The sequence below is a fragment of the Clostridium sp. CAG:265 genome (assembly GCF_000436575.1).
Taxonomy (GTDB): domain Bacteria; phylum Bacillota; class Clostridia; order Clostridiales; family Clostridiaceae; genus Clostridium; species Clostridium lentum.
The window spans coordinates 57,672-115,342 of the sequence record NZ_FR886641.1; the positions used below are offsets into that span (position 1 = coordinate 57,672).

Consider the following 57,671-nt stretch of genomic DNA (forward strand, 5'->3'; position numbering starts at 1 on the left):
GTCCATTTGTAGTATTCAGGAGTGCATGTGATAACTTCATTTTCCCAGTTAAACATAGCTCCCATAGCTTTTAATTGATCTTCCATAGTCTTGATATTTTTTTCGGTAGAATCCCATGGATGAATTCCTGTTTTAATAGCAAAGTTTTCAGCTGGTAGACCAAAGGCATCAAATCCCATTGGTTGGAATACATTGTATCCTTGCATCTTCTTTAATCTTGCCCATGAATCAACTGGACCATAATTGAACCAGTGACCAGCATGTAATTGACTTCCAGATGGGTAAGAGAACATTTCTAAAACATATAATTTTTCTCCTTCTTTATTAGGATTAAATTTATAAAGTTCAGTTTCTTCCCATTTCTTTTGCCATTTTTTATCAATAGCAGTTCCATAGTTACTCATTTTAAAATCCTCCCTAGGTTAATTGATAATTGAAAATTGATTATGGATAATTGATGTAAAAATTCCTCAGGAGTTTCATACATAATTCTAACTTTTCAATTATCTGCTTTTAATTAAATAAAAAAGCTTCCATCTCTATATTTAAGAGACGAAAGCTATTATTTCGCGGTACCACTCTTATTAGAAAATCAAAAAAAGATTTTCTCACTCGAAATCGTTAACGGGAATCCCGTACTTGCTTTTGACAAGTAAGTTCCAAGACAAGTTCCTATAATGTAAACACTGTTTTACACCTTCCAACAGTTCTCTTAAGATTACAAGGTTATAGTACTACTTCTTTTCAACACTTTATACTATATTATTTGTTTTTTATTATATAGTAATTAAGAAAGTTAGTCAATAATAGTGATAAAGCCTTTTTATAGGAATTTCAATATATGATATAATATGTTTATTACATACCAATATAGTATATAATTTAAGAAAAATTTAAAAAAAGAATATACTATATTATATATTTTTTAATATATGGTAAATATTGTTTTGTAGAAGGAGTTAAATAAGGGTATAATCGTAAATAGTTTATGAACATTAATATTTTGTAAAAATAATGCTCGTGTATAAGTGAAAAATTCTTGTAAATACTAAATTAGAGAGATAAGAATAAACTAACTGATGAAAGAAAAGGAGATTTTTATGGCAATTTTAAATAGCATTATAGGTATTTTATTTATATTTGCAGTGGCATACTTATTATCAAATAATAAGAAGCGTATAAAATGGAGAACCATAATAATTGGATTTTTAATTCAATTTGGATTTGCATTAGCCGTTTTAAAGTGGAGTGTAGGTAAGTATGTTTTAAGCAAGGTTGCTCTTGGAGTACAATCAGTTATCGATTATGCTCAAGAAGGTATTAGTTTTGTATTTGGTTCACTAGCTAATGATGGAAGTATATTTTTTGTTAATGTATTATGTGTAATAATATTTATATCCGCAGTTGTTTCTATACTTTACTACTTAGGAATAATGCAGTTTGTTATTAGAGTTATAGGGGGAGCTTTATCTAGGCTTTTAGGAACTTCTCAATTAGAAACAATATCTTCATCAGCAAATATTTTCTTAGGTCAAACAGAGGCGCCACTTTTAATTAAACCTTATGTTTCAAAGCTTACAGAGTCTGAATTGTTTGCAGTAATGGTTGGTGGATTAGCATCAGTTTCAGGTTCAATATTAGTAGGATATTCAATGCTTGGAATTCCAATAGAATACTTAATTTCAGCAGCATTTATGGCAGCACCAGCTGGTCTTATAATAGCAAAAATTCTTTGTCCAGAAACAGAGCATGATAAGGTTCAAAATGAAGTTGAAATGATTAAAGATAATTCAGCAAATGTTGTTGATGCAGCATCAAAGGGTGCAATTGATGGGTTAGGTCTAGTTCTTAACATAGCAGCTATCATTTTAGCATTCGTTGCAGTTATAGCATTAATTAACGGTTTAATTGGTTGGATTGGAGGCTGGTTCGGTGTATCTGACTTAAGCTTACAAGGAATATTAGGGTGGATATTCTCACCAGTAGCAGCGATAATAGGTGTTCCGTGGGGAGAAGCTGTAACAGCAGGATCATTAATAGGTCAAAAATTAATATTAAATGAATTTGTTGCATTTAGTAATATGGCACCTTTATTACCAGAATTATCAGCAAAGACTACAGCAATAGTAACATTTGCCTTATGTGGATTTGCTAATATTTCTTCTATTGCTATTTTAATAGGTGGTATAGGTGGAATGGCTCCAAATAGAAAAGCTGACATAGCAAGATTAGGATGGAAAGCTGTTTTAGGTGGAACACTAGCAAACCTTCTAAGTGCCACAATTGCAGGACTTCTTTTAACTATATAGTATAAAAAATCACATGGCAAAAGATCAATGTTATTAAGTTAATAAAATTACGTTAGTAATTGCTAAAGAGTATGATATAAAAAAGTATCATGCTCTTTTTTTCTAAAAGTTTTGATTTTTGTATTTTTAATTTTATAGGCTATAATATTATGGAGAGGAGTTGAAAAGTTATATGAATACTGTTTTAGTAGTAGATGATGATAAGGAAATAGTTGATGCAATTGAAATATATTTAAAAAATGAGGGAATTGGTGTTATTAAAGCATATGATGGTATACAAGCTATTCAGGCATTGATGGAAAATGAAATACATTTAATATTGATGGATATTATGATGCCTAAGATGGATGGATTACGAACTACTATGAGGATTAGGGAGGAAAAAAATATTCCAATAATATTAATATCAGCAAAATCAGAAGATACTGATAAGGTATTAGGTTTAAATATGGGAGCTGATGATTATATTACTAAACCTTTTAATCCTTTAGAATTAATTGCTAGAGTAAAATCACAATTAAGAAGATATATGACTTTAGGAAATTACGTTAATGTTTCTAAAGAAGATGAAAAGGTAATAAAGTCCAGTGGATTAGAAATCAATTTGGAAAGTAAAGAAGTATTCGTTGAAGGTGAGTCTATAAGGGTTACAGCAACAGAGTTTGGTATATTAGAGCTATTATTAAAAAATAAGGGAAGAGTATTTTCTATTGATGAAATATATGAAAATGTATGGAAAGAACCAAGCTATAATGCTGAAAATACAGTTGCAGTACATATACGAAGGATTAGAGAAAAGATAGAAATCAATCCTAAAGAACCCAAATATTTAAAGGTGGTGTGGGGCATTGGTTACAAAATTGAAAAGTATGAATAAGAAATTTTTTAACTATTTCTTATATATTCTTATATTCATCTTTTTATCAATGTCGATTTTGTCAGGAGTTGAAGTGATTAACAACTATGATTTAACACTGCCAGAGAGGATTTATGTTGATTCATATCTAGCACAGGAAATAGATGATTATATAGGAATGGCGCTAGATTATGCTATTTATTATAAAAATGATGAATATGTTAATGATATAAACAATATAAACCAATATGAAATTGATAGTTATAAACAAAAAATAGAAAAAAAGATTGAAAGCCAATATCAAAATATCAAAAGTATAAGAGAAAGTTCGCAAGGTTTTCATGATTATAGTTATGATGAGCAACAGGCTATATTAAATGAAGAAAGAAAGAAGATAGAAGAGAAATATGCATATGATGAAGCCAGTTTACTTGAAGAAATTTTAGAAAGTAAAAAGACGGCATATGAAAATCTAAAAGTTCAGCTAAGTGCTTATAATAATATTGATTTTGCAGCTTTTGATATACTTAGTAATAGCTGGATTACTAAAAAAAAAGCAGATGAAGATTTGATAAAAGATACAAAATACTATTCTATAAGAAAGATTACCACTAATGATGGTGTTACTGAAAATGTATATATATCAGGAAAAAAATCTACTAATTCTCATATAGTAAATAGAATTAAAAGAAATTCTTCAGGATATTATACCAGTGGAAATTACGTATCATCATATATACAAAATCAATCATCCAAATATTATTATTTAAATAATTATAGTATAGAACTATATGTATGGATACCAAAAGTTTTGCAGAAGGGAGATTCTATATATAGTGCTTATAAATCTATTGAAGAGATAGGACATGTTATAGGTATTAAGATAATAGTATGTTTGGTATCAGTAGCTATATTAGCATTACTATTATATTTAAAAAAGAAAGAAAATAGCAGGATGCATGAAGTTGATATATTAATAGATAAATTAAAGAAATATCCACTTGAATATAAGTTGGGAGGCTTATTGTTAGCATACATAGCATATAAGCTAATATTTAATAGTTATTATAATAAAATACTTGGTGAAGGAAGATATTTAATTAGCTTTACTTATAGGAATATACTTATATTATCTATTATTTTAATTTTATTATATGTAACAGTAGAGACGTTAATAGTAAGCTATTCTGAGGGAGCAATTTTTGAAAATACTATTAGTAAAACCATATATTATACAACAAAAGATATAATTAAAAGAGGATCGTTCATAAAGAATATCTTTATAATTGGAATTATGTATATATCTACAGTAGTTATATTATTGTTGGTAGGTATATTTAATAATGGAAGGTTATTATGGCCATGTTTTATAGTAGGCTTTTTAATAAGTTTTGCTCTGCTTATCAAATTAATAAAAAGCATGGTATATTTAGATAAAATAATGCTTGGGGCAAAGGATGCAGCCAGCGGAGAATTAACCTATAAGATTGAGGAAAGAGGAAAAGGATACTTATCTAACTTGGCACATGATATCAATAATATTAAAGAGGGCTTAAGAAAGTCTTTAAAGAATGAAATGAAGAGTGAAAAGATGAAAAGTGAGCTTATAACTAATGTCTCTCATGATTTAAAGACTCCGTTGACCTCAATTATAAATTACATTGATTTATTAAAGCGAGAACCTATAGAACCAGAAAGTGCAAGAGATTATATTGCTGTTCTAGACAGTAAATCTCAAAGGCTAAAAGCGCTAATAGAAGATTTGTTTGAAGCTTCTAAAGCTGCAAGTGGTGAAATGGAGCTTCATTTGGCTAAAATAGATATAGTGCAGCTTCTAAGACAGACTTTAGGTGAGTTCGATGAAAAACTCATTGAGAGTTTATTAGAGATTAGAACTAATTTCCCAGAAGAAAAAGTTTATGTTAATGGAGATGGAAGAAGATTATTTAGAGTCTTTGAAAATTTAATTTCCAACATAACCAAATATTCTTTAAGAGGGACAAGGGTATATATTGATATTATTAAGGATGAAAAAAATGCCATTATTGTAATGAAGAATATCTCATCTTATGAACTAAACTTTGATGCTGGGGAAATAACAAATAGATTTAAACGTGGAGATGAAGCAAGGACTACAGAAGGATCTGGTCTTGGGCTTGCTATTGCTAAAAGTATAGTAGAGCTTCATGGCGGAGAACTGAATATAGAAATTGATGGAGACTTGTTTAAATCAATTATAAAAATGGAATTATATCAAGAGAATAATTAATAGAAAGAATCAAATAGCATTGTTATTTGGTGCTTTTAATTTATTTAAAGGAGTTAATAGAAGAAAGAAGTAACTAATGATTAAAAATATAACTATTCTTATCTAATTGATAATTAATATCATATAGAGAGGCTATAAAGCTTTTAGTAGTGCTAGTTGAAAGGTATTCTCAATTAGAAAAAATTTAAAAAATTTTTAAAAAAGGGCTTGTAATTAATAATAATTATTATATAATAATAAGTGTAAGGTTACTTACAAGAAACAGAAGAGTAATTATTCAAAGTAGATATATAAATTTAAAAATATATAAAAGATTTTAGGAGGAATAAAATTATGAAGAAATTTGTATGTATAGTATGTGGATATATTCATGAAGGAGAAGCTGCACCAGCAGAATGTCCAGTTTGTCACGTAGGAGCTGATAAGTTCAAAGAACAAACAGGAGAAATGACTTGGGCTGCAGAACACGAAGTAGGAGCTGCACAAGGAGCTTCAGAAGACATAATGGCTGATTTAAGAGCAAACTTTGAAGGAGAATGCTGTGAAGTTGGTATGTACTTAGCTATGGCAAGAGTTGCTCATAGAGAAGGATATCCAGAAATAGGATTATACTGGGAAAAAGCTGCTTACGAAGAAGCAGAACATGCTGCTAAGTTTGCTGAATTATTAGGAGAAGTTGTTACTAATTCAACTAAGAAAAACTTAGAAATGAGAATTGAAGCTGAAAATGGAGCAACTGAAGGTAAGTTCGATTTAGCTAAGAGAGCTAAAGCTGCTAACTTAGATGCAATTCATGATACAGTTCACGAAATGGCTAGAGACGAAGCTAGACACGGAAAAGCATTCCAAGGATTATTAAACAGATACTTTAAATAAAAAAATAAATGAATATAGAGTTATATCAAATTAATTTGATATAAGATGATGAAAAAGGAATTCTAATTTGAATTCCTTTTTTAATATTAATAAATTTGAGGTTTTATATTCCTTATTAGTATAATATAAATTAATTAAAGTATATAATAAAAATATTATATAAAACCAAATGCTAAGGGGGAATAAAAGTGCAATTTTATATTGCTGTAGCTATATTACTAATGTTAGTTAATATGATATCTGTATTTTCTTTGATTTTTATTGAAAGAAAAGATCCAACTACTACATGGGCTTGGTTATTAATTTTGCTGCTTATTCCTGGAGTAGGATTTATTGTTTATTTACTTTTAGGACAGAATTTAAGTAGACAGAAAATATTTAGAGAAAAGAAAATAATTGATAAGACTAGAGCTGCTGGATTAGAAGAAATGCAGGAGATTCATGGAATAAAGATGGAACTTCAAGATGAATACAGTGATTTAATCTTAATGAATTATAATCAATGTGGATCAATTTACACTACAGGTAATGAAGTGAAAACATATATAAGTGGTGAAAAGAAATTTCAGGATTTAATTAAGGATATTAGGTCAGCTAAAAGCTTTATACATATTGAATACTATATTTTTAGATTTGATGACTTAGGAAAAGCTATTATAGATGAGTTAAAATCAAAGGTGGATGAGGATGTTGAAGTAAGGCTTTTAGTAGATGGAATGGGCTCTAAAAATTTAAAGCAAAAAGAAATAAGATATATTAAGAGTTTAGGAATAAAATTTAGTATCTTTTTTCCAGGGGCATTTCCAAGAATAAATACAAGAATCAACTATAGGAATCATAGAAAAATTGTAATTATTGATGGTGAAATAGGATATGTAGGTGGATTTAATGTAGGAAATGAATATGTTAATAGAGGACATCAATTTAAATTCTGGCGAGATACTCATTTAAAAGTGAAAGGGCAAGCTGTAAATGAGTTAAATAAAAGATTTATTTTAGATTGGGATTATGCTTCTAATGAAAATTTTGATAATATAATAAAATATTTTCCTAAGCCTAAGGAGTATGGACGTGTAGGTATGCAGATAGTATCTTCTGGACCAGATCATATGGATGAATATATAAAAATTGCTTATATGAAAATAATAAATAATGCTAGAAAGTATGTATATATTCAGACACCATATTTAGTTCCTGATGAACCGATTTTGGAAGCTCTAAGAATATCGGCATTATCAGGTGTTGATGTGAGAATTATTGTTCCTGATAAGCCAGATCATTTCTTTATGGAGTGGGTATTAAGTGCTAATATAGCTAACTTAATAGATTATGGGGTGAAAATATATAGATATAATAATGGTTTTATTCATTCCAAAACAATAGTGTCAGATGATATTGTTAGTAGTATAGGAACAGCCAATATGGATAATAGAAGCTTTAGATTGAATTTTGAAGTTAATGCTTTTATATATGATGGAGTAGTGGCTAAGGAACAATCGAAAATATTTTTAAATGATCAAAAATTCTCAACATTTGTAACAAAAGAAGCATATGAAAAAAGAAGTAGGGTATTAAGAATAAAAGAATCTTTAATTAAGCTAGTATCACCTATTCTATAATTTGAAAAGTATTTATAAGAGGTGCCTATAGGTGGTGAAATATAGGAGTAATCTCAGAACATTAGATTATTTTATGTATTTTACTATTTATGATAATATAAAATTATATTTATGTGTATAGATAAATGAATAATTAAGAATGGATAGTTAAAAATTCATTTTTAATTCTTCATTTTAATTTTTATTGAGGTGGCGTTTTTATTGGAATTAAAAATTGATTTAATTAAAAGAAGTTATCCTATCATTATTGAAAAGGGATTAATTAATAATATTCAATATAAAATAAAAGAACTATATAAAGGAAAGAAAATTTTTATCTTAACAGATGATAATGTAAATAATTATTACGGAAATAAAATAGTAAATAGCTTGAAAGCAGAAGGATATGATGTAAGATTAATGGCTCTTGAAGCGGGAGAACATAGTAAGTCCTTTAGTACATTACCTAAAATATACAATGAAATGTTAGATTTTAAATTAACAAGAAGTGATATAGTTATTACTCTAGGTGGTGGAGTAATAGGTGATATTGGAGGATTTGCAGCCTCAACTTACTTGAGAGGAATTAAATTTATTCAAGTGCCTACTTCTCTTTTAGCACAAGTAGATAGTAGTGTTGGTGGAAAGGTAGCTGTTGATTTAGCAAGAGGTAAAAATCTTGTAGGAAGCTTTTATCATCCAATAGCAGTTTTTATTGATCCAGAAGTATTAAATACTCTAAGTGATGAATTCTTTACTGATGGAATGGCTGAAGTAATTAAATATGGATGCATTAAAGATAAGAAGTTTTTTGATTTTTTAAATAGCTTAGATAGTAAAGGAAAGCTTATGGATAATATTGAAGAGATAATTTATACTTGTTGCAACATTAAAAAGCTTACAGTAGAAAGAGATGAAAAAGATAAGGGTGAAAGAATGTTATTAAACTTTGGTCATACACTAGGTCATGCCATAGAACAGTATTATAACTATTCAAAATATACCCATGGAGTAGCTGTAGCTATTGGTATGTATGAAATAACAAAAATAAGCGAAGAAAAGGGTTTTACGAAAAAAGGTTCGGCAGAGAAGATTAAAGAAATACTTAAAAAGAATAAGCTTCCTTATGAAATGGATATCAATATGGGAGAGGTTATTCACAGCATTGAACTAGATAAGAAGAACTTAGGCAATGACCTTAATTTAATTTTACTTAAAGAAATAGGAAATGCAGAAATAGTAAAAAGTAACAAAGGCTATTTTGAAAATTGATAATTTAAATAATGGAGGAATTTTTGTGGCTGATTTAAAAGTAGGAAATATGAGGCTTATGGGGAATGTAAAAGTACCTCCTTCAAAAAGTATGGCTCATAGGGCAATCATTTGTGCAAGTCTTTCTGAGGGAGTCTCTAAAATAGAAAATATTGATTTTTCAGATGATATTATTGCCACTATGGAAGCAATGAAAGCATTGGGAGCTAAGATTTATCAGAATAAAAATTATATAGAGATTCAGGGAATAAATCATAATGAAGATAATAAAGAGTTAAAGATTATTGATTGCAATGAATCAGGTTCAACTTTAAGATTTTTAGTACCAATTTCTTTATTGATTCCAGGAAAAAAGAAGTTTATAGGCCGAGGTAATTTAGGAAAAAGACCATTAAATACATTTTACGAAATATTTGAGCAGGATAATATAGAGTATTCTTTTGAGGAAGGTATTTTAAATCTGCAATTAGAAGGTACCTTAAAAGGAGGAGAATATTATTTAGCTGGAAATATCAGTTCTCAATTTATAACTGGATTATTATTTACCTTACCTTTAATTAATAGGGATTCAAAAATAATAATAACAACAGAAATGGAATCAAAAGGTTATATAGATTTAACATTATCTGCATTAAGGGATTTTGGTATAGAAATAATAAATAATGATTATAAAGAATTTATTATTAAAGGTAATCAGCAATATAAAGCAAGAAATTATAGGGTAGAAGGTGATTATTCTCAAGCTACATTTTTCTTAGCGGCAAATTCCATAGGTAATAAAGTGGAAATAGATGATGTGTTGGCAAACTCAGCACAAGGTGATAAGGAAGCTCTTGATATTTTAGCAAGGATGGGAATGTCAATACAATGGAATAAAAGTAAAAATAGAATTGTTCCAGTAAAAAATATAGGTTTAAAAGCCACTGTAATAGATGGTTCTCAGTGCCCAGATATTATTCCTGTATTATCGGTGGTAGCGGCTTTAGCACAAGGGACTACTAAGATTATAAAGGCTGGTAGGCTTAGAATTAAGGAATGTGATAGATTAAAGGCTGTAGCATCGGAACTTACTAAGCTAGGTGCTAAAATAGAAGAAAAAGAAGATGGGCTTATTATTGAAGGTGTAGAAACTTTAAAAGGTGGAGTAGAGGTGTGGAGTTGGAAAGATCACAGAATAGCAATGACTTTAGCAATTGCAGCTACAAGATGTGAGGAGCCTATTATATTAAAGGATTATGAATGTATAAGTAAATCATATCCATCATTTTTTGATGATTACAGAAGATTAGGAGGTATAGCAAGTGAGTGGAATGTGGGGAAATAAAATCAAGATATCTATTTTTGGAGAATCTCATGGTAATGCCATAGGAATTAATATAGATGGACTTGAACCAGGTTTTGAAATAAATTTAGATAAAGTATCATCTGAGATGAAAAGAAGAGCTCCTGGTAGGAATAATTTATCAACGCCAAGAAAAGAAGCTGATGAACCAGAGATATTAAGTGGATTTTTTCAGGGAAAGACTACAGGAACTCCTCTTTGTGCCATCATAAGAAATAATAATACTAAGTCTAAGGATTATGGAAAGCTTAAAGATATAATGAGGCCTGGTCATGCTGATTATACAGGGAAGATTAGATATAATGGTTTTAATGATTATCGAGGTGGTGGTCATTTTTCAGGAAGAATAACAGCATCTATTGTTTTTGCAGGAGCAATATGTAAGCAGATATTAGAAGCAAAGGGAATTAAGATAGTATCTCATATAAAATCTATTGGTACAATTGAAGATAAAAGCTTTTTAGATGAAAAAATTACGGAAGGTTTTATTAATTCATATATGTCAAAAGAGTTACCATTAATGGATGAATTGAAAGAAGAAGCTATGAGAAAAGAGATACTGCTAGCTAAGGAAGAGTTAGATTCAATTGGTGGTACTGTTGAGTGTGCAGTTCTTGGGATAGAGCCTGGAATAGGTAATCCATTTTTTGATTCAGTGGAATCTACTTTAGCACACTTAATGTTTTCTATACCAGCAGTAAAAGGCATTGAATTTGGTAGAGGGTTTGAGCTTACTCAAATGAGAGGAAGTCAGGCTAATGATTCTATGTATTTTTCAGGAGAAAAGGTTTTGACTAAGACCAATAATAATGGTGGTATATTAGGCGGAATAACTAATGGCATGCCAGTTATATTTAAGGTTGCAATAAAGCCTACATCGTCCATATTAAAGTCACAAAATACTGTAAATATCAATACAGGGGAAGAAACAGTTTTAGAGGTAAATGGTAGACATGATCCATGTATAGTTCAAAGAGCACTTCCTGTAATAGAAGCAGCAACAGCAATAGGAATTTTAGATTTAATTGAAAATTAAATCTAAGTTAATCATTTCATGGATGTTAGCGGTGGTAGTTAATTGATAGGAAGGGGTATTTCAGTGTTAGATATAGATAAGTTAAGAGATGAAATAGATGATATAGATAAACAGATTATCGAGCTTTTTGAAAAAAGAATGGATGTTGTGTTAAATGTGGCAAAATACAAGATGGAAAGAAATCTTCCAATTTTTAATGGAGCTAGAGAAAATGCTGTTATTGAGAAGAATTTAAAAAGACTTAAAAATAAAGATTATAGTAACTATGCTGAAAAATTTTTAAATGATATGATGACGACCAGTAGAGAACTTCAGCAAAGTATAATGGGTCAATTAAAGATAGGAGTACAAGGTGTAGAAGGTTCTTTCAGTGAAGAAGCAAAAATAAGCTATTTTGGTGAAGAAAAAGGTATGGTATTTTATGATGAATTTGAAGATGTATTTGATGCTTTAAAAAATGGTGAGATAGATTATGGTGTATTACCAGTGGAAAACTCATCAACAGGTGCCATTACAGTGGTATATGATTTAATGAAGGATTATGGCTTTTATATTGTAGGAGAACAATGTGTAAAAGTAAGACAAAATTTAATTGGATTAAAGGGTACAAAGATATCAGATATAAAGGAAGTATATTCTCATCCGCAAGGGTTTGCTCAAAGTAGTGAGTTTTTAAAGGAGCATAAAGAATGGATTCAAATACCATATCATAACACAGCTTTAAGTGTAAAGTATGTCTGGGAAACAGGGGAAAAATCAAAAGTAGCTATTGCCAGTGAAAGAGCAGCTAAGAGATATGGACTTGAAGTTGTTAAAGGTAATATCAATGATGAATCAGAAAATACCACTAAGTTTATTGTTATTGGCAAAAATTTAGAATATGATAAATTTTCTAATAGGGTAAGTATAGTATTCTCACTAGAGGATGAAGCTGGAACATTATATAAACTTTTAAGGCATTTTTCAGAAAATAATATAAATCTTAAAAAGATAGAATCAAGACCAATAAGCAACTTGCCATGGAAATATGTATTATATATAGACTTTGAAGGAAATCTTAATAATGCAGAAGTGAAAAATGCAATATCATTAATTCAAGAAAAAAGCAGATACTTTAAATTATTAGGAAATTATAAAAGCAAAGAATAGAAAAAATAAAAAATTAAAAAAGGGGGCATTGTAATGGAATTTTTAGGCGTGTTAGGAGAAAAGCTCCCACATACGTATTCTCCTATAATAAATAAAAGAATAATGGAACTAATTAATGTGGAAGGAGCTTATAAAAAGTTTGAACTGCCAAGAGGAAATATGCAGAAATTCATTGATGGAGTGAAAACTTTAGATATAAGAGGATTTAATGTAACCATTCCATATAAGGAAGAAGTTATGCCTTTCTTAGATTATATTTCTGATGAAGCAAAGAATATTGGGGCAGTAAATACTGTAGTTAATAAAGATGGAAAGCTTTGGGGTTATAATACTGATTATTTTGGCTTTCATAGTACTTTAAAAATAGCAAATATAGATGTAAAAGGCAAAAGAACGGTTATTTTAGGTAGTGGTGGTGCTAGTAAAGCTATTAGGGAGGTACTTTTAGATGATGGGGCTGAAGAAGTATATATAGTAAGTAGATATCCACAATATAGTTCAGAGAATAGCAAGGATAAAAGAGTTAAGCTTATTAATTATGATGAGTTGGCAAAGCTTAATGGATATTTATTGGTAAATTCTACGCCGGTAGGTATGTATCCAAAAGTAGGTGTATCTGCTGTGGGAGATGAAATTATAGAAAAATTTCAAGCGGTAGTTGATATAGTATATAATCCTACAGAAACAGAAATATTAAGAAGAGCAAGAAGTTTAGGAAAGATTTCAATTGGTGGATTATATATGTTAGTAGGGCAGGCTGTAAAAGCAGAAGAAATCTTTCACCAAATTGAAATAGATAAAGAAATCATAAATATTATTTATAATGAATTGAAGAAAGATTTTTAGTGGGGTAAGTAAATGAATAATAAAGAAAAGAATATAGTCTTAATAGGATTAACAGGCTGTGGAAAGACCACTGTAGGAAAGATGCTTGCACAGAAGATTAATTATGATTTTATAGATATGGATGATTTTATAATTGAGTCCACAGGTAAGACAGTACCTGAACTTTTTGCTGTAAGTGAAGAATATTTTAGAAGTTGTGAAACAAAGGCTTGCAAAGCTTTAAGTAATAAAAGAAAAACAGTAATAGCTTCTGGTGGTGGTGCTGTTAAAAAGCAAGAAAATATGAAAGCATTTCATGATAATTCTATAATAATATTTTTAGATAGACCTGTAGATAATATTGTAGGTGATGTTGAGATAAAAAATAGACCACTTTTGGTAAATGGCCCAAATATTCTTTATAGATTACATGATGAAAGATATGATTTATATAAAAATCAATGTCATTATAGAGTTGAAAATGATAAAACATTAGATGAATTGGTTAATACTATAATTACTATAATTAATAATGAATAAAATAAAAAAATGAAATGGAAGCTAATTTGTGAGCTTCCATTAATTTTTTCTTGCTAATATGGACATTGCTTTTTGCAAAATTTCATTTTCTTCCTTGATTTTTTCAAAATCTTTCTTTAATTCATGAACTTCTTTTAAGGAATTATCAATATTTATATTAATACAACTAGTACTAGAATCATCAACAAAATTATAATTATTCTTTTTATTATGAAATTCTCTATATTCAGTAGGGGAACAGTTTACTCTGTTAGTAAAAATATTGGTGAAGTGCGTTGGATTATCATATCCAACTTTTCTTGCAATAGATACTAAAGATTCAGTGCTATTTATAAGCATAAGCTTGGCATCGCAAATTCTTAAATCAATGGCATAGTTTATTGGAGAAACACCATATTCTTTAGTAAAAGAATGGCTTATATGACCAGTGCTTATATGAAAAACCTCAGAAAGTTTCTTTAAGGTTATTTTTTCAGTATAATGCTCACTTATATATACAAGTACATCTCTTATAAATGAAGAGTGATTATTTTCAGATGATTCTTCTTCATGAGGAATTAAATGATAAAGAGTTGAAGTTAATGAAGTGGCTAAAATATCACAAACACCATGAGAAATAGAATTATTATTTAAGCAAAGATTATATATTTCCTTAAATGTATTTTTTATAAAATCCTCATGAATTCCAGCATTCATTATATGAAATGTTTTATTAGGTAAAAGCATAACATCTTCAGTATTATAAGTAATTTTGTAATTACCTATAATACATGTCCAAGCATCAGCAGGATAATCTTTATCAGAAGTTATGGAATGAAGAACGCCTTTTTCCATAATAAGAATTTGACCTTTTTCCAATGTGAATGTATTCATATCTACGGTATACTCAGCTTTTCCATCGGCAATATACACTATTTCAGTAGCATTTTTATGTAAGTGATAATTATATACCCAACCAGGATTATTAAAATTATGACAAAGTCTTAAAAGTTTTGGTTGTTTATTGTCTTCAAATATATTGTTATCTTTTGGTGTAAAGTCATAAGAAAACATAAAAAATACTCTCCTAAATTATTAATTTTCAAGACAATTATATAATTAAACTTCTATATATTACAATAAAATTATGGAAAAAAGCAAGATAATATAGCTTAAAATCATAAAAACCCCTTAAAATCGTAGTTAAATCATTAACAAATAGCAAGATAATTTTTTAACAATGTAATATAATTAGTGTTCAAAATTTTGAATTAATAATATAATAAATACATAAGATGACAGAAGAATTCTAAAGTGAATTGTTAAAAAATATACATTCAATTGAGAAGGGGAATAAAAATGAAAGAGCAAAATAAATCAATGAAAAGTTTGTATCCAACAGCTTTTGTACTATATTTAAGTTTCTTTGTACATGGTTTTGGTGCAGCAATATTATCACAAAATACTAAATCATTTCAAGTTTTATGGAATACTGATGCAGCAGGAGTACTTTATGTAATATCTGCATTAGGTATAGGAAGATTAATTACGTATCCTTTTTCAGGAGCAATTTCAGATAAGTTTGGTAGAAGACTTACTGTTATTATAGGGTGTTTAGTGTATATAGGATTCTTTGGGGGAATATTATTGGCACCAAATACAACAGTAGCTTTCTTTGTAGCAATATTAGCTGGTGTAGCTAATGGATTCTTAGATTCAGGAGTACTTCCTGCAGTTATGGAAATATTGGTGCAATCATCAGGGCTTGCAAGTATTTTATCAAAGTTATGTATAGCAATAGCACAATATATTTTGCCAGTAATGGTTACTTTCTGGGCATCTAATGGATTATGGTTTGGATGGACATTTGTAATTTGTATAGTATTATTAGCAATTATATCATTATTATTAACTAAGCTTCCTTTTGCAACTGTAGGAGAAGCTAAAGTAGAAACAGCAGCAGATGTTGTACAAGTTAAATCTAATTTTTGGATTGAAGGAGTAGCTTTAATTATAATGGGATATACAGCTACAGCAACTTTCCAAGTATTTTTAAATATAAATAAAGATTATGGAATGACATTCTTAAATATGACAGAAGCAGCAGCAGGTAAGATTGGATCAAACTATGCATTAGGTTCAATATTTGCAGTATGCCTAAATGTTGTTTTAGTTAAATGGATTAAACCAGTTAGAATGATAGTAGTATATCCAGCATTATCATTAGCAACATTATTATGGATGTATTTTGTACCAAGTCCAATAGTAGCACAAATAGGAGGTTTCCTAATTGGTGCAACATGTGCTGGTGGAGTGTTACAATTTTTAGTTTCTGTAATGTCTGACCTTTTCCCAGCTTCAAAAGCTAAAGCTGTAAGTATGATTATGATAGCAGGTGCATTATGTGCATTCAGTATAACTGCTATAGCAGGAACAGTAACTAGCAAATTTGGTGTTCAATACACATTATTAGTATCAGCAGTATTAGCTGTAGTTAGTATAATAGCATCAATAGTAGTTAATATAAGATATAATATGTTAATGAATAAATAAAAAAGATTGAAATTTCACTTCCTTATGATAATCTTAAGGAAGTTGAATTTTTAGATAAAACACAAAGTATATATAGACAAAGAGAGGATGAATTATAATGAAAAAAGTAATGTTATTACATGGTGTTAATCATAATATGTTTGGTAAAAGAGATCCAAAGCAATATGGAACAATAACTTTAGATGGAATTAATAAAAAAGTTGATGATTTAGCAAAGGAATTAGATATAGAAGTTACAAACTTCCAAACTAATAATGAAGGTGAATTTGTTGATAAAATTCATGAAGCATATTTAGAAGGATATGATGGAGTTATGTTAAATGCTGGTGCATGGACTCATTACAGCCATGCTATAGGAGATGCACTTAGAATGTTAGAGTGCCCAGTTATTGAATTACACATGTCAAATGTACATGCTAGAGAAGAATTCAGACATCACTCAGTTATATCACCAATAGCTTCAGGAATAATAGTTGGTCTTGGTTCATCAGTTTATACTTTAGGACTAAGAGCTTTTGATGATATATTTAGAGGAAATAATGACTAATTAAATTTATTTAATGCTTTTATATTAAGGAGATTAAAGTAATGGAAAAGAGAATTACAGGACATACTGAATTAATAGGGCTTATGGCTTATCCAATACGTCATTCAAGTTCACCAGCAATGCATAATGCAGCATTTGCTAAATTAGGATTAGATTATGCATACTTAGCATTTGAAGTAGATAATGATTCTTTAGAAGGGGCTGTTCAAGGAATAAGATCTTTAAAATTAGTTGGATCTAATGTTTCTATGCCAAATAAGACAGTTGTACACAAATATTTAGATAAATTATCTCCAGCAGCTGAAATGTGTGGTGCTGTTAATACAATAGTAAATAAAGATGGTGTATTAACTGGTCATATAACAGATGGTACAGGATATATGATGTCTTTAAAAGATAATGGTGTAGATGTTATTGGTAAGAAAATGACAATAGTAGGAGCAGGGGGAGCTGCTACTGCAATAGAAATACAAGCAGCTTTAGATGGAGTTGCAGAAATTTCTATATTTAATAGAAAAGATGAATTTTGGGCAAACGCAGAAGAAACTGTAAGAAAAATCAATGAAAAAACTAATTGTAAAGCACAATTATTTGATTTAGCAGATTTAGATAAGTTAAAAGAAGAAATAGCAAGCAGCTATCTTTTCACTAATGCTACAGGGATGGGAATGAAGCCGTTAGAAGGACAAACTTATATTCCAGATAAATCATTCTTAAGACCAGATCTTATTGTTTCAGATGTTGTTTACTATCCAAGAGAAACTGAATTGTTAAGAATGGCTAAAGAAGTTGGATGTAAAACTATGAATGGTCTTGGTATGATGTTATTCCAAGGAGCTGCAGCATTTAAGATGTGGACAGGAGAAGACATGCCAATAGAATATATGAAAGAAAAACTAGATATTAAATAATAATGTTTAGAAGGGTTGTTATTAAACTGACTTTTTTAGGAAGTTTTTTTTAACAACTCTTTTGTCAATGAATGAAATAATATGGTAATATTACAAAAGAAAAGTAAAGGAGAATAACAGTTATGAAGATAATTAAATGGTTAGATGATAACTTTGAAGAGTTTATTCTAGTTATTCTTTTATTAGCCATGACTTTAATAATGGGTATACAGGTATTTACTAGATATTTATTAGGTAATTCATTAGCTTGGTCGGAAGAAATAACTAGATATTTATTTATATGGTCAGGGTTCATTAGTGTAAGTTATTGCACAAAAAAATGTATATCTATAAAAATAGAACAATTTACATCTATCTTTCCTAAGAGAGGAAAAGCAATGATTAAGTTAGTAAATCATACAATAGAAATAATATTTTTCTTATTTTTAATTCCATATGCTTATCTTTATTTAAAATCAGCCGTAGTTAGTGGACAAACAAGTCCTGCTTGTGGTATTCCAATGTATTATATACAGGCTGCACCATTATTTAGTTTTATACTAGTCTCTATAAGGATTATACAAAGATGGATAGAAGAATTAAAATTTATTAGGGAGGTTTAGTATATGATGACAGGGGTTATATTTTTAATATTCTTTATATGTTTGATGATAGCAATACCAATATCAATATCTTTAGGAATTGTATCAATATTACCAGGTATACTAGATTCTTCATTTACAGTAAGTGCTAAGTATATAGTTAGATCTATGTTTGGAGGTTTGGATAGCTTTCCTCTTTTAGCAGTGCCAATGTTTATATTCTCTGGAATATTGATGGCTAGAGGAGGAATATCAAAAAGGCTTTTTAATGTTTTTTCTTATTTTTTAGGAAAATTTACGGCAGGTATTCCATGTGCAGTAATTGTAACCTGTTTATTTTATGGTGCCATATCAGGCTCAGCACCTGCAACAGTAGCAGCTGTTGGAAGTATGACTATTCCGTTTTTGTGTGAACTTGGGTATGATAAAAAATTTGCTACAGCAATTGTTGCAGTGGCAGGAGGGTTAGGGGTTATTATTCCACCTAGTATACCATTTATAATGTATGGGACAACAACAGGAGAATCTGTAAGTGATTTATTTATGGCAGGAATAATTCCAGGAGTAATTATTGCAGCTTTATTAATGATATATTCAATTGTATATTGTAAGAAGTATGGAGAAGATAGAGAAAAAATTAATAAGGTAACAGGTGAATTAAGAAAAAATGGTTTGTTTAAGTTATTAAAGGAAAGCTTTTTTGCTTTATTATCACCTATAATTATTTTAGGATGTATTTATTCAGGAGTGGCTTCACCAACAGAAGCAGCTGTTATATCTGTATTTTATGCATTAATTCTTAGTGTTTTTATATATAAAAGTATTGAGATTAAAGAGATATTTGATGTTTGTGTTGAAACCATAAGGACTTTTGCGCCAATATTATTTATTTTAGCAACATCAGTTGCTTTTTCAAGAGTTTTAACATTAATGCAGGTGCCACAAATTGTAAGTGAATGGATATTAACTAATTTTAGTAATAAAATAATTATATTATTAGTGATAAATTTAGTGTTATTAGCAGTTGGAATGGTTATGGACACCACTCCAGCAATTCTTATATTAACACCTATATTATTACCAATAGTTACTGCTATAGGTGTAAATCCAATTCAATTTGGAGTAATTATGATTGTAAATTTAGCTATAGGTTTTATTACACCACCAATAGGAATTAATCTTTTTGTGGCAAGCTCCTTAACTGATGTGCCAGTTATGGATATAGCTAAAAAATCTATTCCTATGATTATTTGTTTCTTAATTGCATTATTATTATTTACATTTATACCATCAATAAGTTTAATGCTGTTATAAAAATGGAGGTATGTCATGAGGAAAAGAAGCAAAAGAAAAATATTATGTTTTTTACTTGGAATGATACTAACTGTATGTTTAACAGGATGCAGTACAGCATCAAAAGATGAACAGGTACAAACATATGCATGGCCAATTGCTACAGCAAGCCCAGAAGACACTGTAACGCAGATATTAGCAGAAAAATTTGCAGAAGAAGTAGATAGGCTTAGTGAAGGAAAAATGCGTATAGAAGTATATTCTAATAGTATATTAGGTGGAGATAGAGAACTTTTAGAAAGTTGCAAGGATGGAGATATCCCCTTTGTAGTTCAAAATACAGCACCACAGGTTTCTTTTATTAAAGAAGCAGCAATATTTGATTTACCTTGTGCATTTTCAGATATCAGTGAAGTTAGAAGCGTAGTTGATAATAAGGAGTTTTTATCAATTATGAAGAAGGCTTATAGAAATTCAGGGTATGAACTTATGGGATATGCTGATCAAGGTTTCAGAGTTATGTCTACTAATAAGCTCATAGAAGATATAAGTGATTTTAAGGGTCAAAAGATTAGAACAATGGAAAATACTAATCATATAGAGTTTTGGAAGGCTATAAGAGCAAGTGCTACACCAATGACTTTCAGTGAAGTTTATATAGGACTTCAACAAAATACTATAGATGCACAAGAAAATCCTTATGAAGTAATTGTATCTAATAAATTGTATGAGCAACAGAAATATATTGTTGAAACCAATCATTTAGCACATTTAATATCATTAATAGTTAGTGAAGAGTTTTATAAAGAATTAACTAAAGAACAAAGGGAAATAATAGATGCTGCATCGGAAGTAGCTATTAAATATGCAAGAGAAGCTTCTGATGTAAGAGTATCTGAAAAAATAGATGTTATTAAAGAGAGTGGAACAGAGATAATAAAAGTTTCTGATGAGCTAAGAAATAAAATGCTAAATGCCAGTGAAGAAATTTATAATAGTATTAGAAATATAGTTGGTGGTGAATTAGTGGATTTATATATTGAGAAATAGTTTTTATAAATATTAAAAATATTTATAAAAAGAGAAGATTGAAAAAAGAAAAATTAAATTTTTAACATATAAATTAATAATAAATGCATTAAATTCTAAATGATTAAAAAAATGTAAGAAGAATAATGATAGTCATATCATATAGAAAATATTTATTAAAATATATAAAAAATATATTTTAATTTGAAAAAGGGGAGTAGTAAGTTTTAGCTACTCCTATTTTTATTGCTATTATAAGAATAAAATGAAATTGGCAATTTATAGACAAAAATTAGGTGTTAATAAGTAATCTATAGAATATATCTATAAATAATGTGCTTAATATCAATTGGAATAGTGATGAAAGGTACAATATAATAAATATAACGTTAAATAATTAACGTGATTAAAATAACAATTATTTCAATGAAGAAATTAATGATTTAGCAATATTTATAAGCAAAGATAATGATAAATAAATTTATAGTTAGGAGATATATATGAATAATTACAAAAACCTTTTAAGTCCTATAACAATTAAACATATGACAGTAAGAAATAGAGTAGCAATGCCTCCTATGGGAACAAATTATGGTGGAGCTATGGGAGATTTTACTGATGAGCATATAACATATTATGAAAAAAGAGCAGAAGGTGGAACAGGTCTTATTATAGTTGAAAATGCTTGTGTAGACTTTCCTTTAGGATCAAACGGTACAACTCAAATAAGATTAGATCATGATAGATATATTCCAAATTTATTTAAATTAACAGAAAGGTTACATAGACAGGGTGCGTCTGTAGCTATTCAAATTAATCATTCAGGTGCTTCAGCAGTTCCAGGTAGAATAGAGGGAAATACTCCAGTATCATCTTCTAATATACCATCAAAAACTGGAGGGGCAGTGCCAAGACCTTTAGAAATAGAAGAAATACATGCAATAGTACATAAATATGCAGAAGCTGCTAAGAGAGCTCAAATTGCAGGTTTTGATGCTGTTGAAATTCATGGTGGACATTCATATTTACTATGTCAATTCTTATCACCTGTGTATAATAAAAGAACTGATGAATTTGGTGGAAGTGTTGAAAATAGAACTAGATTTGCAAGATTAGTTTTAAAAGCTGTAAGAGAAGCTGTAGGACCAATGTTTCCAATAAGTTTTAGATTTAGTGCGGAAGAGTTAGTTGAAGGTGGAAATACATTAGAAGATTCTTTAGAAATGCTAGAATATTTACAAGAAGATGCAGATATTTTAAATGTATCAGCAGCTTTAAATGATTCACTTCAATATCAAATAGATGCTAACTATTTAGAAGATGGATGGCGTTCATACATGGCTAAGGCTGTAAAAGAAAAGTATCCAGAAAAAGTAGTTATAACATCAGGAAATATAAGAAATCCTAAGATTGCTGAAAGAATAATTGAAGAAGGACATGCAGATATGGTGGCTATAGGACGTGGACTTATAGCAGAACCACAATGGGTTAATAAGGTTAAAAGTGGAAGAGAAGATGAATTAAGAAAATGTATATCTTGTAATATTGCTTGTTCAGGACATAGAATTGGATTAAATAGACCTGTAAGATGTACAGTTAATCCAAGTGTAATATTTGGAGATACTCATAAAGAATTAAAAGTAAACAAGGCTACTAATGTGGTAGTTATAGGTGGAGGAACAGCTGGACTTGAAGCAGCTTGTACTGCTGCAGAAGTAGGATGTACTACATTCTTATTTGAAGCTAAGCCATACTTAGGAGGATTAGCAAGAGAAATAGCAAAACTTCCAGCTAAAGATAGAATAAATGATTTCCCAGATTATTTAATAAACAGAGCTAAAAAATTAAAGAATTTATATATATTTACTAATACTACTGCAACGATAGAAGCAATAGAAAATTTAAAACCAGATGTAGTGGTAAATGCTACAGGTTCAAACCCTCTATTACCTCCAATTACTGGATTACACAACGTAGTTGATAAAGAAAATGAAAAAGTAATGTCTATCTTTGGATTTATAAAAAATATTAAAGAATTCGAAGCAATGAAATTAGAAGGTAAGAAGATTGGTGTAATTGGTGGAGGAGCTGTTGGGCTTGATGTTGTTGAATATTTTGCTAATAAAGGTGCTCGTGTAACAATTGTTGAAAGAATGCCAGCAGTAGGAAATGGATTAGATTTTATAAGTAAGATAGATTTCTTATCTATGTTAAAGAAAAAAGAAGTTGACGTAAGAGTTGACACTTCATTATTAGAAGTTAAGCCAAATAGTTTTATTATTAATAAAGATGGTGTAGATGAGGAATTAGAATTTGATTTTGGATTTGTATGTTTAGGAATGAGAGCTTATTCACCATTAATGAATGAATTAGAAGAAAAATTTGCTTCTAATGGAGTAGAAGTTGTTAATATTGGTGATAGTGTAAGAGCTAGAAGAATTATTGAAGGTGTTGATGAAGGTAGAAATATAACAGATACACTAAAGAGAATAGGAAGATTATAAGATATAGTTATAAGCTAATGTAAAATTAATATTTTGCATTGGCTTATTTTTATTAATATATATAATGGATTAAAAAGTGCTATAATTTCAGATATAATAAATATTTATTTGTATTTTATAGGTGGAGAAAAAGATGAATTTAAATTATTTAAGATATTTTAGAGTATTAGCCAAAATGGAGCATTATACTAAAGCTGCAGAAGAGCTAGCAATAACTCAACCCAGTTTAAGTCATGCAATGTCAACTTTAGAAAAAGAACTTGGCACATATCTTTTTGAAAAAGATGGAAGGAATATTAAACTTACTAAATATGGAAAAATATATTATGAATATGTAGAGAGAGCATTAGGAGAATTAGAAGAAGGCGAAAAAAGAATTAAAGAGCTAATAGGTATAGGAACTGGTAGCGTAGAATTGGGATATATATTTACTTTAGGACCTGAATTTGTACCTAAGTTGGTAAATGGCTTTATAAATGAAGAAGGGAATTCAAAAGTTAAATTTACTTTTGGACAAGGAACTACATCCTGTTTATTAAAGGATTTAAAAAGTGAAAAATATGATATAGTATTTTCATCTATAGCTAAAGATGAAGAAGAAATAGAGTTTGCACCTATAATGGAAGAGGAGTTAGTAGTGATAGTAGATAAAGACCATGTTTTGGCCAGTAAGAGTTCGGTAGATTTAGCAGAGATAAGTGAATATCCATTTATTGCTTTTGGTAATAAAAGTGGAATAAGGCAGATAATCGATGGATTATTTAAAGCTGTTGATAATAAGCCTAATATTATTTGTGAAGTGGAAGAAAATAATGCCATTGCTGGATTGGTGGAAGTTAAATATGGTATATCAATAGTTCCTAAAATTACAGCACTAAAATACTTTAATGTGAAGATATTGCCAATATCTAATCCACAGCATAAAAGGTATATTTATATGGCTACTTTAAAAAATAAATATCAAAGTCCAACAATGAAGATGTTTAAAAAGTATGTTGAAGAGTTTTGTAGAAAAAATAGTCTTGGATAAAAATATAACTTAAAAAAATTCCTATGCTAAAAAATACATTATATTATGGAAAAATAGGGATTTACTAATGTGAAAATATATAATTAGCATATTTTTTATGCTAAAATATATACAATAATGGTAGAAGAATTTTAGTATGATACGAAAAATTTAGCTGAAATTATAAAATAGATGTAGTTGGAGGTAAGTATATGATCGTAGTAATGAGGCCTACAGTAAGAGAAGATACTATTAATTTTGTAAAAAGTAATTTAGAGAAATATGGCGTAGAAGTCAATGTATCTAAGGGAGGTACATATTGTATTTTAGGATTAGTAGGAGATTCTTCTAAAATAGATTCAGATAAGATTTTAACTTTTGAAGGCGTAGAAAAAGTATTAAAAGTACAAGATCCATTTAAAAAGGCTAATAGATTATTTAAGCCTGATGACAGTATAATAAATGTAAATGGCACTTTAATTGGTGGAGGAAATCTTGGCGTAATGGCAGGTCCTTGTTCAGTGGAAAGTGAAGAACAAATTTTAGAGATAGCTAGAGCAGTTAAGAACTCAGGGGCTAATTTCTTAAGAGGAGGGGCTTTTAAGCCAAGAACATCACCTTATAGTTTCCAAGGCCTTGAACTTGAAGGGTTAAAACTTTTAGAAATTGCTAAAAAAGAAACAGGGTTAAATATAGTAACAGAAATAATGTCTACAGATTATATTGATGAATTTGTTGATAGAGTTGATGTGATTCAAGTTGGAGCAAGAAATATGCAAAACTTCGATTTATTAAAGCAATTAGGTAAGACTAATAAGCCAATACTTCTTAAGAGAGGAATTGCTGCAACTATTGAAGAATGGTTAATGTCTGCTGAGTATATCATGGCTGGTGGAAATGAGAATGTAATTCTTTGTGAAAGAGGAATAAGAACTTATGAAAATTACACAAGAAATACTTTAGATTTAAGTGCAATTCCTGTAGTGAAAAGATTATCACATTTACCAATAATAGTTGACCCAAGTCATGCTGCTGGATACTGGTATTTAGTTGAGCCTCTTGCTAAGGCTGCCATAGCTGTTGGAGCAGATGGACTTATGATAGAAGTTCATAATAATCCACAATGTGCATTAAGTGACGGACAACAATCAATTAAGCCAGCTGCTTTTGATGAACTTATGAAGAAGGTAAAAGTAATAGCAGAAATGGAAGGGAAAAAACTTGTTTTTTTATGAAGAGAGAGTTTATGAAAATAGTAATAGTAGGGTTAGGGGTTATTGGTGGTAGCTATGCCATGGCATTGAAAAATGCTGGGTATGAAGAGGTTTATGGTATAGATACTAATATTGAAACATTAAAAAAAGCTAAAGAAATAGGCATAATTAAAGAAGGATATGTTGAAGGAAAAGAAGTAATTAAGGAAGCAGATATTATTATTTTAGGCATATATCCTAATTTAATCAAAAGATTTATAGAAGATAATAAGCATAATTTTAAAGATGGAGCTATAATAAATGATGTTACTGGGATTAAGGAATTGTTTATTGATGAAGTATTAAGTATATTGCCAGAAAATATTGATTTTGTCTTTGGTCATCCCATGGCTGGAAGAGAAAAAAAGGGTATAGAATATGCTAGTGATGAGGTTTTTAAAGGAGCTAATTATTTAATTACCATAACTGAAAAGAATAAAGAATCTAACATTGAGATAATAGAAAAGGTTGTTTATGATTTAGGATTTAGTCATATTAAGGTGATAACGCCTAAATACCATGATGAAATGATAGGTTTTACCAGTCAGCTTCCTCATGCATTGGCTGTTGCTCTTATTAATAGCGATGAAGAAGGAAGAGATACAGGAAGTTTTATTGGTGATAGCTATAGAGACTTAACGAGAATTGCCAATATTAATGAAGGATTATGGAGTCAATTATTTTTAGGCAATAAGAATAATTTATTAAAATCTATGAAAGCTTTTGAGGTAGAATTCAATAAGATACTTAAATGTATAGAAGATGAAGATAAGGAAGCGTTGGAGAAATTATTTATTAAGTCATCTAAAAGAAGAGAAAAATTATAAAATAAAAAAACTATGGTCTTTCCATAGTTTTTTATATTTTTAGGAGGATATTTGCTTACACTATAGAATATTCAAAGAATCATATAAATATGAAAAAATTTATTTTATCTGCCTGGTGTTGAACTGGTGATTCCTCTTTCTGCTAGAATATCATAAATTGTTTGTGAAGTAGTATCAGCCAGTGTATATCCAAGAGCAGTAACTACTTTTTCTAAGTTTTCAATAGAATCAGTTTCTATTTCAATATAGGGGAAAGGACAAAAGTTCTTATCATTAATATCTATTTCTACAAGAGAATTTTCTAATTTATAACTTTCTCTATATTTTTTGATAGATTCTTTAAGTTCTAAACCTAGGGATAAGAAGATTCTTCTAGACATTTCAGCGTCCATAACTATGGTTTCATTTTCCTCCATAACTTTAAATGTATCTTGGCTTATCATTTTTTTTGTTGTCATAAAGATTGTTTCTTTATTAGTAAGTCTATCAGTTATAGTTCTTATTCTTGCATATCCTTTAGCTTGCAGTAATCTTCCATCAGAAAAATCATAAATCTCATTTACTTGATCTTCTGACTTTACTTTTACACCACCTAGAGCTAATAATTTTGATCTTATATCTTCTACATCAATATCAACAATTCTTGTTTCTAATTCTTTCATAAATTTCTCCTATACTATATAAGTGTTTTAATTTCTAAATCTAATAATCTATTTTTAAGCTCAGTATAATCTATATTTAGCTTAATATCATCAAGATTAACTTGGGCTATTGATTCAATATCAGTTTTTATAGTAGCTAACTCTTTACTCATGAAAGCAGATTCTTTAGCACATAATTGTACACCAAATACTTCTTCATTTTTTAGCTTTTCTATATCTTCAGCATTAGAAAGTCTTATAGGGAATTTTAATTTTCCTAGCTTTTCTTCAAATAAAGGTTGTAAAGTAGTATCTTCTTCAGTAACTTCATCAAAAATAGCATTATAATTAATTTTATCACCATTTCCTAAGGCAATTACACCATCAGCTAGCATATAAGAAATTGGAGAACGACCAATACCTAAGCTTTCTTTGAAGAATTTCTTAAGTTCTTTTTCTTCTTTAGCACTTAAATTTTCAATTGTTTCATAGATAGCTTCAATAGTTCCATATTCTTGTAGTAGTGGAATAACAGCTTTCTCACCAACGCCTTTTACACCAGGGATATTATCAGAAGTATCTCCACAAAGAGCTTTATATTCAACTATTTGATATGGCTCTAATCCTTTTATATCTTTTAAAGTTGAAAGAGTAAATTCAAAGAAGCCATCAGGTACGTTAAATTCTTGTCTGTTTAAATTTAAATCTTCAAACATCTTATCAGCTTTGCTGCTACCTAGCCATACTCTAGTGTTGCTGTCGACTAATTGAAGATAATCTTCGTCTTTTGTGTGAAGAAAGACAGGAATTTCAGTTTGAAATCTTTTTGCCAGTGAGCCAGCAAAGTCATCAGCTTCATAAACTTCTTCATCATCTCTTCCACTTAAGAATTGAGGTATTATTCCTTGAAGAAGGTTTTGTGTACTAATAAACTGTTCTTTTAATGGATGAGGAGTTGCTTTTCTTGTACCTTTATATGTACCACCAGCAATTTCTTGTCTGAAAGTTTGTCTTGAAACATCCCATACTACAGCTAAGTGAGTAGGTTGGTTTTTCTTAATTAAAGATAAAAGCGTTCTCATGAAAGGAAATACACCGTTAGTATATCTTCCATCAGAAGTTTTCATAAGCCTTTCTAAGGCCTTTTCTTTATCTTCATCAGTCTTGGCCATTAAGTAAGCAGTAGCAGTGGCATAAAAGCTAGTGCTTAGCAAACTGCTACCATCTATAATAAGTAATTTTTCAGTCATAATATACTCCTTATACAATAGTTTTTTTATTATAAGTATAACCTCTATTATAACAAAAAACTATAGTTTAAAAATACTATAGTCGGTGTTAGTATAAAGTAGTGGACACATTAAGATGAACTAAGTAAAATAATATTTAGTTAAGAAAGGATGTGTCCATTAAGGGAAATAGTAGAAGTATACAATCAAAAAATATAATTATATAATAGTAGAAGTATTTAAATAAGGAGTGTTTATTTATGGAATACGTTAATGATATAAATATTCAAGAAGCAGTAATACATATTTTAGATAGTAATGGTATTGATCCAGTTCTAAATGAATTTACTTTAGAGCTTACAGAAGACATATATAAGTTTTTATATAGACATATTGAAAAATGTTTTAAAGATGAAGAATTAAAAACAGCTGTTTTTAATGAAGAAAGAAATATAGTTAAAGAAATTGTACAAGATTATTTAAATGGTGTAGATCATGATATAGTGAATCTTTCTAAGGAGCTAGCAAGACAGTTATTTGCCATAATGAATGGTAATACTAATATTCCATCATGTGATTTAATTGTTGTTTCTTTAATAACAGATCAAGGACCAATGATAGGTATACTTAAAATGGATTATGTTAAAAACTATACTCATCAAGTAGATTTTGTTGAAGATAAAATAGGAATAGGAATAGTTCCACAAATGGCAGGACTGCCAGGTAGTGGTCAAAGAATTCAAAAAGCTGCATTTATAAAGCCAATAAGAGAAGAGAATAAGTTCGATTTATACGTTATAGATAAACAAAGAAAATCTAAAGATGATGAAGAATATGGTGCTAATTATTTCATGAATCATTTCTTAGGATGTTCAGTGGTAGCTAATAATAGAGATATGACAAAGACATTTTTAAAAGCTACAGAAGCATGGACAAGAAGCAATATAACAGAAGATGCAGTAAAAGCTGAAAAAATAAGAACAGCTGTGAAAAGTAGATTAAAAGAAGATGATTCTATTAATATAGAAGATTTAGCTACTCAATTATTCCATAATGAGCCAAATGCAAAACAAGATTTTTCTACTTTTATCAAGGGCCAAGGAATTGAAGAAGAAGTATCTGTTGATAAGGCTTGGGTTGAAAAGAAGTTAAAGCGTGTAAGATTAAAAATTGATAAAGATATTGATTTATATATTGATGAAGAAACTTATCATGATAATAGCAAATTTGAAATTCAAAGAAATGGTGATGGAAGTATTAATATGATAATAAAACATGTTATAAATTATATAGAAAAATAATATTAAGAATTAAAATAAAAAATGATATAATAAATTAAATAAATTATGTAATGGAGTGTTAGTATATGCCTAGAGTTTTATTAAGTCCTAAAATAGACTTTGTATTTAAGAAAATATTTGGAAATGAAAAACATCCTGAAATACTAATATCTTTTTTAAATGCAGTTATGGAGCCTATTGATCCTATAAAATCAGTACAAATTAAAAATTCAGATATAGAAAAAGAACATATAGAAGATAAGTATAGTAGGTTAGACATAAAAGCTATAACAAATAGTGGAGAATATATTAATGTAGAAATACAGGTAAAGAATGAATATAATATGATAAAACGAAGTCTTTACTATTGGAGTAAATTATATGAAGAACAAATTATTCAAGGTGATAACTATGAAAAATTAGCTAAAACAGTTTGTATAAATATATTAGATTTTAAGTATTTGAAAAATAATAGGTATCATAATGCATATAGATTAAAAGAAATTAAAACAAATGAACAGTTAACAGATGTAATGGAAATTCATTTTATTGAAATACCAAAGCTTAAAAAAGTTAAAAATTCACAAGAAATAACAGATATGCTAACAGCTTGGATAGAGTTTATAAATAATCCAGAAGGTGAAGTTATTGCTAATTTGGAGATGTCAAAAAAAGAAATAAGAGAAGCAAAAGAAGAACTAATTAGATTAAGTGCAAACTCTAGAGAGAGAAGTATTTATGAAAAAAGAAAAGAATCATTGCTAAATAAAACTAGTGCTATTATAAAAGCTACAGAAGAGGGAAGAGCTGAAGGAAGGGCTGAAGGAAGAGCTGAAGGAAGAGCTGAAGGAAGAGCTGAAGGAAGGGCTGAAGGAATAGAAGAAGGTAAGAAGAATGAAAAAATTAAAAATATAAAGAGCTTTTTACTTCTTGGTATTGATGTAGAAACTATAGCTAAAGGTACAGGAATATCTGTTGAAGAAGTAAAAAGGATAAAAGAAGAAACAAAAAATTACTAGATAAATTCAAATTAATTTTTTGTATTTTTATTAAAAAAATCTTAAAACTATTATTTAATAGTGGATAAATTTAAAAATTTATAGTAGCATATTAATAAATTTTTAATAGGAGTGTTTTTTATGGTAAGAAATAAACTTAAGAATATGGCATTAAGTATTGCAGTACTTATGGGGCTTGGAATGGCTTCACCAGTATTTGCAAAATCAGACTATAATCCAGGTGACATATTAGCTCTAGGTTCTGACTTAACTGATGCACAAGAAGCAGCTCTAAGAAAGTATTTTAATGCGCCAGATGGCACAAATACTATATATGTAACAGATGAAGTAATCATAAAACAATTAGGTTTAGATCCAAATGATCCAGCTAATTATGCTGGTGGATGTTATTCAAGTGCATATGTAAAATTATTAGATGATAATAGTGGAATTAATGTAAAAGCTACTAATTTAACAGAAGTAACTGAAAGTATGTTGATGAATGCTTTAATTACTTCAGGAATAACAGCAGCAGATGTTAAGGTTTCTTCACCATTTAAAGTTACAGGAACTTCAGCTTTATCAGGAATACTTGCAGGTGTTGAAGAAGTTGGTGGCTTTGAAATTTCATTAAAGCAAAAGGAAACAGCGCAAAAGGAAATTGAAACGACTGTTGAAGTAGGAGATGAAATTGGTTCAGAAGAAGCTTCTACAATAATTAATGATATTAAAACTGAAGTAATTAAAGAGCAGCCAAAAACAGAAGAAGAAATTAAGAAGATAGTTGAAAATATTACAAATCAATATAATGTGAATATTAGTATTAATGCAAAAGATTCCATTGTAAACTTAATGAGTCATGTTAATGACTTAGGTTTAGATTACTCAGAATTAAAGAGTTCTTTAAAAGAAGCAAGTAATAAATTAAGCAATAATCTTAAGGAGTTAGGAATTAAGCTAAAGGAAGAAGGTTTCTTTGAAAAGATTAAAAACTGGTTTGTAGATTTGTGGGACAAGTTTATAAATTTATTTAGAAGCAATGATAATAATGAAGAAGAAAGTAAAGAAAATGCTCCTTTAGACTTTAATCAAGAACCAATAAAAGAGCAATCTGACGATGAAAATCAAAATTTAGAAGAAGAAATTAGACCAGTGGATGATACACAAATAGGAGACACAATAACAGAAGATTCAGTAAATGATGAAAATGTAAATGAGGATACAACAACTTCAGAAGAAAAACAAGTATCTGATGATACAAATACTAACTCATCAACAATGGATTCAGAAACAATTACAAATTAATTAAAAGCTGAAAGCTGGGAATTCTTAGCTTTCAGCTTTTTCTTTATAGTGTAAAATTACTTTAGTAATTTTACAAGGACTGCTTTTTGAGCATGTAGCCTATTTTCTGCTTCTTCAAAGATAGTATCAGCATGAGCTTCCAGTATTTCATTAGTGATTTCTTCACCTCTATGAGCAGGAAGGCAGTGAAGTACTATGGTATCTTCTTTAGCTAATGTCAAAAGCTTTTTATTTACTTGATAGCCATCAAAATCTATCCTTCTTTTATCACACTCTTCTTGTCCCATGCTAGCCCAGACATCAGTTACAATGACATCAACATCTTTGACAGCCTCTTCTGGAGAAGTTGTCATAAAGAAAGAAACACCATTTTTATTTGCTAATTCATGGCCTTTATTTATATAGTAAGCAGGTGGCTTATAGTCAGAAGGATTAGCAATAAAAACATTTATTCCTAAAGTAAGACATGCTACTAAAAGAGAATTACACATGTTATTACCATCACCAATATATGCTACTTTTAAGCCATCAAGAATTAATTTTTTTTCTCTAATTGTCATTAAGTCAGCTAATACTTGGCATGGATGCTCATCATCAGTTAAGCCATTTATAATAGGAATTGAAGCTACTTTTGCAAGAGTTTCTACATCTTTTTGTGAAAATGTTCTTATCATAATACCATCTAAATATCTAGATAATACTCTTGCTGTATCTTGAATAGGCTCTCCACGACCAATTTGTAAATCTTTTGAGCTTAGAAATAGAGGATGACCTCCTAATTCATACATACCAACTTCAAAAGATACTCTTGTACGAGTAGAAGCTTTTTCAAAAATCATCCCTAAAGATTTCCCTTTAAGCAAATGATGTTCAATTCCATGTTTATTTTCATATTTTAATTGATCTGCCAGGTTTAAAATATCTAAGATTTCTTCTTTAGATAAATTATCCATACGTAATAAATCCTTTTTCATAAAAACCCCCTTAAATCAATTAACTTAGGCATTTTAATAAAATGGCTAAGCCTTTTTTTATTTCGATTTCACTTATAGTAAGTGGTGGCAGAAGTCTCACTACATTTTTGCCAGCAGTTAGTATTAAAATACCTTTTTCAAGAGCTTTCTTTTGTATTTCATCTGGAGGACAAGAGACTTCAATGCCAATCATAAGACCTAAGCCACGTATATTTTTAACTAAAGGCAGCTTTGATTTTGTAAGTGTTTGTCTTATAAATTTCCCCTTGGCTTGTACAGATGATAGTAATTCATCATTACAAATTTGATCTAAGACAGCCAATGCACCAGCGCATACCACTGGATTACCACCAAAAGTTGAACCATGATCGCCAGGTGTAAAAGTATTAGATAATTTTTCATTACAGAGTATAGCACCAATAGGTAGACCTCCGCCTAAGCCTTTAGCAAGTGTAATAATATCAGCTTCTACACCAAACTCCTGAAAGCAAAAGATATGACCTGTTCTACCTAGTCCACATTGAACTTCATCAAAAATGATTAAAACATCTTTTTCTTTACATACATTACATACTTCTTGTACAAAGTTACTATTTAATAAATTAACTCCGCCTTCTCCTTGAATTGCTTCCATTATAATAGCACATACATCATCAGTAAGCTTTTCTTTGAAATCTTCTATAGAATTAGGTGTTACGTAGTCATAGCCATCTGGAAATGGATCAAAGTATTTATGGAACTTATCTTGTCCAGTAGCTGTAAGGGTAGCTAAGGTTCTTCCATGGAAAGAATCTTTTAAAGAAAGAATTTTATTTCTTTTTCCACCATATTTCATATAGCTATATTTTTTTGCTAGTTTAAGGGCACCTTCATTTGCTTCTGCACCAGAGTTGGAAAAAAACACTTTACTCATTTTAGAGATTGTAGTTAATTTATTAGCTAATTCAACAGTAGGAGTACTTAAAAAGATGTTTGAAAGATGAGCAAAAGAATTAAGCTGATTTAAAATAGCTTCATTTAATTTTTTATTGTTATAACCAACAGAGCTAACGCCAATTCCACTGGTAAAATCTATATATTTTTTATTATTTTCATCAAATAGGCAAGAACCTTCCCCATGAGTAATTATTATAGGTAGAGGAGCATAAGTATGCATTAAACATTCATTAGCTTTTTCAAATAAATTCATTGAAAAACCTCCTTAATTAATTGATAATTTAAAAGATTTCTGTTCCAATTCCTTTTTCAGATAGTAGCTCAAGTAGTATAGCATGAGGAATTCTACCATCTATAATAACTGATTTTTTTACACCAAGGCGTACAGCTTCAACGCAGCAACTTATCTTAGGTAACATTCCGCCTTGAATTACTTTGTCTAAAGTAAGCTTAGGTATTTCATGAAGCCTTAAGGTGGAAATTAATGAAGAAGAGTCCTTCGGATTCATCAGTACTCCTGGAACATCTGTCAGTAAAAGAAGTTTTTCTGCCTTAAGAGCGGCAGCAACTTTAGAAGCACAAGTATCAGCATTGATGTTATAGCTATCTTTATGGTCATTATCAGTACCTATGGAAGCAACCACAGGAATGTATCCTGCTTCAATGGCTAACTTTAAAGGGGCCGTATTCACATTAGTTATTTCACCAACATATCCTAAGTCCACATCGGAATTTATCTTTTTACAAGTAATAAGATCACCATCTATACCTGAAAATCCCAATGCTTTACCACCACAATGCCCAAGAAGTTTCACAAGATCTTTGTTGACTTTTCCAGCAAGAACCATTTGAGCAACATCCATGGTATCTTTATCAGTATATCTTAGACCATTAATAAACTTACTTTTATGATTTATTTTCTTTAAAGTACCACTAATATCAGGACCACCACCATGAACAATGATGGGATTTATTCCTATACATTTCATTAAAACAATATCGTTGATAATAGTTTTGGTTAATTTATCATTAACCATTGCATTGCCACCATATTTTATCACCATGGTTTTACCATAGTAGGCTTGTATAAATGGTAAGGCTTGAATTAATATATTTGCATGTTCACTATGATTCAATCTAATTCACTTCCTAACTTCTATAATCGCCGTTAATTTTTACATAGTCATAAGTTAAATCACAGCCCCAGGCAGTAGCAGAGGCATTGCCAGAATGTAAATTAATATTTATCTTCACATCATCCTTTAATAATATTTCTTTGGCTTTACCTTCATCAAATTCTACATAACAGCCATTTGCACATACTAGTATTGAATCTGTTTCACAAGCAAATTCAACAGTTACTAAATTAGGATTAAACTCAGTATTAGCATATCCTAAGGCACAAAGTACTCGGCCCCAGTTGGCATCGCTACCAAAAATAGCAGTCTTAACTAAGCTAGAGTTAATTACACTTTTAGCAAGAATTTCTGCCGATTTCTCATTCTTACAGCCAGAGACATTACATTCAATTAATTTGGTGGCACCTTCACCATCTTTGGCAATTTCCTTAGCTAAATGGATATTAAGGGTATTTAATGCTTCAAGAAAAGTATAGTAGTTATGGTCTTTTTCATTTATGTTATCATTATTAGCTAAGCCATTAGCTAGTATCACAACCATATCATTAGTACTGGAATCGCCATCAACACTTACTCTGTTATAAGATATATCAACAGAAGATTTTAAGGCTTCTTTTAAAAGTTTTGCATCAATATTTAAGTCTGTAGTTATAAAAGAAAGCATGGTAGCCATATTAGGATGAATCATACCAGAACCTTTGGCCATGGCACCTATAACTACAGGAGTACCGTTAATTTGGAATTCAATGGATATTTCCTTCGCAGCTGTATCAGTAGTAATTATTGCTTCAGCAGCAGAGTGTCCTCCATAACTATTAAGCTGAGCTATAGCTATAGGGATACCATCTTTAATAGCATCAATGTTTAAGGGAACTCCTATTACCCCAGTAGAAGCAACTAAAACATCATCAGCTTTTATATTTAAGGCTTTTCCACAAAGAGAAGCCATTTTTTTAGCTTTTTCTAAACCATCATCACCTGTGCAAGTATTGGCATTACCACTATTAATTATGATGGCTTGTGCACATTTATTATTTAAATGCTCTTTGGTGATAAGTAGTGGGGCACCTTTAACTTTATTTTTTGTATAAACGCCACATGCAGTAGCTGTAACGTCAGAATAAATAATAGCTAAATCTTTTTTTAAGGAACTTTTTTTTATGCCGCAATGAATTCCTGCAGCCTTAAACCCCTTTGGTGCAGTAACACCTTTATTTATATTAATTTTAATTTCAATAACCTCCTTAAAAATTAAAATGGAGGGCTTATCATATTTAGCCCGCAATCTTCATTTAGTCCTAGAATTAAGTTTAAGTTTTGTATAGCTTGTCCAGCGGCACCTTTAATCATATTATCTATGGTGCTGATAATTATCAATTTATTTTTTTGATAGTTTTCATGTAATGAAATTTGACAATTATTAGAGTATTTTACATTTTTAATTTCTGCTGTGGTATTTAAAGGTAATACTTGAAGGAATTTTTCATTTTTATAAAACTCATCATATATTTGATGTATTGATTTAAGTGATAGATTATTTTTTGTTTCGCAATAAATTGTTGAAAGAATACCTCTATTTATTGGTAGAAGATGAGGAGTAAAGGTTACTTCTATAGATTCGCCAGCAATAGATGAGAGTGTTTGTTCAATTTCAGGAGTATGCCTATGACAGCCTATGTTGTAAGGGACAAAGTTTTCATTTAATTCAGGGTAGTGACTTTTAAGAGAAAGTCCACGCCCAGCACCAGTAGCACCAGATTTGGAATCAATAATTACATTATTTGTTTTAATTAATGAATTTTTTAGTAAAGGCATTAATGCTAAAGCAATGCTTGTTGGATAACAGCCAGGGTTAGCAATAATACTACAATTTTTAATTTTTTTACGGTTTAATTCAGGAAGTCCATAAACGCTAAGCTTATGTAAATCACTATTTATAAAATTTTTACCATACCATTGTTGATAATCTTTTTCAGAATCAAGTCTAAAATCTGCACCTAAATCGATGATTTTCTTTTTTCTTTCTAAGGCTTTTAGAGCAAATTTTTCGCTAAGTCCATGAGGAAGAGCAGTGAATATTACATCACATTTCTCAATAACATTCTCAGGATTTTCGCAAATTAAATTGATTTTATTAATAAGAATTTTATAGATGGAAGCTATTTCTTCACCTTTAAAAGATGAAGACGAAATAGCTTCAACAGTAACCAAAGGATGGGTTAAAAGTAGCCTTAAAAGCTCTATGCCCACATAGCCTGTAGCACCAATAATTCCTACTTTAGACATTTTAGCACCTCCAATTTTTCACCTATGAAGTTTTCTAAAAGGGAAATTTGATTTTGTACTGATGAGGAGCTAGGGCCTCCCATAACACTTCTTCCTTCTACACAAGTTATTAGATCTATGGCTTTATATACATCTTCTTCAAAGAAAGGAGAAAATGATTTAAATTCATCTAAAGTTAAATCGTAAATAGTCTTATTTTCGTCTATGCAATATAAGACGATTTTACCAACTATTTCATGAGCATTTCTAAAGGCTTCACCTTTTTTTACTAGGTAATCAGCAACATCAGTGGCATTGGTAAATCCACCAGAAGCAGCTTTATTCATTACATCCTTTTTTATTTTCATGGTATCAAGCATTCCAGTAAAGGTTTGGATTGATAGTAGTACAGTATCAAGTCCATCAAATAAAGATTCTTTATCTTCCTGCATATCTTTGTTATAAGCTAAAGGAATTCCTTTCATCACAGTTAAAAGCGTCATTAAGTCACCATAAACACGGCCTGTCTTACCACGAACTAATTCTGCTACATCAGGATTTTTCTTTTGAGGCATTATGCTACTACCAGTACTATAAGCATCATCTAGCTCAACAAAGTTAAATTCATCTGTACACCAAAGGATCACTTCTTCTGAAAAACGTGAAAGATGCATCATTATAAGTGAAAGGGCAGATAATGCTTCAATGGCGTAATCTCTATCTGAAACAGAATCAATACTATTTATTGTAGGATTATTAAAGCCAAGTTCATTACTGACAAAATTTCTATCTATAGGATAAGTAGAAGTGGCCAATGCACCGCTACCTAAAGGCATTTCATTCATTCTATCATAGCAGTTTAGAAGTCTGCCGTAGTCTCTTTTAAGCATTTCAGCATAAGCCATTATGTGATGAGCAAAAGTAATTGGCTGTGCTTTTTGCATATGAGTATAGCCAGGCATTATGGTATTTATATTTTCTTTTGCTTTGTTTAAAATTACAGTTTGTAAATTTAATACCTGGTTGGCTACCACTATTAAATATTTTTTTACATATAATTTAGTGTCTAAAGCCACCTGATCATTACGGCTTCTGCCAGTATGAAGTTTTTTTCCTTCATCACCAATATAATATGTTAGAGTACTTTCAATAAAACTATGGATATCTTCTGAAGCGTTATCTATATCAATAACTCCGTTTTCTATTCTTTTTAATATTTCATTTAATCCATTCACTATTTTTTCACTGTCCTTTGATGATATTATTCCTTGTCTGCCAAGCATTTTTACGTGAGCAAGGCTTCCTATAATATCTTCCTTATACATACGAGAATCAATAGATATTGAGGCATTAAAGGTATTTACTAATTCATTAACGCCAGATTTAAATCTTCCTCCCCAAAGCTTCATGGTTATTGATCCTGTTTCTTAATTGCTGAATGCATTTTTGAATTTACTATTGTAGGAAGACCAAAAAGATTTATAAATCCTTCAGCATCTTTTTGATTATAGACACCATCTTCACCAAAAGTAGCATATTCTTCGCTATATAAGGAATAAGGAGAAGTCATACCAGCATTTACGATATTACCTTTATATAATTTTAATTTAATTTCACCAGTGACAGTTTCCTGTGTTTTATTGACAAAGGCAGATAAGGCTTCTCTAAGAGGAGAGAACCATTGGCCATTATATACTAAGTCAGCAAATTTTAAGGCAATGATTTCTTTATAGTGGGCAGTTTCTTTATCTAAACATAATTCTTCTAGATCTTTATGAGCTTTGTAAAGAATAGTTCCACCAGGAGTTTCATATACACCACGAGATTTCATTCCTACAAGTCTGTTTTCCACCATATCAATTATTCCAATAGCATTCTTTCCACCAATGTCATTTAGCTTTTCTAGTAATTTAACACCAGAAAGTTTTTCACCATTTAAAGCAACAGCAATACCTTTTTCAAAAGTTAAGCTTATATAAGTAGCTTCATCAGGTGCATTTTCTAAAGTGTTAGAAAGCTCAAGAATCTTATGATATTTTGGCTCATTTTCAGGATATTCAAGATCAAGGCCTTCATGGCTTAAGTGCCAAAGGTTTTTATCTTTACTATAGTTTGTTTCATAAGTAATTTTTAGCGGAATATTATGGTCTTCGGCGTATTTAATTTCTTCTTCTCTAGATTTTATATCCCAAATTCTCCATGGAGCAATGATGTCCATATCAGGAGCAAAATGTTTCACAGCAAGTTCAAAACGTACTTGGTCATTACCTTTACCAGTACAGCCATGGCAAATAGCATCAGCACCTTCATTAAGAGCAATTTCTACTAATTTTTTACCAATGATAGGTCTCGCAAAAGAAGTTCCTAGAAGATATTTCCCTTCATAAATAGCACCAGCTTGAATAGTTGGGAATATATAGTCTTCCACAAATTCTTTAGTTAAATCTTCAATATAAATTTTAGATGCCCCAGAAGATAAAGCTTTTTCTTTTAAGCCTTCAAGTTCATCTTTTTGCCCCACATTTCCCACAACAGCAATAACTTCACAGCCATAATTTTCTTTTAGCCAAGAGATAATTATAGATGTATCTAATCCTCCAGAATAAGCTAGTACAACTTTATTGTATTTTTTCATAGATATAGCCCCCTTTTATAAATCATCCGAAATTTTAGAAATTTTTTTAAAAATTACTAAATATTTATATATGATTATATTCCTATGTGAATAAATATGCAATAATTATTTTTAAAAATGCATAGAAACTTTGTTTTTAGATTTTAATTGCATAAATAGTTAATAAAGATGTATAAAATGTGTAGAGGTAAAATAAAAAACAGCATGAAGTAATATATTTAATAATCTTAAAAAATATACTACTTTATGCTATTAATAAATGATAACTGTACCAGAAATATTTATTGATAGTGAATAATAAAATTAACAAAAATTAAAATATGTTTTTTAAATCAGGTACTTGAAGGTCTTTTATATGTTGTGCTGCAAATTTCAATAGATGTAGTGAAGTAGAAGCCTCAGACATATCATCTTTTTCAATATAGACTGTAAGCTTTAAAGCTTCGTTTAATAACACGTCATAATCAAGATGATTAATATAAATTGAAGGAATAATATTTTGTTCATCAAGACGGCTAAAGATAATCATAGCAGCTTCAAAGCTTTCTTCTTTATTTTCACTGGATAATCCATATTCTAAAAATTCGCAATCGTTGATTGTATCTGTACATAAATTTTTAAATTTCATATCTGAATAAAATAAAAAAGATATTAAAATCAAAAAAATAAAAATTGAAATTAATGAATTTTTCATTTGTCCTCCTCAATATATTCATCATATCTTTGAAAAAAGAATTTTCCTTCGGTATCAGTCATAGCTAGAATTATTTCTTCAATTTTTCCTGCTTTATGTTTATCTAATTCATGTTGTATCCAAGCTTTATTTTTTCTACTGCTAGTTAATGAATTATTATTAATATGGCCATCAAGAATGTATATAATAGGTAATCTTGGTGGAGAGCTACTGGAACTTTTATTATTTTTACAAGATGACTTATGCTTTTGAGTATCTGAAGAGAAACCATTTCCTTCACTAGCACTATTACTAGTAGGTTGAGTATTGCTTGAACATTTAACTATAGGACTTGGAGAACTAGAACTTGAAGCAGAGCTTGAGCTAGTCAAAAATGACAATTGTCCGTTATTTTCCAAAATTGCATACTCAATTTCATTTAAATCAAAGTAACCAGCTAGTCTAAGTTCTTCCATAAGCTCATCTAGATTGATTTGTTGTTTTGAAAGAGCCTTCATATTTATCTTGCCTTTATGAACTAAAATTACTGGCTCGCCTTCTAATATTTTTCTCGCCAATTGGCTTTTAAGTTGAAGTTGAGTCAGAATTGTTTTTATAAATAGCAATGTAATTATAGGTATTATACCTAAAATTAAAGGAAGACGCGTATCTTGCATTGGAAGTGCTGCTAAATCTGAAATCATTATTGTTATTACAAATTCGTAAGGTTGTAACTCTCCTATTTGACGTTTTCCCATCAATCTCATCACCAATATTACCAGTGAGTAGAGAATAATGGTTCTTATTAATACTATAAACATATGCTAAAACCACCTCAAAATAAGTATTTGTAAATATTACTCTTTTATGCAAAGTATATCTTTTATAAGCAGAAAGATTTTAAGACAAAATAATATAAAATGATAGAAAAAAATCTTTTTATGTATATAATAAAAATAAGAGGTGAACAGTTTAGGAGGAAGAATTATGGACAATATACGAAATAATTCTAGAACACTACAATTTATATTTATAAAAGCAGTTTTAGATTTATATAAAGATGCAACAGTAACTATGGAACATAGTATAGGAAAATGGGTATTTGGAGAAATTCATAAGAAAGATCCTTTAACTGCTGAAGAAGTAAATGATATTAAGAAGGAAATACAAAAACTAATTGATAAAAATTATCCTATAAAGCGAATTAAGGTAAAAAGAGAAGATGCAATAAAAATTTTTCAAAACTACGGTATGGAGGATAAAGTAAAGCTATTGCAGCAAACAAGCTTTCAAGTAGTAACTTTATATGAATTAGATGGAAGATATGATTATTTTTATGGACCAATGTGGGAATCAACAGGTGTCATTAAAAATTTTGATGTTAAGTTTTATAATGGCGGATTTATTTTAGGATATCCAATAGATGAAAATTTAATGATAGTAAATAAATTTGTAGAACAAAGAAAGCTCACCAATATATTTAGAGAAACTGAAAAGTGGTTAAATATTTTAGGAATAGGGGAAGTTGGCTCATTAAATGAAAAAATATCAAATGGAGAGCTAATTGATTTGATTATGATAAGCGAAGCTCTTCATGAAAAGAAAATTGCTCAAATATCAGATATGATAAGTGATAAAAAAGAGATAAAAGCTGTTTTTGTATCTGGACCAAGTTCATCAGGGAAAACGACCTTTGCCCATAGATTAGCTATTCAGTTGAAGGTAAATGGATTAAGTCCAATACCAATATCTCTTGATAATTATTTTGTTAATAGGGAAGAAACTCCAAGAGATGAAGATGGAGAATATGATTTTGAGTCAGTAAAATCTATAGATGTAAAATTTTTTAAAAATCAAATGAAGGAATTATTTGAGGGTAAGGAGGTAGAAATACCTATATTTAATTTCTTAACAGGATATAGGGAAAAATTAGGTAACAAGGTGAAAATGCCTAAAAATGGCATCCTGATAATTGAAGGAATTCATGGACTTAATCCAATTTTGACATCTTCCTTAGATGAAAATAATATCTTTAAAATTTATATTTCAGCATTAACACAGTTAAATTTGGACAATCATAACAGAATTTCCACAGCTGATGTAAGACGTGTGAGAAGAATTGTTAGGGATAGTTTATCTAGAGGTAAAAATGCAGAAGAAACATTGCTTATGTGGCCAAGTATAAAGAAAGGTGAGGAAAAAAATATTTTTGTTTATCAAGAAGAAGCAGATGTTATGTTTAATTCTACTTTAGTATATGAATTATGTGTATTAAAGAGAAAGGCCCTAGAAGAATTAGATAAAGTAAGTGCAGATAGTAGTGTTTATGATGAAGTAAAAAGGCTAAAAGCATTTTTAGGATTTTTTGATGAGATAGATAAAGCACTGGTACCAGAGAATTCAATTTTAAGAGAATTTATTGGAGGGAGCATCTTTTATAAATATTAATTAATATTTATAAATTGGTAATGGATAATTAGTAATTGATAATTGCTGATGAAAGTCTTGGACTTTCTGAAGAATATATTTGTGAAATTTTCTTAAACAGTTTCATCCATACTTAAACAGTTTCATCCATAATTATCAATTATCCATTATCAATTAAAAAGACTGGGGGTAGTTTATGAAAAGCGTAGGTGTATTTGATATTTTAGGACCAATAATGATTGGACCATCATCATCTCATACGGCAGGTGCAGCTAGATTAGGGAAGATAGCAAGGGCAGTTGCTGGAGGTGATATAAAAAAAGTTATCTTTTTATTACATGGATCTTTTGCTAAAACATATAAGGGACATGGCACGGATAGAGCTCTTGTAGCTGGTATATTAGGTATGGAACCTAGTGACTTAAGGTTAAGGAATGCATTAGATATTGCAGAAAAAGAAGGAATTAAAATAATTTTTCAGGAAGCTGATCTTGGTGATGTTCATCCTAATACAGTTAAAGTATTAATTGAAGGTCGAGAAGGTGAAGAATATGAAATGGTTGGTTCATCCATTGGTGGTGGAAGTATTAATGTTACAGAAGTAAATGGAAGTAATGTTGAGTTTACAGGAGCATATCCAACACTAGTGATTTCACATATGGATGTTCCAGGAGTTGTATCACAAGTTACAGCACTGTTATTTGAGTTAGATATAAATATAGCTTTTATGAAGGTAATTAGAAGCCAAAAAGGAAAAGAAGCAACTATGGTTTTTGAATTAGATGGAGAAATGACTGAGGAAGCTGTAGAACAAATTAAAAGCTTTGGATACATAAAAAAAGTTATTATGATTAATCCAATTAAGGATGGTGAGTAATATGCTAGAAGCTAAAAATGGTGAAGAATTATTAAGAATATGTGAATCAGAAAATATTTCTTTAAGTGAATATGCTATTAGAATAGAAATGGAAAATAGAGAAATAACGAGAGAAGAAGCTTATGCAAGAATGAGAGATGTATTGCAGGCTATGAAAGATGGAGCTAATGAAGGTAGGGCTAAAGAAGTTTATTCAGTTAGTGGACTTATTGGTGGAGATGGTTATAAAATGCAGAAATACCTAGAAAGTAAAGAGACTTTAACAGGTGATGTAATTGTAAAAGCCATGGCCATGGCGTTATCGTCATCAGAGGTAAATGCTTCTATGGGAAGGATAGTGGCTTGTCCTACAGCAGGATCTTGTGGAATATTGCCAGCAGTAGTTTTATCAGCAGGAGAAAGACTTAATAAAAGTGATGATGAATTAATAAATGCTTTATTTACTTCTTCAGCAGTAGGAATGATTATAGGAAGAAATGCAACTCTTTCTGGAGCAGAAGGAGGATGTCAGGCAGAATGTGGTTCAGCATCAGCTATGGCAGCAGCTGCTGTAGTTGAGATGATGGGTGGAACTGCAAAGATGTGCTTAGATGCAGGAGCTATAGTATTAAAAAATATATTAGGATTAGTATGTGATCCTGTAGCTGGTTTAGTGGAGATACCATGTGCTAAAAGAAATGCAGCAGGTGCTGTAAGTGCATTATCAACAGCAGAGTTAGTTATGGCAGGTGTTAGCTCTCATATTCCTTTTGATGATGCAGTAACAGCTATGTATCAAGTAGGTAAAAGTCTTCCATCTTCACTGAGAGAAACTGCTTTAGGGGGAGTTGCAATTACTAAAGCAGGATTGATTTTAAAGAAAAAAGTTTTTGGTGATGAAGAATAAGAAAATAATAAAAAGAAATTAGCTTTTAAATAAATATTAGATATAAAGTTTAAAATAGAAGTGGGCAAATTAATTTGTCCACTTTTATAATCCTTAAATAAAGGTATAATCCTTTAACACTATTGATTAAATATGAATACTATATTATAGGCATGTTGCACTCTAGATAATAAAGTGAGGATAATAAAAAATGAAACTTAGCAAAGAGTCGATTGCTGGTATTTTAGAAAAAGAAAGAAAAACTAACCCGAAAGTACATTATATTTCAGATATGACTAAAGCTAATGAATTTGCAGAAGCAGTGAGGATTTTTAATGGAAGAAGTATAATGGCTTATGGAATAGAAGAAATTCATGAAATAACTGCAGCAAGTAATTCATTAGTAATTGGATTAGAAACGCTGGATAATGGAAAGATATTAGCAATGGAGAGAGCATTAAGGATAGCTAAGAAACGAAAAGTACCAGTATTATTGGATTTAACTGAAGTAAATATTTCATTATATAGAAAAAATACAGCTTTAAGCTTTTTGAATAGATACACAATAGATCTTGTAAAAGGAACGGTAGAAGAAGTACAGGCCTTGATAAGGTCACAGAAAAAAAATAGATGCAAGAAAAAAAATATAAAGGACGAGTATAGAGATTTTGCCATAAAAAATAAGACTTTTCTAATTGTAGAGGCAGAAGAATACTATATAACTGATGGATATAGTGAGTTTTATATAGAAAATAATAGTATGGATTTAAATAAAAAAATAGGATTAGGCTATATTTTCACTGCACTATTAGCAATAGCTATAGGAGGGGTTGATAATAGGAAAGAAGAAATGGTAGCCATATTGATAGCTGTTATGATATTTTCTATTGGATGCAGTTTAGAGGGAAATAAAATTAATGAGTGTTATAAGGATGGCTTTTTTAAGTTAAAGGAGTTATTTTTGGATGAAATAAAAAATATAGATGAAGAAAGGATATATGCTTTAGGAAAGATTATTTATAATTTTAAAAGTAAAAGAGTAAATAGATGAGAAATATAATAGATGCTTTAGTATAATATTAAAGCATCTTTTTTTGAGAAATATAGAAAAAATGCTACTTGTTAATATTTACATAAAAAGATATTTATATTAAAATAGGATATAATTACCAATACAATATAGATAATTTTAAGATGTCAATTATAGATTAATGGTTAAAAGAGGAGAGGGAATTATGAAAGAAAAGAAGTTTACATGTGATGAAGAAATATTAAAATGGCTCACTGAAAAAAATTTATCAGGAATAATTAAGGGAATTAATCAAAATAAGGGAATTATAAATGAAAAAATAGCTTCTGTAATATATTGTAGGAGCTTTATTAAGAAATTTGAAGATGAGTATAATAAGATATTTAATAGTTTAGGATTTAAAATATCTAGAATTACTGATGATTATATTTATATAAGCTATATTGATAGCAAAATTGAGTTTTTTATAGCTAGTAGCGAATTTATGAGAAGATATGCTAGAGTATTATTTAATAATAAAAATACTATTGATGATGCAATTTTAGACAAGTTTCAGCTTGTTAATACAGAAGAAAATATAAATAAATTTATTGAAAGATGCAATAATATTTTAGAAGATAGTCAGTATAAGTTAAAATCAGAAGTTGTAGATGGGGAAATAAGTAATATTATGAACATATTTAAAGGGGAATTTTTGGCAAAAGTAAATGCAGAGATTTTTACAAGGAATATAAAGAAGTATTTAGTGAAAATAAATGGGGATGCTAAAAGAAATACAATTGCTTTCATTGATAGAATTAATACATGGAATAAAGTTACAGTAGAAGTATAGATTATTAAAATATATAATGTTAAAATAATTTTGTATTATTAAGTTTTAGGAGGAAATGTTATGGGTGCAAAAATGTTACACACATGTATAAGAGTTGCTAATTTAGAAAAATCTTTAGAGTTTTATAAAGAAGTATTAGAGTTAGTTGAAACACGTAGAAAGGATTTTCCAGAGCATAAATTTACATTAGTTTATTTATCAGATAAGGAAGATGGATATGAGTTAGAATTAACTTATAATTATGATCCAGAAAAGCCATATGATATAGGTGATGGATTTAGTCACATAGCTATAGGAGCACCAAATATTGAAGAACTAAGAGAAAAGCATTTGAGTCTTGGTTATGAAGTTACCCCATTAAAAGGTCTTCCAGGAGAACCACCAAAATACTATTTTGTAACAGATCCAGATGGATATAAGGTTGAAGTTATTAGAACAGAGTGCTAATTATCATAATAGCTTAAGTAGGGTGTTTACTTTTAGTAGTGCTCTACTTAAATTATTACAAGTACTAAAATAAATTAAACAGTGCATATAGCTTTGATTATTCACTTAATTATCGAAGCGTTTAATTTAAAAAAAGGGGGAGGTAATTTTGAGTTTTGAGTATTTGAACTTTAAGTCTATATTAAATGAGCATGAGGAAGTGTTGCAAGAAGATGTATGCTTTGTTTTTTATGAAGGACAATTAATAGTTAAGTTTAATGCTAATGAAATAAATATTCCTAGGAGAAGGGAAATAGAAGAATTAGGTTTAACTATTAATAAAGAGTATTGCTTTGGTGAATTTAATATAGGCAAATGTTACATAGTTGAATGTGAAGACATAAAAAGACTGCCAATGAACTTTCAAATTATATCGTTATATCAATTAGGACAAATTGTAGATGAAGAAATTTTCTTAATAGCAGGAAGGGCTAATCATTTATTAAACTGGGATAATAGCCATAAATACTGCAGTAGATGTGGTTCGCCAAATATAAATAAAGAGGATGAAAGAGCTAAAGTTTGCACAAAATGTGGGACAGTAACATATCCAGTTATATGTCCAGCTATAATAGTAGCTATTACTAGAGGTGATGAAATACTTTTAGCACATAATAAAAATTTTGAAGATAATATGTACAGTATAATTGCTGGTTTTGTAGATGCTGGCGAAGATTTAGAAAGTACTGTGAAAAGAGAAGTTTTGGAAGAAGTAGGAATTAAGATAAAGAATATTAAATATTATGGAAATCAAACATGGGCTTTTCCTAATTCATTAATGATAGGGTTCTTTGCTGAATATGAAAGTGGAGAAATAAAGGTAGATGGCAAAGAGATACTGGATGCAGCATGGTTTAAGAAAGATAATTTACCTAATCTACCAAAGAAGATGTCCATTGCAAGAAAAATGATAAATAATTTTATAGAAAATAAATAATAAAGAAGAGCTACTTAATGGTTAATATCATTAATGTAAAAATTTTATGATAGGTATTTTCGCTTTTAATATTTAATGGTATAATCATATTCTAGTCATTCCTTATGTGATGTATTTTGGTTTTTAGCGAAAGTATTATATCACAAAAGAATGATTTTATTTATGTTTGATGCCTTGCTTGGACAAGCTTCATTGTGTGGGAAATTTTACTATTAAACTCTCTTTTGATATCATTGCATTCATAATACTTTCTAAGTGTTTTAACTGTAACTTAACTAGATATAAATCAAAATTTAATTGTTTAAAAAATTTGTATAATGATAATTTATCTGATATAATTGTATCTTGAAACATTTATGTATAGCTACTTGCTGTCATTGTTGTGTGTAAACTTAGTTATAGCAATAGTTTATCATAAATGTTTTTTATTTTATCTATTTGTAAAATTATTCAAGTGTTTTTGCATTATTATAGAAAATAAATATACATTACAATTTATTTGACAAAAAAATATATAAAATGAGATAATATGACTTGTGTCGAAATATAGGAGGAGTTATGTATAATTTTATAATAATTTTCAATAAAATAATGTTATTTTTATTTTTAACACTATACTCATATCAAATTTTTTATGCCATTATAGGTGTTTTAAAGAAAAGTAAAAATTTTAAAACAGATGTTAAAAATAGATATGCAGTTATAATAAGTGCTAGAAATGAAAGAGTTGTAATAGGTCAATTGTTACAAAGTATTAAAAATCAAAATTATCCAAGCCAATTGATAGATATATTTGTGGTAGCTGATAATTGTTCAGATGATACTGCACAAATTGCTAGAGAAGCAGGTGCTATTGTTTATGAAAGAAATAATAAAAAGTTAGTTGGTAAAGGATATGCTTTAGATTATATTTTTAAAATAATAATGAGAGATTATAAAGAAAAAGAGTATAAAGGCTATTTTATTTTTGATGCAGATAATATTTTAGATAATAATTATATTTTAGAAATGAATAAGGTGTTTAATAATGGGTATAAAGCAATAACTAGTTATAGAAATTCAAAGAATTTTAATTCAAATTGGATTTCAGCAGGATATGCATTGTGGTTCTTACGTGAATCTAAATATCTTAATAATTCAAGAATGATTTTAAATACAAGTTGTACTATATCAGGTACTGGATTTTTAATAAGCCATGAAATAATAAAAAAGAATAATGGATGGAAATATCATTTGCTTACTGAAGATTTAGAATTTTCAATGGATATTGTATTAAATAATGAAAAAATAGGATATTGTCATAAAGCGAAATTTTATGATGAGCAACCTTGTACTTTCAAGCAATCTTGGAATCAAAGACTACGTTGGTCTAAAGGATTTTATCAGGTGTTTAAGAAAGATGGATGGAATTTATTTATAAATATATTTAAAAATAAATCTTTTTCATCCTTTGATATGTTGATGACTATAGCACCAGCTATGTTTATTTCTTTACTAGGATTGCTAGTTAATTTTACAGTATTTATAATATCTATATTAAATAAGACTGATATGTTATTAGTACATCAAGCTACATTAAGTATAATATTCACTATTTTTAATTATTATTTAACATTATTTGCTTTTGGTGCATTAACAACAATAACTGAATGGAAAGAAATTAGAGCTACAGCTTTTGAAAAGATACTATATACTTTTACTTTCCCTTTATTTATTGTAACATATATACCAATAGCAATAGTTGCTTTATTTAAAAAGGTTGAATGGAAACCGATAGAACACACAATAATAATAGAAAATACATAATAAGAAAGAGCTGCCATTAAGCAGCTCTTTTAATGTGGAAAAATTAAGCTTTGTTAATTGATCCGAATAATTCCATTTTTTCTTTAACTGTAGCTTTGATAGCTTCGAATCCAGGATTTAATAATTTTCTTGGGTCAAATCCTTTTCCTTCTAAGTCTTTACCAGCTTCTACATATTTTCTAGTAGCTTCTTGGAATGCTAATTGACATTCAGTGTTAACGTTGATTTTAGAAACTCCTAAAGATATAGCTTTTTTGATCATATCTTCTGGAATTCCAGTTCCTCCGTGTAATACTAATGGCATATTTCCGCAAGCTGTATTGATTTCTTCTAAAGCATCAAAAGCAAGTCCTTGCCAGTTTGATGGGTATTTTCCGTGGATGTTTCCGATACCAGCTGCTAACATAGTAACTCCTAAATCAGCAATTGATTTACATTCTTGAGCGTCAGCAACTTCACCTTTACCAACAACACCGTCTTCTTCTCCACCAATTGATCCAACTTCTGCTTCTAAAGATAATCCTCTTTCAGAAGTAACTTTTACTAATTCTTGAGTCTTTTCGATGTTTTCTGCTATTGGGTAGTGAGATCCATCGAACATAACTGAAGAGAATCCAGCTTCCATAGCTTTGTAACATCCTTCGTAGCTACCGTGGTCTAAGTGTAAAGCAACTGGAACTGTTATGTTTAATTCTTCTAACATTCCGTTAACCATACCAACTATTGTTTTGTAACCACACATATATTTTCCAGCACCTTCAGATACTCCTAAGATTACTGGTGAGTTATTTTCTTGAGCTGTTAATAATATTGCTTTTGTCCATTCTAAGTTATTAATGTTGAATTGACCAACAGCATATTTACCTTCTCTTGCTTTGTTTAACATTTCTTTAGCTGAAACTAACATGGCAATACCTCCGTGTACTTTAAATATTAATGGAGAATTAATTTAACTTATGTATACAAAATTCTCCCAAAGTTTATTATACCCTAAATATACAGGAAAGAAAACATAAAATAACAAAAATTAGTTGTTATATAGTATGAATTGTGGACAATACTAGATTAAATGATTAAAATTTAATTATAATAAAATATAAAAAGGGGAGAAAAGTTATGTTAGCAGATTTACATATGCATAGTTATTATTCAGATGGGACAATGTCTCCAAGAGAAATAGTGGAGGATGCAAAAAAAAGAAATGTTCAATTAATAGCAATTACTGATCATAATGTTTTAGATTCATATACGGAGCTTAAAGAAGCAGCTGAAGAATTTGGTATTAATGTTATTAGAGGAGTAGAAATAGATGCAAGATTTGAAGATATAGTAGTACATATCTTAGCATATAACTTTCAGGATAATGAGAAGTTATTTAATTTAGTTCATAAAGCAAAAAATGAATTATTAGAAACGAGTATTGAGCTTATAAAGAGAATGGAAAATGATTATGAAAATATAAGCAGTGAAGATTATGAAGCATATGATTATGATAGAAGAAAAGGAGGCTGGAAGGGAATTCATTATTTATTTGACAGAGGTATAACTAGTGAATTGTTCGAAGGTGTAAAATATTATGGACAATATAAATGTGGGCATGAGTATTTTGATTATCCAACTGTTGAAGAAGTGATAGACGCTGTTCATGAAGCTAATGGATATGTAGTTTTAGCACATCCATGTAATTATTATAAAAATAATACTAAAGAAGAGGTATTAGAAAAGTTAGAGAAGTTTAAAAGTATAGGTATTGATGGAGTTGAATGTTATTACCCTGCCAATAGTGAGATGATGACAGAAACTTGTATAGAATTTTGTAAGAATAATAATATGATTATAACCGTAGGTTCAGATAGCCATGGAGATTTTGGAGCTGTAAGTAAGGGCATTGAATACTATATAGGAGCAGTTAAGAAAGATAGTTCTGAATTAAATTTAAAAGATATGATTTAATAGAAAGAATATACATTTTAGGTAATTTTATTAATAGATTAGAGGACAAGAATCTAGAGTTTACAAAGATACTAGTATAAAAATTTTATGCAGTGAAATTTATTATAATAACAAAGTAAAAACTTGATATAGTAAGCACCCTTTAACACTATAATATGTTATAAGGGTGTTTATTTTATAAAGAGGGTGGTTAGAAAATGATAAGAGCTGCTATAATTTATTTTTCAGGTACAGGCAACACAAAATTTGTAGCATGTAATATGAAAAAAAAGTTGGAAGAGAAGAATATATATACAGATTTGATAAACATTGAAGAAGATACTGTACTTCCATGTAATTATAAATATATAGTTATAGGGGGTCCTATATATGTTGATTTATATCCAGATATATTAGTTAACTATATAAGGAAGAATTTATATGGATATACAGGTAGGTGCATGTTATTTTCCACTCAATCCTCCAATGAGCCATCATCGGCTTTTCAAGATGTTTTAAATAGAGCTTCTTTTCTTAATGTGAAATACTGCCAATTTGTACAGATGCCTAATAATTTTTATAACTTTATGTTTAAAAAGACACCTAAAGATGAAGAAGAAAAACGGATAAAAGATGCTATTAAGGTGGGAAGTAAAGCTATAGAAGATTTTTTAAGTGGTGAAGAAAAAATATATCATACAAATTTTTTAAAAGTAGATTTTGTAAGAGCAGTCTATAAAATATTTTATCCCTATATCACAAAAAGATTAATAAAAAATATAGAAGTTGATTTGAAAAAATGTATTCATTGCAGGATGTGCGAAATTAGATGTCCAAGAAAAAGTATTCATATAAGCAATAAAGTAAGATTTAATGATAAATGCTTATTATGCCAAAGGTGTATGAATAGTTGTCCAAGAAATGCATTTTTATATAAGAAGAAAGTTTATGATAAATATGAACCTAATTTCAAAAAGTATTAATAAAAAATATAGGTTACTAAGAAATTAAGAGGGATACATTAAGTTTATGTATCTCTCTTAATATAAAGTCTATAATATATTAAATTAAAGTAATGTAAGCTTCACCAAGTAATTTAAGTATTGATTTTTCAGGTTGACTTTCTGTTATTATGGCATTAAAGTCAGAAATATTTGCAAAGATAAAACTGCCAGTAGTTTGGAATTTTTCATTTAATGTTACGATATAAAGTTCTTTAGAAATACTCATTATGGCACTTTTAGTATAAGCATCTTCTGAAAGAGCTGTACTGACAACACCATCAGCTAGGCTTATACCTGTACATCCAATAAAAGCTTTTGTACATCGATATTGTTTGATTTGTGCAATAGAATGAGAACCAATACTTCCACCAACAAATGGATTGTAGTCACCACCAATAAAAATAAAGTTTGTTTTACAGTTTTCAGGTATAAGTGATGATATTTCAAGCATATTTGTAATTAATGTTACATCTTTGTTGTTTTTTACAATTAATTTAGCAATCATATAGGAAGCAGTAGAGGCATCTAGAAAGATGGTATCTTTATCAGTAATTTCATTATAGGCTTTAATGGCTAACTTTTCTTTTAAATCTATGTTTTTAGAAACTCTCTTGTTAAATGATTCTACATTTGAATAGGATTGTTTTATATTAATGGCACCACCATAGGTGCGCTGCAATAAATTTTTCTTTTCTAAAAATTGTAGATCTTTTCTAATCATGCTTTCGCTGACATTAAACTCTTTACTTAAATCTTTCACTAGAACTTTACCGTTGTTATTTAATAAATTTAAAATATGTTCATGACGTTCCTCAGTAAACATTATATGCAGCCCCTTATTAATATTATTTATTATCATTATATTATAAAAAAAATGGGAGTTCAATTGACTAAGTAGAATAAATAGTATAAAATGATAATAAATGATAGTAAATGATAAAGAGGGAGAATATATGAAGAAGATAGTTTTTATGAGAAGGTTGGTGTGAATAGTCAATTAATTTTATCAGAATATGATTTATTGTTAATAAGGAAAGTAGGTAGAAATAAGTCTATCTACTTTTTTGATTTTATAAATATGCTGAACAATTATTATGTGAAAAGAAATATAAGTCTATAAAATTTTCAAAACTAGTTTTAAAATGGAATAAAATGGATATAATTTACAGTAAAGAATAATTGTTAATTAAGGAGTGTATTTTATGAGGTTAAAAGGGACAAGAACCGCTGAAAATTTATTAAAATCATTTGCAGGAGAATCACAAGCTAGGATGAGATATACTTATTATTCAAGCTTAGCTAAAAAAGAAGGTTATGTGGAAATTGCTAATATTTTAATGGAAATAGCAGAGCAAGAAAAAGAGCATGCCAAGAGATTTTATAAATTCTTAAAAGAAGATTTTAAAGATGAGGGGATTGAGATAACATCTACTTATCCAGTATCATATCATGATAATACTTTAGATAATTTAAAAGCTGCGGCATCAGGAGAAAATGAAGAATGGACAGTTCTTTATCCAGAGTTTGCAAAGGAAGCAAGAGAAGAGGGGTTTTCTGTTATTGCAACAGCTTATGAAAGAATTGCAGAGGTAGAAAAGAATCATGAAAAGAGATATAAAAAGCTAATTAATAACTTGCAAAATCATACTGTTTTTAAGAAAGAAGAATCAGTGCTATGGATGTGTACTAATTGCGGATACATCTATGAAGGGAAAGAAGCACCAAAGTCGTGTCCAGCATGCTTACACCCACAAGGATACTTTAAAGTTTATAATGAATAATTATAAATTAATGATGAATTATGAATGACAAAACTCACAGAGCTTTTAAATTATATTTTTTAAACTCCCCTAGGGGAGTTTATTACTTAAATTTATCATTTAAATATAAGTTCATAATTCATGAACTATTTTACTTCAATAAAAATCCATTGTTGATTCCAGCCATTATTATCACTCCTTGGAAAAGTTTACATTAGTACAAAGAAAAAAGCTAGTTAAAGTAAGAAACAATAATTTTGAAATTTTATTAACTAATGCTCAATGATAAATTAATAATTATCAAATATAAAATGCACTATTATAGATGTTATTATAAATTTGTTAATTATGTGAAAATAGTATAAAATTAATGATAATATTATTATGAAGGAGCAGGTTTAATGTCAGAATTAGATTTTATTTATAAGAGAAAAAGTATAAGAGATTATAAAGATGCAGTAATTCCAAAGGAAGATATACTAAAGATGTTAGATGCAGCAACTCATGCACCATCACCAAAGCATCAACAAAATTGGCATTTTGTAGTGGTACAAGATAAAGAAATAATAAATAAAATGGCTGAGGCAGTAAGCAAGAGTCATGAATATATTGCTTCATTAACTAAAAATGAAGATGAAAAGAAAAAATTTATGAGAGTATTGCCTTATTATATTAATTTCCAAAGATCATCATGTGCCATATTAGTTTATGCCAATGAATATAAGATGGTGGAAGAGAAAATATTAAGAGAAAATAATGTAGGTGAAGATATAATAGAAGTTATGAAATCTACACAATCTGCAGCACAAGGAATTGGAGCAGCAGTAGAAAACTTTATGTTAGCAGCAACAGCTATGGGATACGGTGCTTGCTATATGACGGGTCCAGCTCATGCTAAAAAAGAAATTGAAGAAATAATCAATTTTGAAAAACCTGAATACTCATTAATGTCCATAATTTCACTAGGAGTTCCAGCAGATGAAACACCAGATAGTCCTAAAAGAAAGCCATTAGAAGAGGTTGTAACATTTATCTAAAAAAAATTCTGAAGTAATTTAAGCTTCAGGATTTTTTTCTATTAGTTAAGATAGAGCATTAATTTTGAAGTTTAAAAAGCTCAAAAGGAAATAGATAAATATCTTACCTATCTAGGGTGTATATTATCAGCAGTAAGTGCAATAGTAGTATTAATTCCTTTTATTATCAGTATTATGAGAATTTGATACAATTTTTATTAGATAATCTCTATCTAAAATGGTGTAAGACTTTCCATCTTTAGATAGTATATTTGTATTACAAAATAAGTTAACTACTCTTAATAAGTGACGATAGCTTGCACATAGAAGTTCTGCACATTCTGTTAAGTTATAAGAAAATACTCCATTTTTTTCAGTTCTTAATATAAAAGATGCTAATCTACTTTCTAAGGATTCATAAAGATTTGTACAAGTAGTATTATTCATATAGCTAAGTCTTTCACTAAGATTTTCACAAATATATCTTAAAAAGATAATATCATTTAGAAGTAATTGTCTATATTTCATAGATATGCCTATACAGTGTACCATTGAAGTTGCTTGAACTGAAGCGGTTGGGGATTTTTGCCAAAGGCTACAAGCTTCACCTATAATTTCAAATGAATTAAAATGAGATAAATACATTACTTTACCAGATGTTGAGTATGAAAAAACTTTAATAGTTCCACTTACTAAAAAAAATAGATATTCTGAACATTCTCCTTCGTTAATTAAAAAGTCACCTTTTTTAAATGAAAATAAATCTAAATATTTACTAATATTTTGTGAAAATAGCTTAGTTATACCTGTGCTATTTATATATTCATCTAATAATGCCTTATTCTTAACTTTTGCCATAATTTCCTCCCCATATATATGTAGATTAATTATTAATTGTTCGTTAATTTATAGTAAATATTTTAGCATAACAAAAAATATATAACAATAAAGATGTAAGTTAATAAGTGAAAGAAAATATAATTATATTAAAAAAATGCTGAAAATATGGCTAATAAAGACGATTTTACAGGAAAAATACGAATGATAAATAAAAAAAATAAAAAAATATACAGATTTTTTCGTAAAAACATGACTTGCGTCATATTTTTTTGTGTTTATAATAATTATAATATAATTGATAAATGAACTATAGGAGATGAAATAATGAAAAAAATAGTAAAGTCTTTATTACTTGTTATGACTGTATTTCTTTTTGCTGGATGTTCTAATTCAAGCAACAATCAATCAGCAGGAAGTGAAGGAAATAATGGAGATTATTCTAAATTAAGAGTAGCTCTAATTTCAGATACAATAGGAACAGAACAGTTTATTCTTCAAGCATATGAAGCTTTAAAAAAAGCAAGCGAAACATATGGATTTAAAATGACATCAATTGAATGTACAGATACTGCAGCATGGGAAGAAAATACAATTGCTGCATCAAATGAAGGATATGACTTAATTATAGGTATAGGTTGGCAAGCTGCTGATCCATTTAGTGCTGCTGCTGACAAATTCCCAAATACAAAATATGCTGTAATTGATACAACTGCGTCTAATGAAAAAGTAACAAGCTTTGGATTTGATGAAGCACAAGGTTCATACGTTTTAGGAGCAATGATTGGAACAGCTTTCCCTAACGAAAGCTTATATGGATATATATCATCATTCCAAACACAAGCTACATACAAATATAGATATGGATTCTCAGAAGGAGTAAAATCTGTTAATCCAGCAGCTAAATTTATGTATAACTATACAAACTCTTACAGTGATACTAACTTAGCTTATGAATATACATTACAACAAAAAGCTGCAGGGGCTAATTTTATATTTGGTGGAGTATCTGCTAGTGCAAACTCAGGTATATATCAAGCTGCTCAAGAATTAGCTAAAAAAGGTACACCAATATACACAACAGGGTTAAGTATTGATCAAACAACTTCTGAAAACCCAAGTATAATAAGTGGATTATTAAAGAATACTGGAGCAGTTATGAATACTATAATTGATAGATTCTTAGTTAATGGGTTAAATGGTGGTGCACAAGTTCTTGGATTAAAAGA

At 29.2% G+C, this 57,671-nt stretch carries 53 protein-coding genes and 1 other annotated feature (2 of these 54 cut by a window edge); of the genes, 37 read left to right on the forward strand and 16 right to left on the reverse strand.

The window, feature by feature from the left end; genetic code table 11:
- Positions 1-404, reverse strand: the start of a protein-coding gene (leuS, locus tag Q5O29_RS10430; protein WP_022212886.1) for a leucine--tRNA ligase. Its footprint begins 2,047 nt before the window's first position; only the first 404 of its 2,451 coding nucleotides appear in the window; it begins with the start codon at positions 402-404; its stop codon lies beyond the left edge, outside the window.
- A gap of 141 nt (positions 405-545) precedes the next feature.
- Positions 546-757: a binding site (T-box leader), on the reverse strand.
- Positions 758-1,100: 343 nt separating this feature from the next.
- Between leuS and Q5O29_RS10435 the strand changes: the two genes are divergently transcribed.
- The 11 genes from Q5O29_RS10435 to Q5O29_RS10485 all read left to right on the forward strand — a co-directional run bounded on the left by Q5O29_RS10435 (position 1,101) and on the right by Q5O29_RS10485 (position 14,072).
- The gene (locus Q5O29_RS10435; RefSeq protein ID WP_022212887.1) at positions 1,101-2,309 is read left to right on the forward strand and encodes a NupC/NupG family nucleoside CNT transporter; all 1,209 of its coding nucleotides are present in this window, start codon (positions 1,101-1,103) and stop codon (positions 2,307-2,309) included.
- Between the two features lie 172 nt (positions 2,310-2,481).
- On the forward strand, positions 2,482-3,186 hold the full coding sequence (locus Q5O29_RS10440; RefSeq protein WP_022212888.1) for a response regulator transcription factor: 705 nt from the start codon (positions 2,482-2,484) through the stop codon (positions 3,184-3,186).
- A gap of 73 nt (positions 3,187-3,259) precedes the next feature.
- Positions 3,260-5,434, forward strand: coding sequence for a HAMP domain-containing sensor histidine kinase (locus tag Q5O29_RS10445; protein WP_302632151.1), 2,175 nt, complete (start codon positions 3,260-3,262; stop codon positions 5,432-5,434).
- Positions 5,435-5,767: 333 nt separating this feature from the next.
- Positions 5,768-6,310, forward strand: a complete 543-nt coding sequence (locus Q5O29_RS10450; RefSeq protein WP_022212890.1) for an NADH peroxidase — start codon at positions 5,768-5,770, stop codon at positions 6,308-6,310.
- Positions 6,311-6,498: 188 nt separating this feature from the next.
- Entirely contained in the window at positions 6,499-7,929 is a 1,431-nt protein-coding gene (gene cls / locus Q5O29_RS10455; RefSeq protein WP_022212891.1) for a cardiolipin synthase, read from the forward strand.
- Between the two features lie 201 nt (positions 7,930-8,130).
- Entirely contained in the window at positions 8,131-9,180 is a 1,050-nt protein-coding gene (aroB, locus tag Q5O29_RS10460) for a 3-dehydroquinate synthase (RefSeq protein WP_022212892.1), read from the forward strand.
- A gap of 25 nt (positions 9,181-9,205) precedes the next feature.
- Positions 9,206-10,504 (forward strand): 3-phosphoshikimate 1-carboxyvinyltransferase, encoded by a 1,299-nt coding sequence (gene aroA / locus Q5O29_RS10465; RefSeq protein ID WP_370545603.1) that lies wholly within the window; start codon positions 9,206-9,208, stop codon positions 10,502-10,504.
- Positions 10,482-11,558, forward strand: a complete 1,077-nt coding sequence (gene aroC / locus Q5O29_RS10470; RefSeq protein ID WP_022212894.1) for a chorismate synthase — start codon at positions 10,482-10,484, stop codon at positions 11,556-11,558. Before aroA ends, aroC begins: the two co-directional genes overlap by 23 nt.
- A 63-nt stretch (positions 11,559-11,621) precedes the next feature.
- Complete coding sequence (locus tag Q5O29_RS10475) at positions 11,622-12,707, forward strand: chorismate mutase (RefSeq protein WP_302630979.1); 1,086 nt, start codon at positions 11,622-11,624, stop codon at positions 12,705-12,707.
- A 33-nt stretch (positions 12,708-12,740) separates the two neighbouring features.
- Positions 12,741-13,553: a shikimate dehydrogenase gene (locus Q5O29_RS10480; protein WP_022212896.1), complete on the forward strand. Its 813-nt coding sequence runs from the start codon at positions 12,741-12,743 to the stop codon at positions 13,551-13,553.
- Between the two features lie 12 nt (positions 13,554-13,565).
- Positions 13,566-14,072, forward strand: coding sequence for a shikimate kinase (locus Q5O29_RS10485; RefSeq protein ID WP_022212897.1), 507 nt, complete (start codon positions 13,566-13,568; stop codon positions 14,070-14,072).
- 39 nt (positions 14,073-14,111) lie between these two features.
- On the opposite strand, the gene Q5O29_RS10490 is transcribed toward Q5O29_RS10485, so the two are convergent.
- Positions 14,112-15,125 carry an AraC family transcriptional regulator gene (locus Q5O29_RS10490; protein ID WP_022212898.1) on the reverse strand — a complete coding sequence of 338 codons (1,014 nt, stop codon included), beginning with the start codon at positions 15,123-15,125 and terminating at the stop codon, positions 14,112-14,114.
- Positions 15,126-15,410: 285 nt separating this feature from the next.
- Between Q5O29_RS10490 and Q5O29_RS10495 the strand changes: the two genes are divergently transcribed.
- From Q5O29_RS10495 to Q5O29_RS10540, 10 genes are all read left to right on the forward strand, one after another.
- The gene (locus Q5O29_RS10495; protein ID WP_022212899.1) at positions 15,411-16,604 is read left to right on the forward strand and encodes an MFS transporter; all 1,194 of its coding nucleotides are present in this window, start codon (positions 15,411-15,413) and stop codon (positions 16,602-16,604) included.
- A gap of 97 nt (positions 16,605-16,701) precedes the next feature.
- The gene (aroQ, locus tag Q5O29_RS10500; RefSeq protein WP_022168655.1) at positions 16,702-17,151 is read left to right on the forward strand and encodes a type II 3-dehydroquinate dehydratase; all 450 of its coding nucleotides are present in this window, start codon (positions 16,702-16,704) and stop codon (positions 17,149-17,151) included.
- Between the two features lie 41 nt (positions 17,152-17,192).
- Entirely contained in the window at positions 17,193-18,062 is an 870-nt protein-coding gene (locus Q5O29_RS10505) for a shikimate dehydrogenase (RefSeq protein ID WP_022212900.1), read from the forward strand.
- A gap of 122 nt (positions 18,063-18,184) precedes the next feature.
- The gene (locus Q5O29_RS10510; protein WP_022212901.1) at positions 18,185-18,664 is read left to right on the forward strand and encodes a TRAP transporter small permease; all 480 of its coding nucleotides are present in this window, start codon (positions 18,185-18,187) and stop codon (positions 18,662-18,664) included.
- A 3-nt stretch (positions 18,665-18,667) separates the two neighbouring features.
- The gene (locus Q5O29_RS10515; RefSeq protein WP_022212902.1) at positions 18,668-19,957 is read left to right on the forward strand and encodes a TRAP transporter large permease; all 1,290 of its coding nucleotides are present in this window, start codon (positions 18,668-18,670) and stop codon (positions 19,955-19,957) included.
- Positions 19,958-19,972: 15 nt separating this feature from the next.
- Positions 19,973-20,986 (forward strand): TRAP transporter substrate-binding protein, encoded by a 1,014-nt coding sequence (locus Q5O29_RS10520; RefSeq protein ID WP_022212903.1) that lies wholly within the window; start codon positions 19,973-19,975, stop codon positions 20,984-20,986.
- Between the two features lie 479 nt (positions 20,987-21,465).
- Positions 21,466-23,469, forward strand: a complete 2,004-nt coding sequence (locus Q5O29_RS10525) for an FAD-dependent oxidoreductase (RefSeq protein WP_022212904.1) — start codon at positions 21,466-21,468, stop codon at positions 23,467-23,469.
- A gap of 133 nt (positions 23,470-23,602) precedes the next feature.
- On the forward strand, positions 23,603-24,499 hold the full coding sequence (locus Q5O29_RS10530) for a LysR family transcriptional regulator (protein ID WP_022212905.1): 897 nt from the start codon (positions 23,603-23,605) through the stop codon (positions 24,497-24,499).
- A 191-nt stretch (positions 24,500-24,690) separates the two neighbouring features.
- Positions 24,691-25,713 (forward strand): 3-deoxy-7-phosphoheptulonate synthase, encoded by a 1,023-nt coding sequence (gene aroF, locus Q5O29_RS10535; protein WP_022212906.1) that lies wholly within the window; start codon positions 24,691-24,693, stop codon positions 25,711-25,713.
- Between the two features lie 11 nt (positions 25,714-25,724).
- Positions 25,725-26,558 (forward strand): prephenate dehydrogenase, encoded by an 834-nt coding sequence (locus tag Q5O29_RS10540; protein WP_302623443.1) that lies wholly within the window; start codon positions 25,725-25,727, stop codon positions 26,556-26,558.
- Between the two features lie 104 nt (positions 26,559-26,662).
- Here the strand turns inward: Q5O29_RS10540 and Q5O29_RS10545 are convergent, their stop codons facing one another.
- Together Q5O29_RS10545 and Q5O29_RS10550 are read right to left on the reverse strand one after the other, a co-directional pair.
- Positions 26,663-27,220 (reverse strand): class IV adenylate cyclase, encoded by a 558-nt coding sequence (locus tag Q5O29_RS10545; RefSeq protein WP_022212908.1) that lies wholly within the window; start codon positions 27,218-27,220, stop codon positions 26,663-26,665.
- A 14-nt stretch (positions 27,221-27,234) separates the two neighbouring features.
- A complete protein-coding gene (locus tag Q5O29_RS10550; protein WP_022212909.1) occupies positions 27,235-28,449 on the reverse strand; it encodes a 5'-3' exonuclease H3TH domain-containing protein in 1,215 nt (404 codons plus the stop codon).
- Positions 28,450-28,688: 239 nt separating this feature from the next.
- On the opposite strand from Q5O29_RS10550, the gene Q5O29_RS10555 reads away from it, so the two are divergent.
- From Q5O29_RS10555 to Q5O29_RS10565, 3 genes are all read left to right on the forward strand, one after another.
- Positions 28,689-29,729: a nucleoid-associated protein gene (locus Q5O29_RS10555; RefSeq protein ID WP_022212910.1), complete on the forward strand. Its 1,041-nt coding sequence runs from the start codon at positions 28,689-28,691 to the stop codon at positions 29,727-29,729.
- Between the two features lie 65 nt (positions 29,730-29,794).
- On the forward strand, positions 29,795-30,727 hold the full coding sequence (locus Q5O29_RS10560; protein WP_022212911.1) for an Rpn family recombination-promoting nuclease/putative transposase: 933 nt from the start codon (positions 29,795-29,797) through the stop codon (positions 30,725-30,727).
- 120 nt (positions 30,728-30,847) lie between these two features.
- Complete coding sequence (locus Q5O29_RS10565; protein ID WP_022212912.1) at positions 30,848-32,011, forward strand: DUF1002 domain-containing protein; 1,164 nt, start codon at positions 30,848-30,850, stop codon at positions 32,009-32,011.
- 56 nt (positions 32,012-32,067) lie between these two features.
- On the opposite strand, the gene argF is transcribed toward Q5O29_RS10565, so the two are convergent.
- From argF to Q5O29_RS10610, 9 genes are all read right to left on the reverse strand, one after another.
- Positions 32,068-32,985: an ornithine carbamoyltransferase gene (argF, locus tag Q5O29_RS10570; RefSeq protein WP_022212913.1), complete on the reverse strand. Its 918-nt coding sequence runs from the start codon at positions 32,983-32,985 to the stop codon at positions 32,068-32,070.
- A 19-nt stretch (positions 32,986-33,004) separates the two neighbouring features.
- Positions 33,005-34,174: an aspartate aminotransferase family protein gene (locus tag Q5O29_RS10575; RefSeq protein ID WP_022212914.1), complete on the reverse strand. Its 1,170-nt coding sequence runs from the start codon at positions 34,172-34,174 to the stop codon at positions 33,005-33,007.
- A 28-nt stretch (positions 34,175-34,202) separates the two neighbouring features.
- On the reverse strand, positions 34,203-35,057 hold the full coding sequence (argB, locus tag Q5O29_RS10580) for an acetylglutamate kinase (RefSeq protein WP_022212915.1): 855 nt from the start codon (positions 35,055-35,057) through the stop codon (positions 34,203-34,205).
- Between the two features lie 13 nt (positions 35,058-35,070).
- Positions 35,071-36,291: a bifunctional ornithine acetyltransferase/N-acetylglutamate synthase gene (gene argJ / locus Q5O29_RS10585; RefSeq protein WP_302630850.1), complete on the reverse strand. Its 1,221-nt coding sequence runs from the start codon at positions 36,289-36,291 to the stop codon at positions 35,071-35,073.
- A gap of 20 nt (positions 36,292-36,311) precedes the next feature.
- A complete protein-coding gene (gene argC, locus Q5O29_RS10590) occupies positions 36,312-37,346 on the reverse strand; it encodes an N-acetyl-gamma-glutamyl-phosphate reductase (protein WP_022212917.1) in 1,035 nt (344 codons plus the stop codon).
- Complete coding sequence (gene argH / locus Q5O29_RS10595; protein ID WP_022212918.1) at positions 37,334-38,734, reverse strand: argininosuccinate lyase; 1,401 nt, start codon at positions 38,732-38,734, stop codon at positions 37,334-37,336. Before argH ends, argC begins: the two co-directional genes overlap by 13 nt.
- Before the next feature lie 2 nt (positions 38,735-38,736).
- Positions 38,737-39,960, reverse strand: coding sequence for an argininosuccinate synthase (locus tag Q5O29_RS10600; RefSeq protein ID WP_022212919.1), 1,224 nt, complete (start codon positions 39,958-39,960; stop codon positions 38,737-38,739).
- Between the two features lie 313 nt (positions 39,961-40,273).
- Positions 40,274-40,654: a DUF4363 family protein gene (locus Q5O29_RS10605; protein WP_022212920.1), complete on the reverse strand. Its 381-nt coding sequence runs from the start codon at positions 40,652-40,654 to the stop codon at positions 40,274-40,276.
- Positions 40,651-41,454 carry a YetF domain-containing protein gene (locus tag Q5O29_RS10610; RefSeq protein ID WP_022212921.1) on the reverse strand — a complete coding sequence of 268 codons (804 nt, stop codon included), beginning with the start codon at positions 41,452-41,454 and terminating at the stop codon, positions 40,651-40,653. The genes Q5O29_RS10605 and Q5O29_RS10610 overlap by 4 nt, the downstream gene beginning before the upstream one ends.
- A 166-nt stretch (positions 41,455-41,620) precedes the next feature.
- Here Q5O29_RS10610 and Q5O29_RS10615 point away from each other — a divergent pair, with 166 nt between their 5' ends.
- From Q5O29_RS10615 to Q5O29_RS10650, 8 genes are all read left to right on the forward strand, one after another.
- Positions 41,621-43,081, forward strand: a complete 1,461-nt coding sequence (locus Q5O29_RS10615; RefSeq protein WP_022212922.1) for a nucleoside kinase — start codon at positions 41,621-41,623, stop codon at positions 43,079-43,081.
- A 175-nt stretch (positions 43,082-43,256) separates the two neighbouring features.
- On the forward strand, positions 43,257-43,937 hold the full coding sequence (gene sdaAB, locus Q5O29_RS10620) for an L-serine ammonia-lyase, iron-sulfur-dependent subunit beta (RefSeq protein ID WP_022212923.1): 681 nt from the start codon (positions 43,257-43,259) through the stop codon (positions 43,935-43,937).
- A gap of 1 nt (position 43,938) precedes the next feature.
- Positions 43,939-44,823: an L-serine ammonia-lyase, iron-sulfur-dependent, subunit alpha gene (gene sdaAA, locus Q5O29_RS10625; RefSeq protein WP_022212924.1), complete on the forward strand. Its 885-nt coding sequence runs from the start codon at positions 43,939-43,941 to the stop codon at positions 44,821-44,823.
- Between the two features lie 190 nt (positions 44,824-45,013).
- Positions 45,014-45,853: a hydroxyethylthiazole kinase gene (locus Q5O29_RS10630; RefSeq protein WP_022212925.1), complete on the forward strand. Its 840-nt coding sequence runs from the start codon at positions 45,014-45,016 to the stop codon at positions 45,851-45,853.
- Positions 45,854-46,037: 184 nt separating this feature from the next.
- On the forward strand, positions 46,038-46,664 hold the full coding sequence (locus tag Q5O29_RS10635) for a hypothetical protein (protein ID WP_022212926.1): 627 nt from the start codon (positions 46,038-46,040) through the stop codon (positions 46,662-46,664).
- Positions 46,665-46,724: 60 nt separating this feature from the next.
- The gene (locus Q5O29_RS10640) at positions 46,725-47,111 is read left to right on the forward strand and encodes a VOC family protein (RefSeq protein ID WP_022212927.1); all 387 of its coding nucleotides are present in this window, start codon (positions 46,725-46,727) and stop codon (positions 47,109-47,111) included.
- Positions 47,112-47,259: 148 nt separating this feature from the next.
- A complete protein-coding gene (nudC, locus tag Q5O29_RS10645) occupies positions 47,260-48,087 on the forward strand; it encodes an NAD(+) diphosphatase (protein ID WP_022212928.1) in 828 nt (275 codons plus the stop codon).
- A gap of 558 nt (positions 48,088-48,645) precedes the next feature.
- The gene (locus Q5O29_RS10650; RefSeq protein WP_022212929.1) at positions 48,646-49,893 is read left to right on the forward strand and encodes a glycosyltransferase family 2 protein; all 1,248 of its coding nucleotides are present in this window, start codon (positions 48,646-48,648) and stop codon (positions 49,891-49,893) included.
- A 43-nt stretch (positions 49,894-49,936) separates the two neighbouring features.
- Here Q5O29_RS10650 and fba read toward each other — a convergent pair whose 3' ends face one another.
- Positions 49,937-50,800 carry a class II fructose-1,6-bisphosphate aldolase gene (fba, locus tag Q5O29_RS10655; protein ID WP_022212930.1) on the reverse strand — a complete coding sequence of 288 codons (864 nt, stop codon included), beginning with the start codon at positions 50,798-50,800 and terminating at the stop codon, positions 49,937-49,939.
- A gap of 209 nt (positions 50,801-51,009) precedes the next feature.
- On the opposite strand from fba, the gene Q5O29_RS10660 reads away from it, so the two are divergent.
- Entirely contained in the window at positions 51,010-51,846 is an 837-nt protein-coding gene (locus Q5O29_RS10660; RefSeq protein WP_022212931.1) for a PHP domain-containing protein, read from the forward strand.
- A 197-nt stretch (positions 51,847-52,043) separates the two neighbouring features.
- On the forward strand, positions 52,044-52,808 hold the full coding sequence (locus tag Q5O29_RS10665; RefSeq protein WP_022212932.1) for an EFR1 family ferrodoxin: 765 nt from the start codon (positions 52,044-52,046) through the stop codon (positions 52,806-52,808).
- Positions 52,809-52,887: 79 nt separating this feature from the next.
- On the opposite strand, the gene Q5O29_RS10670 is transcribed toward Q5O29_RS10665, so the two are convergent.
- Positions 52,888-53,652: a DeoR/GlpR family DNA-binding transcription regulator gene (locus tag Q5O29_RS10670; RefSeq protein ID WP_022212933.1), complete on the reverse strand. Its 765-nt coding sequence runs from the start codon at positions 53,650-53,652 to the stop codon at positions 52,888-52,890.
- Between the two features lie 379 nt (positions 53,653-54,031).
- Between Q5O29_RS10670 and rbr the strand changes: the two genes are divergently transcribed.
- A complete protein-coding gene (gene rbr, locus Q5O29_RS10675; RefSeq protein WP_022212934.1) occupies positions 54,032-54,610 on the forward strand; it encodes a rubrerythrin in 579 nt (192 codons plus the stop codon).
- Between the two features lie 380 nt (positions 54,611-54,990).
- Complete coding sequence (locus Q5O29_RS10680) at positions 54,991-55,626, forward strand: nitroreductase family protein (protein WP_022212935.1); 636 nt, start codon at positions 54,991-54,993, stop codon at positions 55,624-55,626.
- Positions 55,627-55,776: 150 nt separating this feature from the next.
- Here the strand turns inward: Q5O29_RS10680 and Q5O29_RS10685 are convergent, their stop codons facing one another.
- A complete protein-coding gene (locus tag Q5O29_RS10685; RefSeq protein ID WP_022212936.1) occupies positions 55,777-56,463 on the reverse strand; it encodes a cyclic nucleotide-binding domain-containing protein in 687 nt (228 codons plus the stop codon).
- Between the two features lie 306 nt (positions 56,464-56,769).
- On the opposite strand from Q5O29_RS10685, the gene Q5O29_RS10690 reads away from it, so the two are divergent.
- On the forward strand, positions 56,770-57,671 hold the 5' portion of the coding sequence (locus tag Q5O29_RS10690) for a BMP family protein (RefSeq protein ID WP_022212937.1). Its footprint extends 157 nt past the window's final position; only the first 902 of its 1,059 coding nucleotides appear in the window; it begins with the start codon at positions 56,770-56,772; its stop codon lies off the right edge, out of view.

What these genes read in the sequence shown, in the direction of transcription:
- Q5O29_RS10435 (WP_022212887.1), top strand. Translation starts at nt 1,101, where the DNA reads ATGGCAATTTTAAATAGCATTATAGGTATTTTATTTATATTTGCAGTG.
- Q5O29_RS10440 (WP_022212888.1), top strand. Translation starts at nt 2,482, where the DNA reads ATGAATACTGTTTTAGTAGTAGATGATGATAAGGAAATAGTTGATGCA.
- Q5O29_RS10450 (WP_022212890.1), top strand. Translation starts at nt 5,768, where the DNA reads ATGAAGAAATTTGTATGTATAGTATGTGGATATATTCATGAAGGAGAA.
- Q5O29_RS10480 (WP_022212896.1), top strand. Translation starts at nt 12,741, where the DNA reads ATGGAATTTTTAGGCGTGTTAGGAGAAAAGCTCCCACATACGTATTCT.
- Q5O29_RS10485 (WP_022212897.1), top strand. Translation starts at nt 13,566, where the DNA reads ATGAATAATAAAGAAAAGAATATAGTCTTAATAGGATTAACAGGCTGT.
- Q5O29_RS10490 (WP_022212898.1), bottom strand. Translation starts at nt 15,125, where the DNA reads ATGTTTTCTTATGACTTTACACCAAAAGATAACAATATATTTGAAGAC.
- Q5O29_RS10495 (WP_022212899.1), top strand. Translation starts at nt 15,411, where the DNA reads ATGAAAGAGCAAAATAAATCAATGAAAAGTTTGTATCCAACAGCTTTT.
- aroQ (WP_022168655.1), top strand. Translation starts at nt 16,702, where the DNA reads ATGAAAAAAGTAATGTTATTACATGGTGTTAATCATAATATGTTTGGT.
- Q5O29_RS10505 (WP_022212900.1), top strand. Translation starts at nt 17,193, where the DNA reads ATGGAAAAGAGAATTACAGGACATACTGAATTAATAGGGCTTATGGCT.
- Q5O29_RS10510 (WP_022212901.1), top strand. Translation starts at nt 18,185, where the DNA reads ATGAAGATAATTAAATGGTTAGATGATAACTTTGAAGAGTTTATTCTA.
- Q5O29_RS10515 (WP_022212902.1), top strand. Translation starts at nt 18,668, where the DNA reads ATGATGACAGGGGTTATATTTTTAATATTCTTTATATGTTTGATGATA.
- Q5O29_RS10520 (WP_022212903.1), top strand. Translation starts at nt 19,973, where the DNA reads ATGAGGAAAAGAAGCAAAAGAAAAATATTATGTTTTTTACTTGGAATG.
- Q5O29_RS10525 (WP_022212904.1), top strand. Translation starts at nt 21,466, where the DNA reads ATGAATAATTACAAAAACCTTTTAAGTCCTATAACAATTAAACATATG.
- Q5O29_RS10530 (WP_022212905.1), top strand. Translation starts at nt 23,603, where the DNA reads ATGAATTTAAATTATTTAAGATATTTTAGAGTATTAGCCAAAATGGAG.
- aroF (WP_022212906.1), top strand. Translation starts at nt 24,691, where the DNA reads ATGATCGTAGTAATGAGGCCTACAGTAAGAGAAGATACTATTAATTTT.
- Q5O29_RS10540 (WP_302623443.1), top strand. Translation starts at nt 25,725, where the DNA reads ATGAAAATAGTAATAGTAGGGTTAGGGGTTATTGGTGGTAGCTATGCC.
- Q5O29_RS10545 (WP_022212908.1), bottom strand. Translation starts at nt 27,220, where the DNA reads ATGAAAGAATTAGAAACAAGAATTGTTGATATTGATGTAGAAGATATA.
- Q5O29_RS10550 (WP_022212909.1), bottom strand. Translation starts at nt 28,449, where the DNA reads ATGACTGAAAAATTACTTATTATAGATGGTAGCAGTTTGCTAAGCACT.
- Q5O29_RS10555 (WP_022212910.1), top strand. Translation starts at nt 28,689, where the DNA reads ATGGAATACGTTAATGATATAAATATTCAAGAAGCAGTAATACATATT.
- Q5O29_RS10560 (WP_022212911.1), top strand. Translation starts at nt 29,795, where the DNA reads ATGCCTAGAGTTTTATTAAGTCCTAAAATAGACTTTGTATTTAAGAAA.
- Q5O29_RS10565 (WP_022212912.1), top strand. Translation starts at nt 30,848, where the DNA reads ATGGTAAGAAATAAACTTAAGAATATGGCATTAAGTATTGCAGTACTT.
- argF (WP_022212913.1), bottom strand. Translation starts at nt 32,985, where the DNA reads ATGAAAAAGGATTTATTACGTATGGATAATTTATCTAAAGAAGAAATC.
- Q5O29_RS10575 (WP_022212914.1), bottom strand. Translation starts at nt 34,174, where the DNA reads ATGAATTTATTTGAAAAAGCTAATGAATGTTTAATGCATACTTATGCT.
- argC (WP_022212917.1), bottom strand. Translation starts at nt 37,346, where the DNA reads ATGTCTAAAGTAGGAATTATTGGTGCTACAGGCTATGTGGGCATAGAG.
- argH (WP_022212918.1), bottom strand. Translation starts at nt 38,734, where the DNA reads ATGAAGCTTTGGGGAGGAAGATTTAAATCTGGCGTTAATGAATTAGTA.
- Q5O29_RS10600 (WP_022212919.1), bottom strand. Translation starts at nt 39,960, where the DNA reads ATGAAAAAATACAATAAAGTTGTACTAGCTTATTCTGGAGGATTAGAT.
- Q5O29_RS10605 (WP_022212920.1), bottom strand. Translation starts at nt 40,654, where the DNA reads ATGAAAAATTCATTAATTTCAATTTTTATTTTTTTGATTTTAATATCT.
- Q5O29_RS10610 (WP_022212921.1), bottom strand. Translation starts at nt 41,454, where the DNA reads ATGTTTATAGTATTAATAAGAACCATTATTCTCTACTCACTGGTAATA.
- Q5O29_RS10615 (WP_022212922.1), top strand. Translation starts at nt 41,621, where the DNA reads ATGGACAATATACGAAATAATTCTAGAACACTACAATTTATATTTATA.
- sdaAB (WP_022212923.1), top strand. Translation starts at nt 43,257, where the DNA reads ATGAAAAGCGTAGGTGTATTTGATATTTTAGGACCAATAATGATTGGA.
- sdaAA (WP_022212924.1), top strand. Translation starts at nt 43,939, where the DNA reads ATGCTAGAAGCTAAAAATGGTGAAGAATTATTAAGAATATGTGAATCA.
- Q5O29_RS10630 (WP_022212925.1), top strand. Translation starts at nt 45,014, where the DNA reads ATGAAACTTAGCAAAGAGTCGATTGCTGGTATTTTAGAAAAAGAAAGA.
- Q5O29_RS10635 (WP_022212926.1), top strand. Translation starts at nt 46,038, where the DNA reads ATGAAAGAAAAGAAGTTTACATGTGATGAAGAAATATTAAAATGGCTC.
- Q5O29_RS10640 (WP_022212927.1), top strand. Translation starts at nt 46,725, where the DNA reads ATGGGTGCAAAAATGTTACACACATGTATAAGAGTTGCTAATTTAGAA.
- Q5O29_RS10650 (WP_022212929.1), top strand. Translation starts at nt 48,646, where the DNA reads ATGTATAATTTTATAATAATTTTCAATAAAATAATGTTATTTTTATTT.
- fba (WP_022212930.1), bottom strand. Translation starts at nt 50,800, where the DNA reads ATGTTAGTTTCAGCTAAAGAAATGTTAAACAAAGCAAGAGAAGGTAAA.
- Q5O29_RS10660 (WP_022212931.1), top strand. Translation starts at nt 51,010, where the DNA reads ATGTTAGCAGATTTACATATGCATAGTTATTATTCAGATGGGACAATG.
- Q5O29_RS10665 (WP_022212932.1), top strand. Translation starts at nt 52,044, where the DNA reads ATGATAAGAGCTGCTATAATTTATTTTTCAGGTACAGGCAACACAAAA.
- Q5O29_RS10670 (WP_022212933.1), bottom strand. Translation starts at nt 53,652, where the DNA reads ATGTTTACTGAGGAACGTCATGAACATATTTTAAATTTATTAAATAAC.
- rbr (WP_022212934.1), top strand. Translation starts at nt 54,032, where the DNA reads ATGAGGTTAAAAGGGACAAGAACCGCTGAAAATTTATTAAAATCATTT.
- Q5O29_RS10680 (WP_022212935.1), top strand. Translation starts at nt 54,991, where the DNA reads ATGTCAGAATTAGATTTTATTTATAAGAGAAAAAGTATAAGAGATTAT.
- Q5O29_RS10685 (WP_022212936.1), bottom strand. Translation starts at nt 56,463, where the DNA reads ATGGCAAAAGTTAAGAATAAGGCATTATTAGATGAATATATAAATAGC.